Annotated in this window: 57 protein-coding genes (1 of these 57 running past the window's edge); 30 read left to right on the top strand and 27 right to left on the bottom strand. The window is 66.6% G+C overall.

The genetic code is table 11. The features are described 5' to 3' along the window. The 14 genes from ribBA to L6Q67_RS14205 form a co-directional block, all read left to right on the top strand. Positions 1-429: the 3' end of a bifunctional 3,4-dihydroxy-2-butanone-4-phosphate synthase/GTP cyclohydrolase II gene (gene ribBA / locus L6Q67_RS14270; protein WP_296570548.1), read on the top strand. Its footprint begins 672 nt before the window's first position; only the last 429 of its 1,101 coding nucleotides appear in the window; its start codon lies off the left edge, out of view; the stop codon is at positions 427-429. 36 nt (positions 430-465) lie between these two features. After that, positions 466-936, top strand: coding sequence for a 6,7-dimethyl-8-ribityllumazine synthase (ribH, locus tag L6Q67_RS14265; protein ID WP_296570545.1), 471 nt, complete (start codon positions 466-468; stop codon positions 934-936). Next, positions 933-1,409 carry a transcription antitermination factor NusB gene (gene nusB, locus L6Q67_RS14260; RefSeq protein ID WP_296570542.1) on the top strand — a complete coding sequence of 159 codons (477 nt, stop codon included), beginning with the start codon at positions 933-935 and terminating at the stop codon, positions 1,407-1,409. The genes ribH and nusB overlap by 4 nt, the downstream gene beginning before the upstream one ends. 31 nt (positions 1,410-1,440) lie before the next feature. Continuing rightward, positions 1,441-2,409 (top strand): thiamine-phosphate kinase, encoded by a 969-nt coding sequence (gene thiL / locus L6Q67_RS14255; RefSeq protein WP_296570537.1) that lies wholly within the window; start codon positions 1,441-1,443, stop codon positions 2,407-2,409. Further along, positions 2,406-2,885: a phosphatidylglycerophosphatase A gene (locus tag L6Q67_RS14250; protein ID WP_296570527.1), complete on the top strand. Its 480-nt coding sequence runs from the start codon at positions 2,406-2,408 to the stop codon at positions 2,883-2,885. The genes thiL and L6Q67_RS14250 overlap by 4 nt, the downstream gene beginning before the upstream one ends. Continuing rightward, on the top strand, positions 2,885-3,370 hold the full coding sequence (locus L6Q67_RS14245; RefSeq protein ID WP_296570525.1) for a CinA family protein: 486 nt from the start codon (positions 2,885-2,887) through the stop codon (positions 3,368-3,370). Before L6Q67_RS14250 ends, L6Q67_RS14245 begins: the two co-directional genes overlap by 1 nt. A 161-nt stretch (positions 3,371-3,531) precedes the next feature. Next, positions 3,532-4,560: a recombinase RecA gene (gene recA, locus L6Q67_RS14240; protein ID WP_296570520.1), complete on the top strand. Its 1,029-nt coding sequence runs from the start codon at positions 3,532-3,534 to the stop codon at positions 4,558-4,560. A gap of 19 nt (positions 4,561-4,579) precedes the next feature. Continuing rightward, positions 4,580-5,029: a regulatory protein RecX gene (locus L6Q67_RS14235; RefSeq protein WP_296570517.1), complete on the top strand. Its 450-nt coding sequence runs from the start codon at positions 4,580-4,582 to the stop codon at positions 5,027-5,029. Beyond that, entirely contained in the window at positions 5,016-5,738 is a 723-nt protein-coding gene (gene lptB / locus L6Q67_RS14230) for an LPS export ABC transporter ATP-binding protein (RefSeq protein WP_296570515.1), read from the top strand. The genes L6Q67_RS14235 and lptB overlap by 14 nt, the downstream gene beginning before the upstream one ends. 15 nt (positions 5,739-5,753) lie before the next feature. Further along, positions 5,754-7,217 (top strand): RNA polymerase factor sigma-54, encoded by a 1,464-nt coding sequence (locus tag L6Q67_RS14225; protein ID WP_296570513.1) that lies wholly within the window; start codon positions 5,754-5,756, stop codon positions 7,215-7,217. A 16-nt stretch (positions 7,218-7,233) separates the two neighbouring features. Beyond that, positions 7,234-7,557 carry a ribosome-associated translation inhibitor RaiA gene (raiA, locus tag L6Q67_RS14220; RefSeq protein ID WP_296570510.1) on the top strand — a complete coding sequence of 108 codons (324 nt, stop codon included), beginning with the start codon at positions 7,234-7,236 and terminating at the stop codon, positions 7,555-7,557. A gap of 158 nt (positions 7,558-7,715) precedes the next feature. Beyond that, positions 7,716-8,201, top strand: a complete 486-nt coding sequence (gene ptsN, locus L6Q67_RS14215) for a PTS IIA-like nitrogen regulatory protein PtsN (RefSeq protein WP_296570507.1) — start codon at positions 7,716-7,718, stop codon at positions 8,199-8,201. Then, the gene (hprK, locus tag L6Q67_RS14210; RefSeq protein ID WP_296570501.1) at positions 8,170-9,105 is read left to right on the top strand and encodes an HPr(Ser) kinase/phosphatase; all 936 of its coding nucleotides are present in this window, start codon (positions 8,170-8,172) and stop codon (positions 9,103-9,105) included. The genes ptsN and hprK overlap by 32 nt, the downstream gene beginning before the upstream one ends. A gap of 138 nt (positions 9,106-9,243) precedes the next feature. Further along, positions 9,244-9,537, top strand: a complete 294-nt coding sequence (locus L6Q67_RS14205; RefSeq protein ID WP_296570499.1) for a PsiF family protein — start codon at positions 9,244-9,246, stop codon at positions 9,535-9,537. Positions 9,538-9,610: 73 nt separating this feature from the next. Here the strand turns inward: L6Q67_RS14205 and L6Q67_RS14200 are convergent, their stop codons facing one another. From L6Q67_RS14200 to L6Q67_RS14190, 3 genes are all read right to left on the bottom strand, one after another. Beyond that, the gene (locus tag L6Q67_RS14200; RefSeq protein WP_296570498.1) at positions 9,611-10,471 is read right to left on the bottom strand and encodes an FHA domain-containing protein; all 861 of its coding nucleotides are present in this window, start codon (positions 10,469-10,471) and stop codon (positions 9,611-9,613) included. 99 nt (positions 10,472-10,570) lie between these two features. Further along, the gene (gene ttcA / locus L6Q67_RS14195; RefSeq protein ID WP_296570495.1) at positions 10,571-11,518 is read right to left on the bottom strand and encodes a tRNA 2-thiocytidine(32) synthetase TtcA; all 948 of its coding nucleotides are present in this window, start codon (positions 11,516-11,518) and stop codon (positions 10,571-10,573) included. 68 nt (positions 11,519-11,586) lie between these two features. Then, the gene (locus L6Q67_RS14190; protein WP_296570493.1) at positions 11,587-12,336 is read right to left on the bottom strand and encodes a pteridine reductase; all 750 of its coding nucleotides are present in this window, start codon (positions 12,334-12,336) and stop codon (positions 11,587-11,589) included. Between the two features lie 111 nt (positions 12,337-12,447). Here L6Q67_RS14190 and L6Q67_RS14185 point away from each other — a divergent pair, with 111 nt between their 5' ends. Continuing rightward, positions 12,448-13,608 (top strand): SAM-dependent methyltransferase, encoded by a 1,161-nt coding sequence (locus tag L6Q67_RS14185; protein ID WP_296570490.1) that lies wholly within the window; start codon positions 12,448-12,450, stop codon positions 13,606-13,608. 75 nt (positions 13,609-13,683) lie between these two features. On the opposite strand, the gene L6Q67_RS14180 is transcribed toward L6Q67_RS14185, so the two are convergent. Both L6Q67_RS14180 and L6Q67_RS14175 read right to left on the bottom strand, forming a co-directional pair. After that, entirely contained in the window at positions 13,684-13,890 is a 207-nt protein-coding gene (locus L6Q67_RS14180; RefSeq protein WP_296570487.1) for a hypothetical protein, read from the bottom strand. Between the two features lie 222 nt (positions 13,891-14,112). Further along, positions 14,113-14,916 carry an alpha/beta fold hydrolase gene (locus L6Q67_RS14175; protein ID WP_296570485.1) on the bottom strand — a complete coding sequence of 268 codons (804 nt, stop codon included), beginning with the start codon at positions 14,914-14,916 and terminating at the stop codon, positions 14,113-14,115. A gap of 188 nt (positions 14,917-15,104) precedes the next feature. On the opposite strand from L6Q67_RS14175, the gene L6Q67_RS14170 reads away from it, so the two are divergent. Beyond that, positions 15,105-15,302 (top strand): DUF2905 family protein, encoded by a 198-nt coding sequence (locus tag L6Q67_RS14170; RefSeq protein WP_296570482.1) that lies wholly within the window; start codon positions 15,105-15,107, stop codon positions 15,300-15,302. 7 nt (positions 15,303-15,309) lie between these two features. Here the strand turns inward: L6Q67_RS14170 and L6Q67_RS14165 are convergent, their stop codons facing one another. From L6Q67_RS14165 to L6Q67_RS14150, 4 genes are all read right to left on the bottom strand, one after another. Then, the gene (locus L6Q67_RS14165) at positions 15,310-17,277 is read right to left on the bottom strand and encodes a transglycosylase domain-containing protein (RefSeq protein ID WP_296570479.1); all 1,968 of its coding nucleotides are present in this window, start codon (positions 17,275-17,277) and stop codon (positions 15,310-15,312) included. 82 nt (positions 17,278-17,359) lie between these two features. Then, positions 17,360-18,628 carry a multifunctional CCA addition/repair protein gene (locus tag L6Q67_RS14160; protein WP_296570476.1) on the bottom strand — a complete coding sequence of 423 codons (1,269 nt, stop codon included), beginning with the start codon at positions 18,626-18,628 and terminating at the stop codon, positions 17,360-17,362. After that, positions 18,625-19,581, bottom strand: coding sequence for a complex I NDUFA9 subunit family protein (locus tag L6Q67_RS14155; protein WP_296570474.1), 957 nt, complete (start codon positions 19,579-19,581; stop codon positions 18,625-18,627). Before L6Q67_RS14155 ends, L6Q67_RS14160 begins: the two co-directional genes overlap by 4 nt. A gap of 69 nt (positions 19,582-19,650) precedes the next feature. After that, positions 19,651-21,624, bottom strand: a complete 1,974-nt coding sequence (locus tag L6Q67_RS14150) for a lytic transglycosylase domain-containing protein (RefSeq protein ID WP_296570471.1) — start codon at positions 21,622-21,624, stop codon at positions 19,651-19,653. Positions 21,625-21,664: 40 nt separating this feature from the next. On the opposite strand from L6Q67_RS14150, the gene L6Q67_RS14145 reads away from it, so the two are divergent. Further along, positions 21,665-22,279, top strand: a complete 615-nt coding sequence (locus L6Q67_RS14145) for a 5-formyltetrahydrofolate cyclo-ligase (RefSeq protein WP_296570468.1) — start codon at positions 21,665-21,667, stop codon at positions 22,277-22,279. Here the strand turns inward: L6Q67_RS14145 and L6Q67_RS14140 are convergent. Continuing rightward, positions 22,269-23,186, bottom strand: coding sequence for a hydrogen peroxide-inducible genes activator (locus L6Q67_RS14140; protein ID WP_296570465.1), 918 nt, complete (start codon positions 23,184-23,186; stop codon positions 22,269-22,271). The genes L6Q67_RS14145 and L6Q67_RS14140 overlap by 11 nt on opposite strands. 188 nt (positions 23,187-23,374) lie before the next feature. Between L6Q67_RS14140 and L6Q67_RS14135 the strand changes: the two genes are divergently transcribed. Together L6Q67_RS14135 and L6Q67_RS14130 are read left to right on the top strand one after the other, a co-directional pair. Then, positions 23,375-24,895: a DegQ family serine endoprotease gene (locus L6Q67_RS14135; RefSeq protein WP_296570463.1), complete on the top strand. Its 1,521-nt coding sequence runs from the start codon at positions 23,375-23,377 to the stop codon at positions 24,893-24,895. A 205-nt stretch (positions 24,896-25,100) separates the two neighbouring features. Continuing rightward, complete coding sequence (locus L6Q67_RS14130; RefSeq protein WP_296570461.1) at positions 25,101-27,119, top strand: TonB-dependent siderophore receptor; 2,019 nt, start codon at positions 25,101-25,103, stop codon at positions 27,117-27,119. 31 nt (positions 27,120-27,150) lie between these two features. On the opposite strand, the gene L6Q67_RS14125 is transcribed toward L6Q67_RS14130, so the two are convergent. The 5 genes from L6Q67_RS14125 to L6Q67_RS14105 form a co-directional block, all read right to left on the bottom strand. Further along, a complete protein-coding gene (locus tag L6Q67_RS14125) occupies positions 27,151-27,486 on the bottom strand; it encodes a P-II family nitrogen regulator (protein ID WP_296570458.1) in 336 nt (111 codons plus the stop codon). A 56-nt stretch (positions 27,487-27,542) separates the two neighbouring features. Next, the gene (locus L6Q67_RS14120; RefSeq protein ID WP_296570456.1) at positions 27,543-30,641 is read right to left on the bottom strand and encodes a CusA/CzcA family heavy metal efflux RND transporter; all 3,099 of its coding nucleotides are present in this window, start codon (positions 30,639-30,641) and stop codon (positions 27,543-27,545) included. Positions 30,642-30,650: 9 nt separating this feature from the next. After that, complete coding sequence (locus tag L6Q67_RS14115) at positions 30,651-31,850, bottom strand: efflux RND transporter periplasmic adaptor subunit (RefSeq protein ID WP_296570452.1); 1,200 nt, start codon at positions 31,848-31,850, stop codon at positions 30,651-30,653. Between the two features lie 14 nt (positions 31,851-31,864). Continuing rightward, positions 31,865-33,097 carry a TolC family protein gene (locus L6Q67_RS14110; protein ID WP_296570450.1) on the bottom strand — a complete coding sequence of 411 codons (1,233 nt, stop codon included), beginning with the start codon at positions 33,095-33,097 and terminating at the stop codon, positions 31,865-31,867. Positions 33,098-33,204: 107 nt separating this feature from the next. After that, on the bottom strand, positions 33,205-33,555 hold the full coding sequence (locus L6Q67_RS14105) for a hypothetical protein (protein ID WP_296570447.1): 351 nt from the start codon (positions 33,553-33,555) through the stop codon (positions 33,205-33,207). Between the two features lie 72 nt (positions 33,556-33,627). On the opposite strand from L6Q67_RS14105, the gene L6Q67_RS14100 reads away from it, so the two are divergent. From L6Q67_RS14100 to lipA, 4 genes are read left to right on the top strand one after another with little or no spacing between them, the layout of a single operon-like run. After that, positions 33,628-34,752 (top strand): D-alanyl-D-alanine carboxypeptidase family protein, encoded by a 1,125-nt coding sequence (locus L6Q67_RS14100; protein ID WP_296570444.1) that lies wholly within the window; start codon positions 33,628-33,630, stop codon positions 34,750-34,752. Between the two features lie 13 nt (positions 34,753-34,765). Next, on the top strand, positions 34,766-35,035 hold the full coding sequence (locus L6Q67_RS14095) for a DUF493 domain-containing protein (protein WP_296570441.1): 270 nt from the start codon (positions 34,766-34,768) through the stop codon (positions 35,033-35,035). After that, complete coding sequence (gene lipB / locus L6Q67_RS14090) at positions 35,032-35,649, top strand: lipoyl(octanoyl) transferase LipB (RefSeq protein ID WP_296570439.1); 618 nt, start codon at positions 35,032-35,034, stop codon at positions 35,647-35,649. The genes L6Q67_RS14095 and lipB overlap by 4 nt, the downstream gene beginning before the upstream one ends. A 19-nt stretch (positions 35,650-35,668) precedes the next feature. Continuing rightward, positions 35,669-36,616 carry a lipoyl synthase gene (gene lipA, locus L6Q67_RS14085; RefSeq protein ID WP_296570435.1) on the top strand — a complete coding sequence of 316 codons (948 nt, stop codon included), beginning with the start codon at positions 35,669-35,671 and terminating at the stop codon, positions 36,614-36,616. A 47-nt stretch (positions 36,617-36,663) separates the two neighbouring features. Here lipA and L6Q67_RS14080 read toward each other — a convergent pair whose 3' ends face one another. From L6Q67_RS14080 to ppk2, 3 genes are all read right to left on the bottom strand, one after another. Continuing rightward, a complete protein-coding gene (locus L6Q67_RS14080) occupies positions 36,664-37,098 on the bottom strand; it encodes an NUDIX hydrolase (RefSeq protein ID WP_296570405.1) in 435 nt (144 codons plus the stop codon). A 206-nt stretch (positions 37,099-37,304) separates the two neighbouring features. Then, positions 37,305-38,969: a methyl-accepting chemotaxis protein gene (locus L6Q67_RS14075; protein WP_296570403.1), complete on the bottom strand. Its 1,665-nt coding sequence runs from the start codon at positions 38,967-38,969 to the stop codon at positions 37,305-37,307. Positions 38,970-39,111: 142 nt separating this feature from the next. Then, positions 39,112-40,035: a polyphosphate kinase 2 gene (gene ppk2 / locus L6Q67_RS14070; protein WP_296570401.1), complete on the bottom strand. Its 924-nt coding sequence runs from the start codon at positions 40,033-40,035 to the stop codon at positions 39,112-39,114. A 136-nt stretch (positions 40,036-40,171) separates the two neighbouring features. On the opposite strand from ppk2, the gene L6Q67_RS14065 reads away from it, so the two are divergent. Beyond that, positions 40,172-41,956, top strand: a complete 1,785-nt coding sequence (locus L6Q67_RS14065) for an alkaline phosphatase D family protein (protein WP_296570398.1) — start codon at positions 40,172-40,174, stop codon at positions 41,954-41,956. Positions 41,957-42,113: 157 nt separating this feature from the next. Then, positions 42,114-43,106 (top strand): LysR substrate-binding domain-containing protein, encoded by a 993-nt coding sequence (locus L6Q67_RS14060; RefSeq protein WP_296570396.1) that lies wholly within the window; start codon positions 42,114-42,116, stop codon positions 43,104-43,106. Positions 43,107-43,130: 24 nt separating this feature from the next. Here L6Q67_RS14060 and L6Q67_RS14055 read toward each other — a convergent pair whose 3' ends face one another. Further along, the gene (locus tag L6Q67_RS14055) at positions 43,131-45,104 is read right to left on the bottom strand and encodes a sigma-54-dependent Fis family transcriptional regulator (RefSeq protein WP_296570393.1); all 1,974 of its coding nucleotides are present in this window, start codon (positions 45,102-45,104) and stop codon (positions 43,131-43,133) included. Between the two features lie 431 nt (positions 45,105-45,535). Between L6Q67_RS14055 and L6Q67_RS14050 the strand changes: the two genes are divergently transcribed. From L6Q67_RS14050 to aldA, 5 genes are all read left to right on the top strand, one after another. After that, on the top strand, positions 45,536-46,153 hold the full coding sequence (locus tag L6Q67_RS14050) for a ubiquinol-cytochrome c reductase iron-sulfur subunit (RefSeq protein WP_296570391.1): 618 nt from the start codon (positions 45,536-45,538) through the stop codon (positions 46,151-46,153). A gap of 71 nt (positions 46,154-46,224) precedes the next feature. Continuing rightward, entirely contained in the window at positions 46,225-47,943 is a 1,719-nt protein-coding gene (locus tag L6Q67_RS14045; protein ID WP_296570388.1) for a methanol/ethanol family PQQ-dependent dehydrogenase, read from the top strand. Between the two features lie 101 nt (positions 47,944-48,044). Beyond that, positions 48,045-48,923: a transporter gene (locus L6Q67_RS14040; protein ID WP_296570386.1), complete on the top strand. Its 879-nt coding sequence runs from the start codon at positions 48,045-48,047 to the stop codon at positions 48,921-48,923. 59 nt (positions 48,924-48,982) lie between these two features. Continuing rightward, positions 48,983-49,450 (top strand): DUF1097 domain-containing protein, encoded by a 468-nt coding sequence (locus L6Q67_RS14035; RefSeq protein WP_296570384.1) that lies wholly within the window; start codon positions 48,983-48,985, stop codon positions 49,448-49,450. A 30-nt stretch (positions 49,451-49,480) separates the two neighbouring features. Next, the gene (gene aldA / locus L6Q67_RS14030; protein WP_296570381.1) at positions 49,481-50,920 is read left to right on the top strand and encodes an aldehyde dehydrogenase; all 1,440 of its coding nucleotides are present in this window, start codon (positions 49,481-49,483) and stop codon (positions 50,918-50,920) included. 161 nt (positions 50,921-51,081) lie between these two features. Here the strand turns inward: aldA and L6Q67_RS14025 are convergent, their stop codons facing one another. The 8 genes from L6Q67_RS14025 to L6Q67_RS13990 all read right to left on the bottom strand — a co-directional run bounded on the left by L6Q67_RS14025 (position 51,082) and on the right by L6Q67_RS13990 (position 55,467). Next, positions 51,082-51,345, bottom strand: a complete 264-nt coding sequence (locus L6Q67_RS14025; RefSeq protein ID WP_296570378.1) for a hypothetical protein — start codon at positions 51,343-51,345, stop codon at positions 51,082-51,084. Between the two features lie 128 nt (positions 51,346-51,473). Further along, positions 51,474-51,986 (bottom strand): metal-dependent hydrolase, encoded by a 513-nt coding sequence (locus tag L6Q67_RS14020; protein ID WP_296570375.1) that lies wholly within the window; start codon positions 51,984-51,986, stop codon positions 51,474-51,476. A 50-nt stretch (positions 51,987-52,036) separates the two neighbouring features. Continuing rightward, entirely contained in the window at positions 52,037-52,423 is a 387-nt protein-coding gene (locus L6Q67_RS14015) for a VOC family protein (RefSeq protein ID WP_296570372.1), read from the bottom strand. Between the two features lie 9 nt (positions 52,424-52,432). After that, positions 52,433-52,966, bottom strand: coding sequence for a DinB family protein (locus tag L6Q67_RS14010; RefSeq protein ID WP_296570369.1), 534 nt, complete (start codon positions 52,964-52,966; stop codon positions 52,433-52,435). 58 nt (positions 52,967-53,024) lie between these two features. Further along, positions 53,025-53,408 carry a hypothetical protein gene (locus tag L6Q67_RS14005; RefSeq protein WP_296570366.1) on the bottom strand — a complete coding sequence of 128 codons (384 nt, stop codon included), beginning with the start codon at positions 53,406-53,408 and terminating at the stop codon, positions 53,025-53,027. A gap of 67 nt (positions 53,409-53,475) precedes the next feature. Continuing rightward, positions 53,476-53,829, bottom strand: coding sequence for a hypothetical protein (locus L6Q67_RS14000; protein WP_296570364.1), 354 nt, complete (start codon positions 53,827-53,829; stop codon positions 53,476-53,478). 53 nt (positions 53,830-53,882) lie between these two features. After that, entirely contained in the window at positions 53,883-54,344 is a 462-nt protein-coding gene (locus tag L6Q67_RS13995; protein ID WP_296570362.1) for a hypothetical protein, read from the bottom strand. A 619-nt stretch (positions 54,345-54,963) separates the two neighbouring features. Next, positions 54,964-55,467, bottom strand: coding sequence for a hypothetical protein (locus L6Q67_RS13990; RefSeq protein WP_296570359.1), 504 nt, complete (start codon positions 55,465-55,467; stop codon positions 54,964-54,966). Positions 55,468-55,685: the final 218 nt, after the last annotated feature.

The following is a 55,685-nucleotide window of genomic DNA, read 5'->3' as shown; positions in this document are numbered from 1 at the left end:
TCGGCGTTCGAAGACAAAACCTCCGGCGAAGTGCACCTGGCCATGGCCTTTGGCGACATCCGCCCCGAGGTGGACACCCTGGTCCGCGTCCACGAGCCGGTCTCGGTGCTCGATTTCCTCGACCCCAGCAGCGGCCGTCACAGCTTCCCGGTGGATGCCTCCCTCAAGCACATCGCCGAGCATGGTCACGGCGTCATCGTGCTCCTTTATCGCCCCCAGACCGGTCAGGACCTCCTGGCCCAGCTGTCCGGCGACACCGGCGCCAGCCGCCCGGCCCAGAAGTGGGATCCGCGCCTGTTCGGCATCGGCGCCCAGATCCTGTCCGGCCTCAATGTGGGCCGGATGAAGATCCTCGCCAGCCCGCGCAAGATCCCCAGCATGGCCGGCTTCGGCCTGACCGTCGTCGGCCACGTGGCCCCCGGCGCCTGAGCTCCGCGCTCCGCTCCTCCCCATACAGGACATCCCATGCCCCGCTACGAAAACATCCACGAAATCGAACCGAACCTGGACGGCCACGGCCTCCGCGTCGGTGTCGTCATGTGCCGCTTCAACCTCGACGTCTGCGAAGGCCTGCTGTCCTCATGCACGACCGAACTGCAGCGCCTCGGTGTTGCCAGTGACGCGATCACCATTGCCACCGTCCCCGGCGCCCTCGAAGCACCGCTGACCCTGCAGGTGATGGCCCGGAGCGGCCGTTTCGACGCGCTGGTCGCCCTCGGCGCGGTGATCCGCGGCGAGACCTACCACTTCGAGCTGGTCTCCAACGAACAAGGCGCCGGCCTCACCCGCGTCACCCTGGATACCGGCGTCCCCATCGCCAACGGCATCCTCACCACCGAAGATGACGACCAGGCCCTGGCCCGCATGCAGGTCAAGGGTGCCGATTGCGCCCAGGCTGCCGTCGAAATGGCCCGTCTCCTGAAGGCACTGGCATGAGCACACCCAACAAGTCCCCCCGCCGCCGCGCCCGCGAATTCGCCCTTCAGGGCGTCTATCAGTGGCTGCTGAGCCAGGCCCAGCTCACCGCCATCGAAAGCCAGCTCGGCGAAGTCGGCGGTTTCGACAAGTGCGACCGGGATCTCTTCCTCGGCCTGCTGCGCGGCACCATCAGCAACGCCCCCGAGCTGCAGGTCGGCTTCGCGCCCTACATCGACCGCCAGCTCAACGAACTGTCGCCCATCGAGCGCGGCATCCTGCTGATCTCCACCTTCGAGCTGATCCATCGCCCGGAGACCCCTTACCGGGTCATCATCAACGAGGCCATCGAACTGGCCAAGGGCTACGGCGGCACCGACGGGCACAAGTTCGTCAATGGCGTGCTCGACAAGCTGGCGGCCCGCGTGCGTGCCGACGAAGTGGAAGCCAACGCCCAGCAGCGCCGCGCCGCCCGCAACGGCAATCCGGGCTGAGCCCGGCTCTGACGGCGCCCACGCCACCGCGATGCCCTCCGAATTCGCCCTGATCCGCCGTCATTTCACCCGCCCCGCCCGCCATACCGACCTGGCGGTGGGCGACGACGCCGCCCTGATCCGCGCCCGCCCGGGCATGCAACTGGCCATCTCCACCGACATGCTGGTGGCCGGCACCCACTTCTTTGCCGACACCGACCCCGAAGACCTGGGCTGGAAGACCTTGGCGGTGAACGTCTCCGACCTGGCCGCCATGGGTGCCGAACCCCGCTGGGTGGTGCTCGCCGCCAGCCTGCCGGGGGCCGACGAAAGCTGGATCGCCCCCTTTGCCCGGGGCTTCTTTGCGTGCTGCGAGGCCTTCGGCATCGACGCCATCGGTGGCGACACCACCCGCGGCCCCCTCAACCTGTGCCCGACCATCTTCGGCGAGCTGCCCATCGGCCAGGCCATCACCCGCAGCGGCGGCCGGCCCGGCGATGAGCTGTGGGTGTCCGGCGCACCAGGGCGCGCCGCCCTCGGCCTGGCCCACCTGAAGGCCGAGATCCAGCTCGCCCCCGGCTGGCGTGACGACTGTGTGGCGGCACTGCAGCGGCCCCAGCCCCGCGTGGCCCTGGGCTTGGCCCTGCGCGGCCTGGCCACGGCCATGCTCGACGTCTCCGACGGCCTGCTGGGCGACCTGGACCACATCCTCGAGCTGTCCGGCGTCGGCGCCGAGGTGGATGAAGCCGCCCTGCCCCTGGCGCCGCTGATCGCCGCCTGTGGCGACCCGGAGCGGGCCTTCCAGGCCTGCACCGCCGGCGGTGACGACTACGAGCTGCTGTTTGCCACCCCCGCCGCACGCCGCGACGATCTGGCCGCCCTGTCGGCCCGCCTCGAGCTGCCCCTGCACTGCATCGGGCGCCTCACCGACACGCCGGGCCAGCTGCAGCTGCGCCGCGCCGACGGCCGTCTGGAACAACTCGCCGTACGCGGCTACGACCATTTCGGCCGCGACGCATGAAACCAAACCTGCGCTTCCTGGTCTCCGACCCGGCCCACTTCATCGCCCTCGGCTTCGGCTCCGGCCTGATGCCGAAGGGCCCGGGCACCGCCGGCACCCTGGTCGGCTGGCTGCTCTTCCCCTTCGTCCGTGCTCCCCTGTCCGACGCCCTGTTCGGCGGGCTGTTGCTGGCCAGCTTCCTGTTCGGCATCCTGGCTTGCGAGCGCACCGGACGCGCCCTGGGCGTGGCCGACCACGGCGGGATCGTGTGGGACGAGATCGTCGCCATCTGGCTGGTGCTGTGGCTGACGCCCCCCACCCTGGCCTGGCAGACCACCGCCGTCGTGCTTTTCCGCTTCTTCGACATCGTCAAGCCGCCGCCCATCCGCTGGGTGGACGAGCGCACCCGCGGCGGTCTCGGGGTGATGTTCGATGACCTGCTGGCCGCCGGCTACACCCTGCTGGTGCTGGCCCTGCTCGTGAGGTTTGCAAGCTGATGGATACCCGCCTCGAAGCCCTCTCCCGCGCCGTCGGCGACCACCTCCAGTCCCGCGGCTGGAGACTGGCTACGGCCGAATCCTGCACCGGCGGCTGGGTCGCCGAGGTGGTGACCGCCACAGCCGGCAGCTCGGCCTGGTTCGACTGCGGCTTCATCACCTACTCCAACGATGCCAAGTGTGCCCTGCTCGGCGTCTCCCCCATGACCCTGGCCCGCCACGGCGCGGTCAGCGAACAGACCACCGCGGCCATGGTGCGAGGCACCCTGGAGCGCGCCGAGGCCGACCTGGCACTGTCCATCTCGGGGGTCGCCGGCCCCACCGGCGGCTCGCCGGAAAAGCCCGTCGGCACCGTATGCTTCGGCTGGGGGCGTGCTGGCGAGACACCGGGTACCGCCACCTGCCATTTCGACGGCGACCGGGAGTCCGTGCGCTACCAGGCCGTCGTCTTCGCCCTCGAAGAGCTCCTGCGCCGCTACGCCTGAGGGGCCGCAGGGCGGCCGCCTGCGATCGAGGTAGACGTTCGCCGGGAACTGTATAAAATATCAGTTACGCGCAAGCACACTCCGTACCTGCTGCAGCGCGTCCACCCGCACGCAAACTCTGTGCCATAATCTCCAAAACCCTTTAAGCAAGGATCAGACAAATGGATGACAACAAGGCCAAGGCCCTCGCCGCCGCGCTTTCCCAGATCGAAAAGCAGTTCGGCAAAGGCTCGATCATGCGTCTCGGCGACGGCGAGGTCGAAAGCGACATCCAGACCGTCTCCACCGGTTCGCTGGGCCTCGACATCGCCCTCGGCATCGGCGGCCTGCCCCGCGGCCGGGTCGTCGAGATCTACGGCCCCGAATCCTCGGGCAAGACCACCCTCACCCTCCAGGTCGTCGCCGAAATGCAGAAGCTCGGCGGCACCGCCGCCTTCATCGACGCCGAACACGCCCTCGATGTCACCTACGCCCAGAAGCTCGGCGTCAATATCGGCGACCTGCTGATCTCCCAGCCCGACACCGGCGAACAGGCCCTCGAGATCGCCGACATGCTGGTGCGCTCCGGCGGCGTGGACGTGGTGGTCATCGACTCCGTGGCCGCCCTCACCCCCAAGGCCGAAATCGAAGGCGAAATGGGTGACCAGCTGCCCGGCCTGCAAGCCCGCCTCATGTCCCAGGCCCTGCGCAAGCTCACCGCCAACATCAAGCGCACCAACACCCTGGTGATCTTCATCAACCAGATCCGCATGAAGATCGGCGTGATGTTCGGCAGCCCCGAGACCACCACTGGCGGCAACGCCCTCAAGTTCTACGCCTCGGTGCGCATGGACATCCGGCGTATCGGCACCATCAAGAAGAATGACGAGGTGATCGGCTCCGAGACCAAGGTCAAGGTCGTCAAGAACAAGGTGGCCCCCCCGTTCCGCGAGACCCTCTTCGACATTCTCTACGGCGAGGGCAGCTCCCGCGAGGGCGAGATCATCGATCTGGGCGTGCAGCACAAGTTCGTGGACAAGTCCGGCGCCTGGTACGCCTACAACGGCGAGAAGATCGGTCAGGGCAAGGACAACGCCCGCGAGTTCCTCAAGGCCAATCCGCACATCGCCCGGGAGATCGAGAACAAGATCCGCGTCGCCTGCAGCCTCCCCGAGATGGCGGTCATCCCGCCCGCCGCAGCGGCTGCCTGACGCCCCCGCCCACGCTGCCATGGCCCAGAGCCTCCACGAACGCGCCCTGCGCTGCCTCGCCCTGCGGGAACACTCCCGGGTCGAGTTGGCGCGCAAGCTGGGCGGGCTGGGCAGCGAGGACGAAGTCAGGGCCGAACTCGACCGGCTGGTGGAGCTCGGGCTGCTCTCGGACGCCCGCTTCGCCGACGCTTACATACGCGCCAAGGCCAGCCGTTTTGGCCGCACCCGGCTGCAGGTCGAGCTGAGCCGGCGGGGGGTCGCCCCGGAACTCATCGCCACCACCCTCGACGAGGCGGACACCGACAGCGAACTGGACCGCGCCAGGGAAATTCACCAGCGAAAGTTCGCCACGCCCCCCCCGGACGCGCGAGAATGGGCACGGCAGGCGAGATTCCTTCAAGGTCGCGGCTTTTCAACCGAAATCATTCGTAGAGTCCTGAGAGAACATCCCGGCGATGAGCCTGCTTAAAGTCAGCAACCTGCGCAAGAAGTACAAGGCACGCACCGTTGTCCACGACGTCTCCTTCAACGTCGGCAGCGGCGAAGTCGTGGGCCTGCTCGGCCCCAATGGCGCAGGCAAGACCACCTGCTTCTACATGATCGTCGGCCTGGTGGCCGCCGACGGGGGCGAGATCACCCTCGATGACCAGGTTCTGACCCACCGCCCGATCCACCAGCGCGCACGCCTCGGCCTGTCCTACCTGCCCCAGGAGATGAGCGTCTTCCGCAAGCTCACCGTGGCCGAAAACATCCAGGCCGTGCTGGAGCTACAGCACCACGGCAAGGCCCAGATTGCCGCGCGGCTCGACGAGCTGCTCAACGAACTGGGCATCGAACACCTCCGCGACAGCACGGCCATCTCCCTTTCGGGCGGCGAGCGCCGCCGCTGCGAGATCGCCCGTGCCCTGGCTACCGACCCGCGCCTGATCCTTCTCGACGAGCCCTTTGCCGGCGTCGACCCGATCGCCGTGATCGACATCCAGAAGATCATCCGCTTCCTCAAGGACAAGGGGATCGGCGTCCTCATCACCGACCACAACGTCCGCGAAACCCTCGGCATCTGCGACCGCGCCTTCATCATCAATGCCGGCGAAGTGCTGGCCAGCGGCCGCCCCGACGAGATCGTCCACAATGAGCAGGTGCGTCAGGTCTACCTTGGCGAACACTTCAGGCTCTGAGCACCGAGACGACTCATGAAGCCCAGCCTTCAGCTCAAACTCTCCCAGCACCTTGCGCTGACCCCGCAGCTGCAGCAGTCCATCAAGCTGCTCCAGCTGTCCACCCTCGAACTCAACCAGGAGATCGAGAAGATCCTGCTCGAGAACCCGATGCTCGAACGGGAAGAACCCGAGGGCGATCTGGGCTCCAGCCGGGTCGAGGCCCCCGGTCCGGTGGCCCCGGCCGGCAGCGAGGCAGCCCACGAGCGGGACCAGGAACAGTCCCGGGAGGCCGACCGCGAGCGCGAGCCGGATCAGGACTTCGACAATAGCGGTGAAGCTGGCGAATGGATGGCCGCAGGCAGCGGCAGTGGCCAGCGGGACGACGACGATGACGCCGACTTCCAGGAGTTCCAGGCCGCCGTTCCGTCCCTGCGTGACCACCTGGACGCCCAGATCGCCCTCACCCCCCTGTCCGACCGGGACCGGGCCCTGGTGCGCTTCCTGGTCGAAGCCCTCGACGATGACGGTTACCTGAGCCAGGAACTCGAAGACCTGCTGCCCCTGTTGCCTCCCGAGCTCGAGATCGAGATCGACGACCTCAACATCGCCCTGCGCCAGATCCAGAGCCTGGACCCGGCCGGTGTGGGCGCCCGGGACGTGGGCCAGTGCCTCGCCCTGCAGCTCCAGACCCTGCCCCGTACCGAGGCGCGCCAGCTGGCCCTGGCCATCGTGGCAGAGCATCTCGAACTGCTGGCCGCCCGCGACTTCCTCAAGCTCAAGCGCGCCCTGCGTTGCAACGACGACGCCCTGCGGGAAGCCCACAACCTCATCCTCGGCCTCAATCCCAGGCCGGGTGCGCAGTTCTCCCAGGCCGACACCCGTTACGTGGTGCCGGACGTGGTGGTGCGCAAGGTGCGCAGCACCTGGGTCGTGAGTCTCAACCCCGACGCCATGCCGCGGCTGCGCGTCAATCAGCTGTACGCCCAGATCCTGCGGGACAACCGGGGCGCCAGCGGCTCCCTGTCCAGCCACCTGCAGGAAGCCCGCTGGCTGATCAAGAACGTGCAGCAGCGTTTCGAGACCATCCAGCGTGTATCGCAAGCGATCGTTGACCGCCAGCGCCAGTTCTTCGATTATGGCGATGTGGCAATGCGCCCGCTTACCCTGCGGGAAATCGCCGAGCAGCTGGATCTACACGAATCCACCGTCTCCCGGGTGACCACCCAAAAGTACATGGCCACGCCGCGGGGCATTTTCGAGTTCAAGTATTTCTTCGGCAGTCACGTCGCCACCGACAGCGGTGGTGCTGCCTCCTCGACGGCGATTCGGGCGCTGATTCGCCAGCTCGTGGGGGCGGAAGACAAGAGGAAACCCTTGTCCGACGCCAAGATTGCCGAGTTGTTGGGCCAGCAGGGTATCGTGGTGGCGCGACGGACGATTGCAAAGTACCGCGAGTCCCTCGACATCCCGCCGGTCAGTCTGCGCAAAACCATCTGACAGAAAGGTAGCAACCATGAACCTCAACATCACGGGGCATCACGTCGAAGTTACGCCGGCGATCCGCGAGTACGTCACCTCCAAGCTCGACCGCGTGATCCGTCACTTCGACAACGTCACCAGCGTCGGCGTGATCCTCTCGGTGGAAAAGCTGCGTCAGAAGGCCGAAGTCACCGTTCACGTGCGCGGCAAGGACATCCATGTGGAAGCCGAGGATTCCGACATGTACGCCGCCATTGACGCCCTCACCGACAAGCTGGACCGCCAGGTTCTGAAGTACAAGGACAAGGTCTCCGACCATGGCCACGACTCCCTGAAGCACCACGTGGCCGAATCCTGATTCGTCCACGCAAGTAATCCCGTTTTCCCCGGGACCGTTGTGGCTATAATGCGCCCCAGTTGACACAACGGCCCCGGCGGCTGAAGCCCCCGGATCCCCTGAATCGCCCTTCATCGGAAACCTGTGTCGGTCCTTGCCGCATGCAGGAGAGTCCACGCATGAATCTCATCGCCAAATTACTGCCGCCGGCCAACGTAGTCGTCGGACTCGAGGCGAGCAGCAAGAAGCGCGCTTTCGAGCAAGCGGGTCTGCTGTTCGAGAACAACCACGGAATCGGCCGAAGCACCGTCTTCGACAGCCTGTTTGCCCGGGAAAAGCTCGGCTCCACCGGGCTGGGTCAAGGCATCGCCATCCCCCACGGCCGCATCAAGGGCCTCAAGGACGCCCTTGGTGCCTTCATCCGCCTCGCCGAACCGGTTCCCTTCGATGCCCCCGACGGCCGTCCGGTCTCCCTGCTGTTCGTGCTGCTGGTGCCCGAACAGGCCAACGAGCACCATCTGCAACTGCTGTCCGAGCTGGCCCAGATGTTCAGCGATCGCGGCTTCCGCGAACAGCTCCTGAGCGCCCCGGATGCACTGGCCGCCCATGCCCTCTTCGCCCAGTGGGGAAGTGATGCGCCAGACGACAGTAGCGCGGCTGTTTGACGACAATCTCGAACGCCTGAGGCTGCGGCACATCTGCGGCAGCCTCGCTACCCGCATTTCGGTCTCCGAAGACCGCATCTGGCCTGCCGACATGGTTGGCCACCTGAACCTGATCCACCCCGACCGCCTGCAGATCCTCGGCGCCTCCGAGATTGCATGGGCCCGGCGCCAGACCCGCGAGAAGGTCATCCACCACGTGCGGGAGATCCTCTCCTATGCGCCCCCCGCACTGATCGTCGCCGACGACGAGGACATCCCGAGCATCATCCGCACCCTGTGTGCCAATGAAGACGTGTCCCTGTTTGCCAGCCCCCTGCCGGCAGCCAACGTCATCGACCACCTGCGCAGCTACCTGTCGCGCAAGCTGGCCGAGCGGGTCGCCCTGCATGGGGTGTTGATGGACGTGCTGGGCCTGGGGGTGTTCATCACCGGCGACTCCGGCGCCGGCAAGTCCGAACTCGCCCTCGAACTGATCTCCCGCGGCCATGGTCTGGTGGCCGACGACATCGTCGAGTTCTCGCGCATCGCGCCGAATGTCCTGGAAGGCCGCTGCCCCGAGCTGCTCCAGGACGTGATCGAGGTCCGCGGCCTGGGCATCCTCAACATCCGCACGATCTTCGGCGAGACCGCCTGTCGCCGGAAAATGAAACTCAAGCTGGTGGTCCACCTTCAGCGTCGTCAGCCCGGCCAGGAAGACCCCTTGCGCCTCAGCCAGGATGCCGAGGAACAGCTGATTCTGGGCATTCCGGTACGGCGGGTGATCCTGCCGGTGGCGGCGGGCCGCAACCTCGCCGTGCTCCTCGAGGCCGCCGTGCGCTCCACCATCCTGCTGCTGCGGGGCATCGACTCGACCCAGGAGTTTGTTGACCGCCAGCGTCGGGCGATGGAAGAAAACGGCATCTGAGCCAAGCAAGGCTGCAAAAAACTGTGGCACGAGCGGCATATTGGCGCCCCGGCACGATCCGCCGTCAACGCCATCGCACATGTGCCGTTTATGATGGTGTCGCAGTTCCCGATAATCCTTCCTACGAGGAGTGGCCTGATGAAGAAAATGATCCTGAGCGTCGCCGTTTCCCTGTTCGCCGCCAGCCTGGCCCCCGCCGCTCTCGCGGCCGGCGCCCAGCAGAACAAGATGAAGGAGTGCAACGCCTCCGCCGGTGAAAAGGAGTTGAAGGGCGATGAGCGCAAGGCATTCATGAAGGAATGCCTGTCCGCCAAGCCGGCCAAGACCACCCAGCAGGACAAGATGAAGACCTGCAACAAGGATGCCGGCGAAAAGGCACTCAAGGGCGACGAGCGCAAGAAGTTCATGAGCGACTGTCTCAAGGCGAACTGATCCGCCCACCCCGACAGCACGAAGGGCCGCAAATTGCGGCCCTTCTGTATTTCAGCCCGGACGCCGCCGCGGCTCAGTCGACAGCGAACGCCACTGCGTCGGACATGTTCTCGGCCGGCGAGAAGCCGCAGCCGATGTGCCCCTTCTCACCCAGGATGAACTCATCACGCTTGATGCAATGCTCGGCGTTGCCCTCTTCGAGCAGATAGGTGCCATTGGTGCTGGAGTCGGCAAGATAGAACAGGCCGCTGCGCAGCTCGATGCGGGCATGCTGCCGGGACACCCGTGGATCGGCCACCACGATGTCGTTGCCGGTTTCGCGCCCGAAGAGCAGGGTGGGATGGGCCGCATCGATGACCCAGCTCTGCCCGCGGAAACTCACCCGCAGCTGCTTGAGCGCCTGCGCCGCCTCCTGGCGCAGCTCGGCCGGGGTCGGTGGCGGCAGATCACCCAGTTCAAGGGTCGGAAACGGTGTCCCCTTGCTCTCCTCCAGGCGGCTGAGCATGCGACGCATGGAAGGCGACAGGACTTCGCTGAAACTCTCGGATACCGAGATGGTATCGGGGTTGTGGCTGGCGACCAGCCTGACGGCCATCGCCTCGGCCCTTTCGTCGGCCTTCTCGGCCTCGGCCTCGAGCACCACCCCGGCCCGCAGGACGAGCTTGATGCCGCTCATCGGCGGCAGAGCCCGCACCCGCTCCCGCATCTCCCGGGCGGCCAGCAAGGCTGAATCCGCCTCCGCAAAGCGTGCCACCAGCCCGTCCGGATGCAGTTCGAGGCCACTGGCCGAATAGGCCTCCGCGCATCGGGACATCCGGTTCAGGCAGCGCTCGACCGCATAGCCGGCCTCGGCTTCGCCGAGCTTGACGGCAAGACGTGCGCCGCCGGCCACATCGGCATACAGAAGGCACGCGGCGGAGGGACGCTCACTCATTCTCACAGACTCCGACGACGGAATTTGACGACTCACCCGGTACGCTGCCCGCCTCCCCGGGGAAAGCCCGGCCAAGACCTGGCGCTAGGTACTCCGGCACTAGCTTCTCCACACACCGATGGGAATCGCATCGGATTCGGGCTGTATCCCGGACATGTCTGGCATGTCGGGGCTATCGAAAACCACATCCCCCTGCTCGACCTGGGTCTCGCAGGACACACCCTGGAAATCAAACAATGCATTGTCGGCCAGATGGGACGGCACCACGTTCTTGAGGGCCGTGGCGATGGAGACGATGCGGCCCGGAAAACGCGTGTCCCAGTCACGAAGCATAGCCTTGATCTGCTTGCGCTGCGCATTCTCCTGACTGCCGCACAAGTTGCACGGGATGATCGGATATTCCATGCCCCGGGCAAAACGCTCGATGTCTTTCTCGGAACAGTAGGCCAGCGGGCGGATCACCACGTTCTGACGATCGTCACTGACCAGCTTGGGGGGCATGGACTTCATCTTGCCACCGAAGAACATGTTGAGAAACAGGGTCTCGATCATGTCGTCCCGGTGATGGCCGAGGGCGATCTTGGTGGCGCCGATATCCTTGGCCGTGCGGTAGATGATGCCCCGGCGCAGGCGCGAACACAGGGAGCAGGTGGTCTTACCCTCGGGGATCTTGTCCTTGACGATCTTGTAGGTGTTCTCGGTGACGATGCGGTATTCGACCCCGATGGACTCGAAATAGGCCGGCAGGACGTGGTCGGGAAAACCGGGCTGCTTCTGGTCCAGGTTCATGGCCACGATGCGGAAATCGATCGGCGCCCGTTCGCGCAGGGCCAGCAGGATGGACAGCAGGGTGAAGGAATCCTTGCCCCCCGACACGCACACCATGACCACGTCACCGTCGGCAATCATGCCGTAATCACCTATCGCCTCGCCAACCTTGCGCTCGAGGTGTTTCTTGAGGCGCAGGAAGGTGTTCGAGAAACGGGACTCCTTCTCCGGGGCGGGGTCGGCGGGTGAAAAAGCGGGGGCTGCCACTACGTGTTCCATGTCAATCCAGTTCAGATGATTATAGTCCGACCGAATATCCGCACGGCCGGCCAGAAGTGTAAAACAAACTACAGGTGGGCACTGCGCCCCCCATCAACGGCGATGACCTGGCCGGTGATGTAGGGCGCGTCGAAGAGCAGGAAAGCCACCGTCCGGGCGATGTCCGACGGCGCGCCGGTCCGGCCCAGCAGGGTGTGACGGACGATGGCCTCCCGCTCGGACGGGGAAAACTGCCCGTCATCCGGCCACTCGATGGCCCCCGGTGCGACGCCATTGACGCGCACCCGGGGCGCCAGCTCGAGGGCCAGGGCGCGGGTCAGGCCGAGCAGGCCGGCCTTGGCTGTCGAATAAAGGGGATAACCCTTGAGCGGACGCTCGGCATGGATATCCACAATGTTGATGATGGCGCCGCCACTGGCCTTCAGATGGGGCGCGGCCGCCTGGGCCAGGAACAGGGGCGCCTTCAGGTTGGAGCCGATGAGGTCGGCCCAGGCCGTTTCGTCGATGTCACCGAGCGCCGTGGGGAAGAAGCTCGATGCGTTGTTCACCAGCCCGTCCAGCCGCCCGAAACGCTCCAGCACGGCCGAGACCAATCCGGGCAGGCAGGCCGTGTCGAGCAGATCGGCCTGCAGCACCAGGGCCGAATCGGGCCGCTCGGCGTTGAAACCTGCGGCCAGCGCCTCCGCGTTGGCCGCAGAACTGCGGTAATGCAGGGCCACCCGGGCGCCGGCAGCATGCAGGCGGCGGGCGATCTCCGCACCGACGCGGCGGGCACCGCCGGTCACCAGCACCACGGGGGCAATGGAGTGAGAGTTCATGTGTTGCAAGAGGAAATCGACTGCGGGGATCGCCATGATACGGTGCCTCAGCCCTGCCGGGGCGGCGGCCGGCGCGGGTAGAATGCCGGCTTTGTCTACGGCGTCCTTCCCATGAGCCTTCCCCAGCCTTCCCCCGACGCCCTTGAGCAGAGCGGGCGCCTCCTGACCCGTCTGCACGCGCTGATCGAAGCCGAGGGCGGCTGGATCTCCTTCGCCACCTACATGGCCGAGGCCCTTTACGCCCCCGGGTTGGGCTATTACAGCGGCGGCGCCCGCAAGTTCGGTGCAGGGGGTGATTTCATCACCGCCCCCGAGCTCACTCCGCTGTTCGGGCAGGCCCTGGCCACCCAGGTCCAGCAGATCATGGACCTGTCGGCTCCCCACGTGATCGAGGCCGGAGCCGGCACCGGCCTGCTGGCCGCCGACCTGCTGCTGGAGCTGGAGCATCGTGGCGCCCTGCCGGAAAGCTACGGCATCCTCGAGGTGTCCGCCGAGCTGCGCGAGCGCCAGTTCGACACCCTGGCCAGCAAGGCCCCCCACCTGGCCAGCCGGGTCAGCTGGCTGGACGGGCTGCCCGAGCACTTCTCCGGCGCCATGGTGGCCAATGAAGTCCTGGATGTGATGCCGGTGCACCTGATCGCCTGGCGCCCGGAGGGGATCTTCGAGCGCGGCGTGGCCGTGGATGGCGAAGGCCGCTTCGTGTGGGCCGACCAACCGGCAACCGGCAGGGTTGCCGAGGCCGCGGAGGCCCTGGGGCTGCCCCTGCCCGACGAAGGCGAGTACGTCAGTGAGCTGAACCTGGCCGGGCGGGCGTGGATTGGCGAATGGGCGGCCCGGCTGGAACAGGGTGCCCTGCTGCTGGTGGATTACGGCTACCCGCGGGCGGAGTACTACCTGCCCAGCCGCAGCACCGGCACGCTGCTGTGCTACTTCCGGCATCACGCCCACGGCGACCCTTTCCTGTGGCCGGGGCTCAACGACATCACCGCCTTCGTGGACTTCACCGCGGCCGCCGAGGCCGGCTTTGAGGCCGGGCTGGACGTGCTGGGCTATGCCGACCAGGCCAACCTGCTCTTCAACTGCGGGATCCTGGAATGCCTGGCGCGGCGGGCACCGAAGGAGAGTACGGACTACATCCGTGCCGCCAAGGCCGTGCAACGCCTGACGGGGCCCCATGAGATGGGCGAGTTGTTCAAGGTGATTGCCCTTGGCAAGGGTATCGTGCAGCCCCTGATCGGCTTCCGGCGCGGCGACCGGCTGCACACGCTGTAGTCTCATCCGCCCCGCCTGACAAGGAAACGCCGGCTCAAGGGCCGGCGTTTTCACATCCTGCGGGTGACGGGCGGTTTATTCCTGGAAGCGGTACACCGCGCTCAGGAAGGCATCCACGTCCGTGGGAACGAAGTGTCGCTCCGGCGACGACACCGGGATTTCCTGCAGGCCAAGGGCGAGCTCGGGGGGCAACAGATTGGCGTTCAGCACTTCTTCGCTGTAGGCCAGGCCGGACTCACCATCCAGGTCCAGGGGGGTGCAGGCACCGCTTTCCATATCCATGCAGATCACCATTTCGGCCTCCGTTGCGGGGTGAAGGGAGCAATCCCCGCTGATTTTATTAACGGCTGCAGCGTCCAAAGGTTGAAGGGACTCCGGCACGAGGCAGGGGGACAAGGGACTTTCCCCAACGATACATCGGCCGTGTGCATGGCTCTAGAATGGGCTGCCGGAACGCCCGTCGCAATGACGGAGTTCACAAGCCGGCGCTTTTTTGCCGCCGGCTTACAAATCCTGACTTTTCAACCAGGCGATGATCGGGTCCGCCGCCACCCGCCAGTCGCTCTCCATCATCATGCCGTGCCCCAGCCCCGGCAGGATCTTCGCCTCCACGCCATAGCGGCGGGCGGTCATGCGCACCTGATCCGGCGGAATCAGCACATCATGCTCGGCCCCGAGGACCAGCATGGGCGGCAACTGCATGCGTGAGACGAAGGGCAGGTCGAACAGGGACATGTCCCAGATGGCCCGGTGGGACTCGGGCTGGCACAAGTGGTAGTAGCGCTGCAGGCGCTCCAGTTCGACCGCCTCATGGAACATGGCCTGGCGCAGGGTTTCCATCTGCGGCTGGCCGCCCCCCATGATGCGGTTCAGGTCACCCATCAGGTTGGGCTTGGAGAAGGCCAGCCCGAAGGCCGAACCGAGCAGCCCCTGGGGCGGCACCGACGACATCAGCACCACCGCGGGTGCCGAATGCTTCTCGAGATACTTCTGCAGCACCATGCCGCCCATGGAGTGGCCGATCAGCACCGGCGGCACGGCCAGTTTGTCCACCACCTCGGCCACATCGTCCACGTAGTCGGCGATGGAGAAGCTGTCGAGATAGGCCCGCCCGCGGCTGCCGCCATGGCCGGACAGGGACAAGGCGTAGGCGCTGTAGCCTTGCGCCGCAAAATGGCGCAGAAAGAACTCGTCCCAGCACCAGGCGCCCGTATAGGCACCATGAACGAAGAGCAGCGGAGTCTCCCGGGACTCACCTTCAGGGCTGCGACACAGGACCTCAAGATCACCGAAACGGGAGCGGTTCATGCAGAAAGGCCCCGCAGACAGGCGTGCAGGGGCACAGGGAAGAAAGTCAGGGTCATGAGCTGTTCTGGATTGCTATTGTTGTGGGGACACAACTTACAGCACGTCATCCAAGTGGGAAAGCAGAAAACCTGCCGGCCCGCCCCAATCCGCGGTTAAATCGCGCTTTCGATGCAGACGGGTCAAGGGCAATGCTCAAGTGGTTGCTGGCAATCGTGATACTGGCGGTGGTGTCGGGCCTGGGTTCCGGCCTGGCGCTGCGACGCTGGCGCATCGGCCACCTCCCGGGTGACCTCCACTTCGATCTGTTCGGTCGCCACATCCACATTCCGCTCACCAGCACGCTGCTGATGTCGCTGCTGGTCTTCCTGCTGATCCGCTGGTTGTAGGGCGCCCTCAGTCCAGCGGGGCACGCACCGCAAAGATCACGCTGTCGAGGATCTGCCCCTCGGCCGACATCAGCTCCAGCACATGCCGGCCGGCCACCGGGCGCCAGGCCAGGCGCAGGCCGTTGCTGCCGACCAGCCTCTCGCCATTGAGCCGCCACCACGCCCCCGGCGGTGCATGGGTGGCATCGAGGCTCACCCGGAAGGCGGGGTCGTCGACCAGGGCCATCGCGTCCACCAGCAGGCCGTTGGCCGGGTAGGTGATCCGCGGGAGGCTGCGTGGCAGCCCCACCCGCTCCAGCTCGGTACCGCGGATGAACCACTCCCGGCGCGGGCTTTCGATGGGTGGCTCAAAGACCACCAGGGCCGACACCACCCCCGGCGGCGGCACCAGGCGATGGGCGGCCTGCTGACGATGCAGGCCGCGCAGGATGTCCTGCCAGGCCTGGCCGGCCAGCGCCGGGGTACCCCGCCCGCCCGATGCCCACAGGACCACCGTGAAACGGTCGGAATAGCCTGCCTCGAGGGCTTCCCGCCCGTCCACCGCGTACTGGCGATGGACCAGCGGCAGGGTGCCCCCCTCAAGCTCGGTATCCACCAGGATCTCACTGACGATGAAGGCCGCCTCGGCCCGCAGGACCCGGCGCGGCTGGCGCTCGGGTGTTGCCAGCAGGCGCGGCGCCAGCCACTGCCCGCCGGCGGGCAGGGTCCGGTACAGACCGGCAAGCTGGAGAAGGCCGAGCTCCGGCAGCATGCCCCGGGGCCAGTCCACCTCGACCTGACGCAGACGTTCGGCGAGCCCGTCGCCCACCATGCGGGCCACCGCCTGGGCCGGATCCGCCATTCCGCTGGCCAGGGCCTGGCGCACACTGACCCAGGTGTGATCCTCGGGCACGGTGGGGGCGTGATTGGAAAGGGGCTCCTCGATCAGGCTTGCCGCGGTGAGCAGACGACGCTCGAGGGCAAAGCCGTAAACAAGGGGCTGCAGCAGGGTTCCCATGCTCCGCGACACCGGGACCTGGTCCGGCTGGGCCGCGTCCCCGCCCCCCACATAGGCCAGGATGTCGCCCGTGGCATTGTCCAGCACGACCCCGGCCCCCTCCACCAGGCCGGGGCGCCGCAACACGCCGAGAAGGACCCGCTGGGCTTCCGGGTCAAGGGTGCTGATCAGCCGTTCGCCGGGGTGCTGCAGCAGCTGACGGGCCACGTGGGGCGCCAGATCCCAGCGCGGGGCGGTGTTCTGGCGGTCGAGGCTGGCATTGATCAGGCGCTGGGCCGGGGTGCAGGCCGCCGGTGCATTGATCCGCTCCGCCAGCACACAGGCCCGGTGGGCCACCACCTCGGCACGGGCGTTGGGGCCGCGCAACAGCACCGCCAGCACCAGGGCCTCCGGCCGGCCCAGGGCCTCCGGCCCCTTGCCGAAGAAGGCCCGGGACGCGGCATGGACACCCTGCAGATCCCCCCGGAAGGGCGCCAGGTTGAGATAGGCCTCGAGGATCTGCTCCTTGGTCCAGCGGGCCTCCAGCGCCTGGGCGGCCAGGGCCTGGTCCCATTTCTGGCCGAAGGAACGGCGCGGCGCGCCATTGCGCCCCAGGGCCAGATCCGGATCAAGCAGGCCGGCGAGCTGCATGGACAGGGTGGAGGCCCCGCGCTTGCGGTCGTACCACAGGTTGTGCCACAGGGAACCGGCGAAGGCCCGCCAGTCCACCCCCGAGTGCTCGAAGAAACGCTTGTCCTCGGCCGCCAGCAGAGCCTCCTTGAGGGCCGGCGAGAGGCTGTTGAGGCTGACCCATTCGAGCCGCCGCACCCCCATGTCGAGGCGCCGTTCGGCCAGGGGCGTGCCATCCCGGGCGAGCAGCACCGCCACCGACGGCCGCGCGTTGGCGCGGACTTCGGCGAAGCCGGGGATCGGCTGAACCGCCTGGGCCGGCACCGCGGCAACGAGCAGCAGCACCGGCAGCACAAGGCGCCAGATCAACAGATCAAGAGCAGGAAAAACGCGGGGCGGGTGCATGGGTGGCGGGCATTGTATGCCCCATCCCCCCTGGCCGAACGCGGGATTACTGACGCTCCCCGAGGGGAAAAGTGTCAATCTTCGTATCCTCTTCCAGCACCGCAGCACCCAGCGCCTTGACTGCCGCCACACGGGCCTCGTGGACCGCAGCCGGGATGCGCGATTTGTCCTCGAGACGCCGGGCGATGGCCCCCGCATCCACGCCTCGCACGGCGTGCAAGGCGGCCAGCAGCCGCGCCTGCTGGGGATAGGGCCGCCCCCCGGCCGGTTCGCCACGCCCCCGGTGATCGCAGGCACAGGCGGCCAGCATGGCCTCGAAACGCTCCGGCCGGCGCAGGCCGTCACAGCGCTCGATGAGCTTCACGGTGGTCTCCGGGCGCAGCTGCAGGGCCTGGTGAACGATTCCGTGCTCGCGGGCCGTCATCACCGCCAGGTCGCGGCAGTCGGCCGGGCACTTGAGGCGCTCGCACACCTCGCGCGCCAGGGTCTCGCTGGCCGCCTCGTGACCATAATGGTGGGGCAGGATGTGCGCCGGAGTGAGGCCCTTGCCCAGGTCGTGGAGCAGGCAGGCCAGGCGCACCCCCAGCGGCTGAGCGGCAGCCGCCGCCGCGTCGATGACCAGCAGCTGATGCACCCCCGTATCGACCTCCGGGTGGTAGCGGGCCGGCTGGGGAACGCCGAACAGGCGATCCAGCTCCGGCAGGATGCGCGCCAGGGCGCCACAGTCACGCAACACCGCAATCATGCGCGACGGCCGGGCCTCCATCAGGCCGCGGGCCAGCTCCTGCCAGACGCGCTCCGGCACCAGGGCGTCGACCTCGCCGGCCACCACCATGGCCTGCATTAGCTGCAGGGTTTCCGGGGCCACGCGAAAGTCGGCAAAGCGGGCGGCGAAACGTGCCAGACGCAGGATGCGCACCGGGTCTTCGGCGAAAGCCGGGCTGACATGGCGGAAGACCCGCGCCTGCAGGTCGGCCTGGCCGCCATAGGGATCGACGAGCACGCCATCCTCCCCCCGGGCGATGGCGTTGATGGTGAGATCGCGCCGGGCCAGGTCTTCCTCGAGGGTCACCGTCGCATCGGTGTGGAAGACGAAGCCGGCATAGCCCGGCGCCGTCTTGCGCTCGGTGCGGGCCAGGGCATGCTCCTCGTGGGTGCGGGGGTGGAGGAAGACCGGAAAATCCTTGCCGACCGGGCGATAGCCCTCGGCCAGCAGGGCTTCGGGGGTGGCGCCGACGACGACCCAGTCCCGGTCCTTGACCGGAAGCCCGAGGAGTTCGTCGCGAATGGCGCCGCCGACGCAGTAGATCTTCATGGACGATGGAGCTGGAAGGTGGCAAATCGGCAACGCTTGTTGGCCTTGCCGAGATAGGTGGGGGCGATCGCCTCCAGGGGGGTGGGCACCCGCCCCCACGGCTGGGGCGGCCCCGCGGTGACGTTGGGCGCACGCATGGAGCGCACGTTGTCGCGGCTCATCAGCGTGCCAGGGAGCAGCTCGAGCAGGCCGGCCTGGAGCATGGCCAGCCCTTCAGGCAGGGGGATCACGGGCCGGGGGCAGCCGGTCAGATCGCCGACATACTCGACCAGCTCGCGCAGGGAATACTGGGTGGGGCCGGCCATGTCGAAGGTCTGGCCCGCGGCGTCGCTGCGCTGCAGGGCTTCAGCCACCACGTCGGCCACGTCCTCCACGTACACCGGCTGGAAGCGGGCATCGGCGCCCCCCAGGGGCATCAGCGGAAAGCGCCTTACCAGGCTGGCGAACAGGTTGAGAAAGCTGTCACCGGGCCCGAAGATCACCGAGGGGCGCAGGATGGTCCAGGCCACCTCCGGCGCAGCAGCACGGATTGCGGCCTCGCCGTCGGCCTTCGAGCGCTGATACTCGGACGGCCCGTCGGCACTGGCGCCCAGGGCGCTCACCTGCACGATGCGCTGCACGCCCGCCTGCCGGGCCGCGGCGACCAGGCGTTTGGGGAGCTCCACATGGGCACGGGCAAAATCCGGCCCGTAGGGCGTACCGCTGCGCGAATGCAGCACGCCGACCAGGTTCACCACCGCGTCCAAGCCGGTCATCAGCCCCGCCAGGGTCGGTGGATCGAAGACATCGGCCTCGACCACCTCGGCGGTGGGCAGGAGCAGCAGATGGCGGGCACGCTCGCGACGCCGCGTGGGGATGAGCAGGCTAAGGCCGGCTGCCGTCAGGCGCTCGGCCACGGCGGTGCCGACGAAGCCACTGCCTCCAACGACGAGCACCTTGCGAATGGGGGTCATGACTTTCTCCAGGGATGTTCCACCATCACAGATCAAAACCCGCGCAAAGAATTCCCCAGCCGCGGAGGCTTATTCGAGCCCAGCCCCCGGTGCCGGGCTGCCCATGCCGCCGACGTCCCTGACGTCGCCGTTGCTGGCGGCAATGGTGCCCAGCCGGCTCTTCAGGGAGGGCGAGCGCCCGTCCAGCAGGAGGGCATAAACCACGGAATTGGCCATCACCTTCTTTACGTAGTCGCGGGTCTCGCCGAAGGGAATGGTCTCGGCGTAGATGGCCCCCTCCAGGGGCTTCGCGTCCTTCCAGCGCTTGGCCCGGCCGGGGCCGGCGTTGTAGGCGGCCGAGGCCAGCACCGGGTGGTTGTCGAGGCCCTCGAGGACCATCCGCATGTAGGTGGTGCCGAACATCACGTTGGTGTCCGGGTCACGCAGCCACCCCACGTTGTACCCCTTCATGCCGAGCTTGCCGGCGATCCATTGCCCGGTGGTCGGCATGATCTGCATCAGCCCCTGGGCGCCGACGCCCGAACGGGCCGAGGTGACGAAGCGGCTCTCCTGGCGCATCAGGCCATACACCCAGCCGGTGTCCAGGTCGCGGCTGCGGGCATTGGGCTCGATGCGCTCCCGGTAGGGTGCGAGGTAGCGCAGGCTGTAGTCGTGCTCGTTGCGGGTGCGGTCGGCGGCGTTGATGGCCCGGTCGTAGATGCCGAGCTGCTGGGCCAGCTGGGCAGCGGCGAGGAGGAAGCGGTCATCCCGGTTACGCAGGGTCCAGTTCCATTCCCGCGTGCCCTCGGTGCGCATGTCGAGCCGGAACAGCGCCAGGGCGCGCTGCACGCCCGGGGTCTGGCGGACCCGCTCGGCTTCCTCATCGCTGGTGGCCCGGGCCTTGTCGGGCAGCTTGAAGCTGCGGCCGAGCTCCTCGTCGGCAAGAATGCTGTAGAAGGTGGGGTGCCCGGCCAGGCGCTCGAAGGCCTGGCGGGCGGCCTCCTTGTTGCCCAGGGCCTGCTGGGCCCGACCGAGCCAGTAGGTCCAGTCGGGCAGATCCCGCTGGGCGGCGGGCATGGCTTCGACCGCCGCCTTCACGGCCCGCCAGTCGCCGGCACGCAGCGCGGCACGCACGCGCCAGGCGGCCTGCTCTTCGGACATGGGCGTGTCGCCAACCGCCTTGAACCAGGCGTGGGCTTCGGGGAGCAGCTTGGTGGCAGCCTGCCAGGCGATCTGGCCGAGGGCATAGCCCCGCTCGGCCGCGCTGAAGCGCTCGTCGAGCCGGGAATAGCGCAGATAGGCGCCCATCGGATCGTCGCGGGACAGGCGGGCCAGGGCGATCAGGGCCAGCTCGCGCCCCTGGCGGCTGGCCGCGAAGTTGACGGGCTGACGATCCAGCCAGGTGGACGGGTTGGTGCTGGCCTTGTCGAGGTCGGACGCGCCCAGCGCCTGATCGGCGGGCAGCCAGCTGGCCACGGCCCGGGCGCCGGTGATGCGCTTGGCCTCCATCAGACGGCGGATGCGTAGCCACAGGTCATCCGGCGCCACCTGCGCCTCGCGGACCAGGGTCTGCAGAACCGGGATGCAGCTCTCCGGGGTGTCCACCAGGCTGAACCACAGGGGGCGCACCTCGCCCAGCACGGCACCGTCGCCGTTCTGCAGGCGGGCCTGATAGTGATAGCAGCGCAGCTCCTGGTCCGGCTGCTCCTGGTACGGAAACTCGGCCACGAAGCTGCCCCACTCGCCCCGCTTGCCCAGGCTGCGCAGCCATTCGCCGCGCAACTTCTCGGCCAGCCAGCTGCCGCTGTTGCGTTCGAGGAAGTCCTGGATGCGGGCCGGATCGAAATCGGCGGAGGGGCGGGCGACCTGGTTGGACAGGGCCCAGTATTCGGGATAGGGGTCGAGCACGTGGCCGGTGGCCGGCGCATTGAGGGCCAGACGGTTGCGATCACCGCTGCGCGCCGCGTCCCGGGCCAGCAGGATGCGCTCGTCCCCCGGGTCGCCGCCGGCCGGCATGGCCATCCACAAAACTGCCGCCAGTACGGCCCACGCGCTATTCTTCATTGATTTTCGCCCCGCCAAAATGCCGCCGGAGAATAGCACAGTGAACACCCCGAACTCCCCCGCCGGGAGCGATATTGCTGCACTGCGGAGAGGCTTGCGCCAGGCCGCCATCGCCGCGCGGGAAGCCCTCCCTGCGGAGGCGCGGGCGACCCTCTCGGCCCGCATCGAAGGCCACCTGGATGCCCTGCTGGAAACGCTGGCCCCGCGAACCCTGGCTTTCTGCTGGCCCTGGCGCGGCGAAGTGGACCTGGTGGCCTGGGCAGGGCGCTGGCTGGCCGCCGATCCGCAGCGCCAGGCGGCCCTGCCCGAAGTGACGGAACCGGCGCAGCCGATGCGTTTCCGGCGCTGGCAACCGGGCGACCTCATGGACACGGATCATCACGGCATCCCCGTACCGGCGCACGGCTTGCGGGTGGAGCCGGACGTGATCCTGATCCCCCTCAACGCCTTCGACGCGGCGGGCTACCGGCTGGGCTACGGCGGCGGCTACTTCGACCGCACCCTGGCGGCCCTCGATCCGCCCCCCCTGTGCATCGGCGTGGCCTTCGAACTGGCCCGGACCGACTCCACCCATCCTCAGCCCCACGACCAGCCCATGGACTGGATCGTCACCGAGGCGGGCAGCTTCCGCGCCACGCCAAGCGTCAACGGCTGACCGGGCGCACCCCTTGCAGGGGGCTGCCGAGGATGGCCGCCCGGATCACATCGATGGCCCCGCTGCGGGGATAGGTCACCCGCCAGGCCAGGGCAATGCGCCGGAAGGGCTCCGGCGCGTCGAAGGGACGCACGGTGAGGAGCGAATTGCCGCCGGGAAGGGGGTCGGCGGCGGAGCTGGGCAGCACGGTGATGCCGGCACCGGTGGCCACCATGTGGCGGATGGTCTCCAGGGAGCTGCCTTCCAGGGTGCGCTGCAGGCCCTCGCCGCCACGGCACAGGGGGCACACCTCAAGCACCTGGTCGCGGAAACAGTTGCCGGCGCCAAGCAGCAGCAGCGGCGCGTCGGCCAGGCGGGCGGCCGGAATCGTGTCGTCATCCTCCCAGGCGTGGCCGGCGGGCATCAGCACCCGGAAGGGCTCGTCGTACACCGCCTGGGTGACGATCCCGGGCTCTTCGAAGGGCAGGGCCACCACGATCACGTCCAGGTCGCCGCGCTTGAGGGATTCGGCCAGGCGGGCGGTGTAGTTCTCCTGGATCAGCAGGGGCATGGACGGCGCCGCGGCATGGACCCGGGGAATCAGGTGCGGCAGCAGGTAGGGGCCGATGGTGTAGATCACGCCGAGCTTGAGCGGACCGGACAGGGGGTCGCGCCCCGCGGTGGCCAGCTCCTTGATCTGCCCGGCTTCGAGCAGCACCTTTTCGGCCTGGGCGACGATGCGCGCACCGATATCGGTGATCTTCACATCGGCCGCGCTGCGCTCGAACAGGGTGACCGCCAGTTCGTCCTCGAGCTTCTTGATGGCCACCGACAACGTCGGCTGGCTGACATTGCAGCGCTCTGCCGCGTGGCCGAAGTGACGTTCACGGGCCAGCGCAACGAGATAGCGAAGATCGGTAAGCGTCATCAGGTCGCCCCAGTTAGCAATAGTGATTAACTATACATCCTCATCGCCTAAAGGGCGCATCCGGGCAGGCCGCGATCACGGGGGCTTGCATCCCGCCAAAGCGCCCCCATTTTGTAAGCACTTGTTTAAACACGGAACATGATGCTCCCCGGGAGCGTCAATTTTCAGGCCATCCACTGGAGCAACAGATGAAACCTGTCCTGGTCCGATCGACCTTTGCCTTTTCCGCCCTTGTTCTGGCTCTTGCCGGCTGCCTGCAGGAAGGCGGCGCCATCTCCCCGTCCCATGCCGCCAATGGCGCGCCCGCCAGCGTCGCCCCCCCTCCCCAGACCGCCCCGGCGCCCGCTGCGCCGGCCAGCCGCTACGGGCTGCCCGATTTCTCCGCGCTGGTCGAACAGGTCGGCCCGGCGGTGGTCAATATCAGCGTCACCCAGAAGGTTTCCCGTGGCAGCGGCGCCACGAGCGGGGAAGACCCCTTCGCCGGCGACCCCTTCTATGACTTCCTGCGCCGCTTCGGCGTCCCCGTTCCGGGCATGCCGGGCGGCGGTGGCGGTGGAAATCGCAGCCCGGAACAGCTCCAGCAGGGCGTCGGTTCGGGCTTCATCGTCAGCGCCGACGGCTATGTGCTGACCAACGCCCATGTGGTCGACGGAGCCAGCGAAGTCACCGTGCGCCTCACCGACAAGCGCGAATTCAAGGCCAAGGTGGTGGGCGCCGACAAGCGCACCGACGTGGCCCTGCTGAAGATCGACGCCAACGGCCTGCCCTTCGTGCGGACCGGCGATGCCGAGCGTACCAAGGTCGGCGAATGGGTGGTGGCCATGGGCTCGCCCTTCGGCTTCGAGAACACCGTCACCGCCGGCATCATCAGCGCCAAGGCCCGCCGCCTGCCCGACGAAAACTACGTCCCCTTCATCCAGACCGACGTGGCCATCAACCCGGGCAATTCCGGCGGCCCGCTGTTCAACCTGGCCGGCGAAGTGGTCGGCATCAACTCCCAGATCTACTCCCGCTCGGGGGGCTTCATGGGCATCTCCTTCGCCATCCCCATCGACGTGGCGATGAAGGTGAAGGACCAACTGCAGAAGTACGGCAAGGTCTCGCGCGGCCGCCTGGGCGTGACCATCCAGGGGCTGGATGCCGACCTGGCCCAGAACTTCGGCCTCGACAAGCCGGCCGGCGCGCTGGTTGCCAATGTCGAAGCCGGCTCCCCGGCCGAAAAGGGCGGCCTGCAAGCGGGTGACGTGGTCCTCGGGGTCAACGGCCAGAAGGTGGACAACTCCGCCGATCTGCCACGCATCATCGGCGAACAGAAGCCCGGCACCAGCGTACGCCTGTCGGTCTGGCGCAACCACAAGACCCGCGAGATCACGGTGACCCTGGGCGAGCAGGCCGGTGAGAAGGTTCTCGCCGCCAGCCCCGAGCGCAAGAACGACAGCGCCAGCAACAAGCTGGGCCTGAACGGCCGCGCCCTCACCGGACAGGAAGCCGGCCGCCTCGGCGTTCCCGGCGGGATCGTCGTCGAAGGCAGCAGCGGCCCGGCCGCCAAGGCCGGCCTGCAGAACGGTGACGTCATCCTCGGCATCAACAACCAGGCCATCACCAGCGTCGAACAGTTCCGCAAGCTGCTCGACGACGCCGGCAGCCGCTTTGCGCTGTTAATCCAGCGGGGCAGCAGCCGGATCTTCCTGCCCATCCGGATCAACTGAAAACATCAACCGGAGCCCGTGGTGCCCGCTCCGTGCGGGTACCACGCACGTGCATCAATTCACAATACGGGAGTTAAAGAATACACAGGCAGATCAACATGCAAGCTTTATAATCGCAAGGCCGGGGCGTGGTCGATAACAGGGAAAGCCCCGACTCACCACAACAAAAACTCGTCCGATGCCCTCGCTGTTCTCCCGGCGGTCCTTGCTTACCGCACTTGCGGGCCTTGCATGCACTCATACCGTTTTCGCTGTCGACAGCCAGGCGGGATACAGTGCCGAATCCCCTTTTTTCGAGGATCTCCCGACAGTCCTGTCGGCGTCGCGACTTCCCCAGGTACTCAATGAAGCCCCCGGTGCGGTCACCATCCTCGACCGGCACTTCATCCAGGCAACCGGCTATCGCGATGTGGCGCGCCTGCTGCGTCTGGTGCCGGGCATGCAGATCGGCCAGGAGCGCGGGCACTCCCAGTGGGTCACCTATCACGGCCTGGGCAGCGACTTTCCCACCGAAATCCAGGTACTCGTAGACGGCCGCTCGGTGTATGCCCCCAGCTCCTTCGGTGGCGTCGATTGGTCGTCCCTGCCCCTGACCATCGACGAGATCGAGCGCATCGAGGTCGTGCGCGGCACCAACTCCAATGCCTACGGCGCCAACGCGTTCCTCGGCGTGATCAACATCATCACCCGCCACAGCCACCAGGAACGCGGCGCCTCCGGCCAGATCAACGCCGGCAATCACGGTATCGCCGACATCCGCGCCAGCTGGACCGGCGGCAGTGACGACCTGGGTGTGCGCCTCTCGGCAGGGCAGATCCGCGACAACGGCTTCAGCCGCGTAAACGACTCACGTGTCAGCCAGACCCTCAGCCTGCGCAGTGACTACCGCCTCAACACCCGTGACGAGCTCACCCTGCGCGCCGGCTACAACCGCCTCGAACGCGGCATGGGCTACCCCGATTCGATCTACAACAACAACGGGGAGCGCACCGCCGGCGCGGAATCCAGCACCATCCATCTCACCTGGCGGCGTACCCTGAGCCACGAGGAAGAGTGGCTGGTCAGCCTCTACCGCAACCACGAATCCAACATTGACCGGTGGACGGCCAGCTCGCCCGCCTTCCCCAATGTGCCCCTCAACCGCAACCGTGCCAGTGACCGCACCAACATCGAACTGCAGCACCGCTTTGCCCTCAATACCCAGGCGCGGCTGGTGTGGGGCCTGGAGGGGCGGCGCGACGAGTCGGACGCCCCCTTCCTGTTTGCCGGCACCAGGCCGCCGAGCATGAGCATGTACCGGGCCTTCTCCAACCTGGACTGGCACCTGACCCCGGCCTGGCAGCTCAACCTCGGCGGGCTCCTCGAGAAGAACGGCGACATCGCCGCCCAATTCATCCCGCGGGCCTTCGTCAATTGGCAAGCCAGCCCCACGGACACCTTCCGGGCCGGCTACGCCCGGGCCTGGCAGCAGCGCAACATGTTCGACATCCACGGGGACGTGCGTGCCTACGCGCCCAACACCGACCCCCGGAGCAGCGCCCCCATCGCCTGGCCGTATGTCCCGAATCCCGACCTGCGCACCCCCTCGGTAGACACCGTGGAAGTGGGCTATCTGGGGCGTTTCCCGGGCATCGACGCGACCCTCGATGTGCGGATCTTCAACGAGCACATCCGCAACTTCGTGGTCCGCCGCAACATCCCTTCGCCCATAGGCCCCCTGGCCCTGAGCGCCCTGCCCTCATCCCAGTTCGTCAACCTGGATTCGCCGGTGGTCCTGCGCGGCCTCGAGTACCAGTTCCGCACCAAGCCCCGGGCCGGCACCGAGATCCTCTTCAGCCACAGCCTGATCGACCGCCACACCGACGAGCCCGAGGTGGCCAAGCGCACGGCCCCCTACTCGGCCAGCCTGACCTGGCTGCAGGACTACGGCAGCGGCTGGAAGAGCACCGCCAGCATCCTGCGCATGGGCTCCCTGGCCGGCGGCTATGGTTACGTACCGGGCTGCGATTACACCTCGCCGGCCTATACCAGCCTTGATCTACGCATCGCCAAGGCTTTTCAGGTGGACGGCCGGCGGGTGGAAATGGCGATCAACGGCATCAACCTGGGCGAACGTCACCAGGAAATCGCCGATCGCTCCGAACAGTGCCTGCCGGTGCACCTCAACAGGCCGGTCAACCCGGCCTCCAGCATGGTCTGGCTGTCCCTGGGCATAGAGCTCTAGGCCCGTCGCCCAGGGCGCCAGCCTCGGCGCCTCAGACGCTGTCCGAGCCGACCGTCTTGCGGATGAACACCGCTCTCTGGATTTCCGTCACCCACACCAGGCCGTCGCCGGTCTGCCCGGTGCTGGCCACCTGGACGATCTGATCGACCAGCGTATCGGTCATGTCGTCGGGCGCGATGATCTCTATCCGCACCTTGTCGGTAAAGTCGGTGAGCACCTCACGGATGGTATTGGGCGTATGCCGGGAGGTGGCACCACAACCTGCCACCTTGCTGATCGTCATGCCCGGGAAGCCCGGAATGGCCCGCAGCACCTCGCGCAGGCGGGGCAGCTTCTGGGGGCGGATGACAGCGCGAATTTCCTTCATGTGCATTCCTTCATTCAGGGACGGGCCGCCGTCTGCGGCGGCCCGTCCGGCGGTGATCAGGCTTCGTAGGGGGTGTCGTCGAACCACTTGTAGAGGGTCGGCAACACCACGAGGGTCAGCAACGTGGAGGTGATCAGGCCGCCGATCACCACGATGGCGAGGGGGCGCTGCACCTCGGAGCCCGGCCCGGTGGCAAACAGGAAGGGGATAAGTGCCAGCAGGGCCACTGTCGCAGTCATCATCACCGGGCGGAAGCGCACAGTCGCCCCCTGCACCACGGCCTGGACCACGGGCATGCCCTCGGTGCGCAGGCTTCGGATGTAGCTCACCAGCACCACCCCGTTGAGCACCGCGATGCCCCACAGGGCGATGAAGCCCACCGACGCCGGCACCGACAGGTATTCGCCCGAGAACAACAAGCCGAGCACACCGCCCACGCTGGCAAAGGGCAGCACCAGGATGATCAGGCTGGCCAGCTTGAGCGACCCGAACAGCAGGAAGAGCAGGAAGAAGATCGCCGCCACCGTCACCGGGATGATGATGGTCAGGTGGCCCATGGCCCGCTCCAGGTTCTGGAACTGGCCGCCCCACTCCAGATAGTAGCCGTCCTTCAGCTCCACCTTGGACTCGACCGTCTTCTGCAGCTCGGCCACGAAGCCGCCCAGGTCACGGTCCTTCACGTTGATGGCCACCACCACCCGGCGTTTGGCCAGCTCGCGGGAGATCTGCGCCGGACCATCCACGATCTGGATGTGGGCCAGGTTCTCCAGGGCCACCTGCACGCCACCGGGCGCATTCACCAGGATGTTGCCGATCTTCTCCACGTTGTCGCGGAAGCTCTCGGGCAGGCGCACCACCGACGCAAAGCGCCGTTCGCCCTCGTACACCTCGGTGGCCTGCTTGCCGCCGATGGCGGCCTCGATCACGTCATTCACATCCGACACATTCAGGCCGTGGCGGGCGATGGCGCTGCGATCGATCTCGATGGACAGATACTGCTGACCGGTCACCCGCTCGACGCGAATGTCGGTGGCGCCGGTGATGCCCGATGCCACCCGGGCAATCTCCTCGGCCTTCTTCTTGAGCAGTTCCAGGTCGTCACCGAAAACCTTCACCGCCACGTCGGAACGCACCCCGGTGACCATCTCGTCCACCCGGTCGGAGATGGGCTGGGCCATCACCACCTGGGCCCCCGGCAGCACCTTGAGCTTCTCGCGCATGGCGTCGGCGATGGTGTCCTGGGTCCAGCCAGCGGGCCATTCCTCTCGCGGCTTGAGGCTGACGATGGGGGTGGACTCGTTCTGGCCCTGGGGGTCGGCCGGCGACTCGCCACGACCCACGCCGGAGATCGCCGATTTGACGCCCGGCACTTCCATCACCAGCTTCATCGCCTGCATTTCCATCTTGATGGACTCATCCAGGGAGATGTTGGGCACCCGGTTGATGCCCGGCACCACCGAGCCTTCCTTCATCTCGGGGATGAAGGCCGTGCCCAGGAAGGGGAACATGCCCAGGGTCGCCACCAGCAGCACCACACCACCCACCACCGTCTTGCGGCTGTTGGCCACCGACCAGTGGAGCATCTTGAGATAGGGCGCCTTGATCTTGGCGATCAGCCAGGTGTCGTGCTCCGCACCGCCCTTGAGCAGGTAGGAGGAGAGCACCGGCGTCAGCGTGAGGGACAGGAACAGGGACGCCGCCAGCGCAATGGCAATGGTGTAGGCCAGGGGCGCGAACATCTTGCCCTCCATGCCCTGCAGGGTCATCAGGGGCAGAAACACCAGGATGATGATGCCGACCCCGAAGATCACCGGCGTGGCCACCTCCTGCACCGCGTCGAAGATGACGCGCACCTTGCTCTCCCCCTCGCCCACATGGCCCAGGCGCGCAAAGGCGTTCTCCACCACCACCACCGAACCGTCCACCATCAGGCCGATGGCGATGGCCAGGCCCCCCAGGGACATCAGGTTGGCCGAGATACCGTAGTGGTTCATGGCCATGAAGGTGAGCAGCGGCGTCAGCACCAGCGTAGCCACCACGATCAGGCTCGAACGCACATCCCCCAGGAACAGGAAGAGCACCACCACCACCAGCGCGATGCCCTCCAGCAGCACCTTGATCACCGTCCACAGAGCCGCATCCACCAGCTCGGAGCGATCGTAGTAGGGCACGATCTTCAGGCCATCGGGCAGCATGCCCTTGTCGTTGATCTCGGCCACCCGGGTCTTGATGCGGCTGACCACCTCCTTGGCGTTGCCGCCCCGGAGCATCATGACGATGCCGCCCACCGATTCGGTGACACCGTTCTTCACCACCGCGCCCTGACGCACCTCGTGCCCGAAGGTCACCTCGGCCACGTCGCGGATGTACACCGGCGTACCGCCCACCTCCTTGAGCACGATGGAGCCGATGTCACCCAGGCTCTTCACCAGGCCGATACCACGGATCAGGTATTGCTCGGAGTACTGGGGTAGCACGCCGCCACCGGAGTTGGCGTTGTTGCGGGCCACCGCCTCATAGACATCGCGCACCGTCAGGTGATGGTGACGCAGGCGGTCCGGGTTCACCAGCACCTGGTACTGGCGAGCATAGCCCCCCTGGGAGTTGATCTCCGCCACCCCGGGAATGGAGCGCAGCAGCGGTCGCACCACCCAGTCCTGGACGATGCGCCTCTCGGTCAGCTCCTTCTCGGTGAGCTTGCGGTCACCGTCATCAGGGTGGTCGAGGGTGTATTGATAAACCTCACCCAGGCCCGTGGACACGGGCCCCAGCACCGGCACCACGCCCTCGGGCATGCGGCTGCCCACCTCCAGCAGGCGCTCCATGACCAGCTGGCGGGCAAAGTACACATCGGTAGCGTCGGTGAACACCAGGGTGATCAGGGACAGGCCGGGCTTGTTGAGGGAGCGCATCTCCTCCAGCCCGGGCAGGCCGGTCATGGAGATCTCCAGGGGCACGGTGACAAAGCGCTCCACTTCCTCGGGGGAACGCCCCTTGGCCTCGGTGGCGATCTGCACCTGCACGTTGGTCACGTCGGGAAAGGCGTCCACCGACAGCTTGCGCGCGGCATTCATGCCGAACGCCAGCAGCACGACGGCCACCACCACCACCACCAGACGCTGCTGGAGGGCGGCTCGGACTAATGATTGGATCATGGCCGGTCCTTACTCCAGTTCCTTGCGCTTGCGCTCGTTGTTCAGGTGAAAGGCACCCTCAACGAGAATCGGCTGTTCAGGCTTGAGCCCCGACAGGACGGCCCGCTTGCCCTCCATGTCCGGCCCCAGACGCACCGGCGTCAGGCGGAACTGCCCCTTGGCCACCTCGACGAACACATTGTCGGCGTCGCCATCGCGCACCACGGCCTGGGCCGGCACCACCACCCGTTCCACCGGCGCAGCCTGGATCAGCATGGTGGCCAGCATGGCCGGCTTGAGCTGGCGGCTGGCGTTATCCACCACGCTGCGCACGGTGATCGTGCGGGTTTCGGGGTTAACCGTATCGGCCACGTAGATCAGCTTGCCGGTCAGGCGCGAACCCAGCGCCGGCACCTCGATATCCACCGTCTGCCCCGATTTCACCAGGGCGCCCTGCTGCTCCGGCACCTCGGCCGTGACCCACACCCGGGACAGATCGGCCACCACATACAAGGCATCGGCCGGCTGAACCACCTGGCCCGGCGCCACCTGGCGCTCGACCACGGTACCCGCCATGGTGGACGCCACCGAGGTCACCGAGTTGATGGCGCCCGTGGTGCCGAGCTTGTTGATGGCCCCGGACGACATGCCGAGCACCCGCAGCTGGTCGGCCGCACCACGCTGCTCCGCCGAGGCGATCGACAGCTCGCTCTCCCGGCGCTGCAACTCGGCCTTGCCGATCACGTCCGCGGCAAACAACTGGCGCGCGCGCTCGACGCTGCGCGCCTGCAGGTCGGCCTGGGCGCGGGCCTTGAGATAGGTGAGCTGGGCCTCACCCAGCTCGGTACTGTTGATCACCGCCAGGGAGTCCCCGACGCGGACCTGCTGGCCCAGATGGGCCTGGATCTCGATGACCCGACCGGTCACGGTGGCCCCGATGCGGGTCACCCTGGCCTGGTCGAAGTCCACCTTGCCGGCCACCCGCAGGGTGTCGGAAACCTGGGTGTTGCCGGCCGAAGTGACCTTGATCGGCGCACCAAAATTGGGCGGAACGGTGACCAGCAGCGGATCGGGCGGTGCCACGCTGACCGCGTCACCCGTCCCCTCGCTGAGGGTGGTGGCGGTCTGCTCGGCCGCGGCGGGCTTGCCCGCGGGTTTTTGGGCGTCCTTGCACCCGGCAAGGACAAGGGCGGCCATCAGCATGGCCAGGGTAGTCGGTCGTAGCTTCATGGGGAGATTCCGGATCATTGGGCAGCGCGCAGGCGCTCGATTTCGATGACGGCCAGCTGCAGCTCGTAGCGGGCGGCGATGAGTTCGTTGCGGGCGGCGCGGAAGACGCGCTGGGCATCCAGGTAATCCAGGATGCCGCGCTCGCCGAAGCGGTAGGCCGCCTCGGCCACCTTCAGGGCGGCCTCGGCTTCGCGCAGGATGCCGTTCTCCAGGGCGTTCACCTGGTTGCGGGCGATTTCGTAGTGGCGATAGGAGGCCTCCAAGGCCTGCAGCAAGGTCAGCTCCTGGCTGTCCCGGTCGCTGCGGCTCTTCTGCAGCAGGGCACCGGCTTCGGCCACCTGGCCGCGACGCTGGTCCCACAGGGGCACGGTGGCCAGCAAGCCGATGCGGGTGTTGCGCAGCTCCACGTCCCGGTCCTCGGCCACTTTCACGGCCAGCTCGGGATGGCGGCGCAGACGCTCCAGCTCCAGCTGACGCTCGGCACGCTGCACCTCGGCCCGGGCCCGGGCCAGCTCCGGGTTGCGGGCCACCACCTCGGTGCGCAACGCCTCAAGGGCCGGCACCGCCGGCGCACTGGCCAGGGTCCCGTCCACCTCGAACTCCGCCGGCAGGGACGGCCCCACCAGGCTGCGCAGGGCGGCGCGGGCCTGGGCAACCCGCAGGATGGCGCTCTCGGAGCTTTTCTGGGCATTGAGCAGCTCGGTATCGGCCTTGATCAGCTCGTAACGCGGCGCCTCGCCGGTCTGCACGCGCACGGCCACCCGGGCCCGGATCTGCTCGGCCAGGCTGAGATCTTCCGTGGTGGCACGCTGCTCCGCCTGGCGCCGCAGCAGATCAAAGAAGCGCTGGTCGAGGCGGGCCAGCAGGTCCACCTCGAAACTGCGCCCTTCTGCCTGACGCGCCTCCAGCCCGAAGGTGGCGGCGTCGATGCGCGCCTCCCGCTGCCACGGGTTGTCGATGCGCTGGCTGAGGGACAGGCTCTGGGCGCCGCCGGTGGCCACGCCGGGCACCCGGGCCTGGGTACGCCCGGCCAGGAATTCGACCTCGGGGTTGGGGTAGGCCCCGGCGCTGGTGATCTGCGCCCGGCCTGCTTCGACCATGGCGCGGGCTGCCTGCAGGGATGGATGGCTGGCGCGCGCGGCATCGCGCAGGGCCTGGAGCTTGTAGGGTTCGGTGCCCGGCGGCGCGGCCAGGGCAGGCAAAATCGTCGCAACAAGGGCGACAGCCAGGGAAAGCTTCCTGAACATGGAAATCCTTCAGCGATTCTTCAACGCTGTTATTCAAATCGTGGGACGGCAAGGCCGGAGGGCGGCCCGCCGCAACCAAAGCACAGCCCCGCGGAGGGGCGTTCTGCTCAGGCCAGCCTGGGGGGCGGTGAAGTCTGCTTGGGGATCACCGAACGCCACATCGGGTGGGCATGATTCGGAGGGTCAGAGGGCAGGAAGCGGATCCGGGGGGACGCCTTGCAGGCAAGGGCCGGGCAATCAAGGGGATCGAGACTGCTGAGGTCGAATTTCTCTTCCGCCGCTGGATCAAGGGTCTGGACCTGTTCGGCCAGATCAGCCGCAGCATGGTAATTGTCGACAGCCATGGAGCTGCCCGCCCACAGGAGGACGAGACAGGCCAGCGTGAAGGAGAGGCTTCGACGGATCAGGTGCATTGCAGCAATGAAGACCGCCCACGGCTTGTCGAGTTCCGCATTCACTTACGATTAAGAAGGCGGCCGACGGCGGGAGGCGTGACTATAATCGCACTTTTTTCGCTTGTGCATCCCACCATGCTGCATCGCATCATCCTGTTTCTGCTGCTCCTGCCCTCCCTCGCCTTTGCCCAGATGACCCCACCGACGGTCGCCGCGCGGGCCTGGGTGCTCCTCGACGTGGGCTCCGGCCAGGTGCTCACCGCCGAGAAGCCCGACCAGCGCATCGAGCCCGCCTCGCTGACCAAGCTGATGACGGCCTACCTGGCCTTCTCGGCAGTCAAGAACAAGACCCTGAGCCTCGAGCAGACCGTCCCGGTGTCCGAAAAGGCCTGGAAGGTGCCCGGCTCCAAGATGTTCATCGAGCCCCTCAAGCCCGTCACCGTGAACGAGCTGCTCCACGGCATGATCGTCCAGTCCGGCAACGACGCCTGCGTGGCCCTGGCCGAAGCCATCGCCGGCTCGGAAGAGAACTTCGCCCAGCTGATGAACAAGGAAGCCGCCCGGCTGGGCATGAAGAACACCCACTTCGAGAACGCCACCGGCCTGCCCCACCCCTCACACCTCACCTCGGTGCGCGACCTGTCCATCCTGGCCACGGCCATCATTCGCGACTTCCCCGAGTTCTACCCCATTTATTCCATCAAGGAATACACCTACAACAAGATCAAGCAGCCCAACCGCAACCGCCTGCTCTTCATCGACCCCACCGTCGACGGGGTCAAGACCGGCCACACCGACAGCGCCGGCTACTGCCTGATCGCCTCGGCCAAGCGCAATGACCGCCGCCTGGTGTCCGTGGTGGTGGGCACCACCAGCGACAGCGTGCGCGCCCAGGAATCCCAGAAGCTCCTCAACTGGGGCTACCTGGCCTTCGATACCGTCAAGGTCTACAGCGCCAATCAGGCGGTGAACGAGTTCCGCATCTGGAAGGGCAAGGAGAACACCGTCAAGGCCGGCTTCCTGAACGATTTCGTGCTGTCGCTGCCCAAGGGCGACGCGGAGAAACTCAAGGCCAACGTGGTCAGCCAGCAGCCCCTGATGGCCCCGGTGACCAAGGGCCAGACCGTCGGCACCCTGCAGTTGAGCCTCAACGACAAGCCGGTCGGTGACTACCCCATCGTGGCCCTCGACGACATCCCCGAAGCCGGCTGGTTCGGCCGCCTGTGGGACGCCATCCGCCTGTGGTTCAAGAACCTCTGAGGAGCGTATCCGGATGACTGACGAACGCACCACCCTGCTCGAATTTCCCTGCGAATTCCCCATCAAGATCATGGGCGCAAGGGTGGATGCCTTTGCCCAGACGGTGATCGAGGTGGTGCTGCGCCATGCTCCCGACTTCGATCCCGCCACGGTGCAGATGCGCCCCTCGGCCAAAGGCAACTACCTGGCCATCACCTGCACCCTCAACGCCACTTCCAAGGCCCAGCTCGATGCGCTCTACATGGAGCTGTCGTCCCACCCCATGGTGAAGGTCGTCCTGTGATCGTCCGTCACCTGGGCATCGCGCCCTACGAGCCCACCTGGCGCGCCATGCAGGAATTCACCGCCAGCCGCGACGCGTCCACCCCGGACGAGCTGTGGCTGGTGCAGCACCCCCCTGTGTACACCCTCGGCCAGGCCGGCAAACCCGAGCACCTGCTCCACGTCACCGAGATCCCCCTGGTCAAGATCGACCGGGGCGGCCAGATCACCTACCACGGCCCCGGCCAGGTGGTGGCCTATCTGCTCCTCGACCTGCACCGGCGTCACCTCAAGGTGCGCGAGATGGTGCAACTGCTGGAGCAGGCCCTGATCGACTGCATCGCCGACTACGGCCTCGACGCCCGCCGCAAGGACGGCGCCCCGGGGGTCTATATCGACGGAGACAAGGTCGCGGCCCTTGGCCTGCGGGTCCGCAACGGCTGCAGCTACCACGGACTGTCCCTCAATGTCGATATGGACTTGACACCATTTACGTGGATCAATCCCTGCGGCTATAGTGGGCTCAAGACCATACAACTCAAGGACTTCGGTGTGACTGAAGGCCCCGATGAAGTCACCGAACGACTCCTCGGCCACCTCCGGCGACATTTTCCCGACGTCCCTCCCACCGCCTGACCAAAGGACGACAGCCCCCATGGATACCGAGAGCCGCAAGCAGCGCGGCGCCGCCAAGACCGCCCGCATCCCCATCAAGATCGTTCCCGCCGAACGCCTCAAGAAACCCGACTGGATCCGCATCAAGCTGGGCGCCGGCGTCGAGGTCGAGCGCTTCAACGAGATCAAGGACACCCTGCGCGAGCACAAGCTCCACACCGTCTGCGAAGAAGCCTCCTGCCCCAACATCCACGAGTGCTTCGGCAAGGGCACGGCCACCTTCATGATCATGGGTGACATCTGCACCCGCCGCTGCCCCTTCTGCGACGTGGGCCACGGCCGCCCCGAGCCGCTGGACGTAAACGAGCCGGCCAACCTGGCCAAGACCATCGCCGCGATGCGCCTCAACTACGTGGTGATCACCAGCGTTGACCGGGACGACCTCCGCGACGGTGGCGCCGACCACTTCGTGCAATGCATCAGCGCCACCCGCGAGGCCAGCCCCAAGACCACCATCGAGGTGCTGGTGCCCGACTTCCGCGGCCGCATGGAGATCGCCCTGGACATCTTCGACCAGGCTCCGCCGGACGTGATGAACCACAACCTCGAAACCGTGCCGCGCCTCTACAAGCAGGCCCGCCCGGGGTCCGACTACGCCTACTCGCTGGAGCTGCTCAAGCAGTTCAAGGCCCGTCACCCGGAGGTCAACACCAAGTCCGGCCTGATGGTCGGCTTGGGCGAAACCGATGACGAGATCCTCGAAGTGATGCGCGACATGCGTGCCCACAATGTGGACATGCTCACCATCGGCCAGTATCTGCAGCCCTCCGGCGGCCACCTGCCGGTGCTGCGCTACGTGCATCCCGACACCTTCAAGATGTTCGAGACCGAAGCCCTGGCGATGGGCTTCAAAAACGCCGCCTGCGGCCCCATGGTGCGCTCCAGCTACTGGGCCGACCAGCAGGCCCACGGCGCCGGGGTGGTCTGACCGGGCACACCTGCCACGGCCCGGGCACACCGGGCCCGGCAGGCCGCTCAGTGCTGGCGCAGGCTGCCGAGCAGGCCTTTCTTGATGGCGATGGTGGTGGGCCGGTTGAAGCGCGCCGGCAAGCGCCCGGGCTTGAACCAGCCGAAATTTGAATGTTCCCGGTTGAGGCGCGGCGCCACCTCGCGCTCGAGCCGCAGCAGGTAGTAATGCAGCTCCCGGTCGCCACAGCGATGCCGGCCCTGGCCGAGCTTCACCAACTGCTTCTCCTTGACCCGCAGGCCGGCCTCCTCGACCAGTTCGCGCAGCAGCGCCGTGCGGGGCGACTCGCCCCGGTCGACCCGGCCACCGAAGAAATTCCACGCCCCCCCGTTGTTCACCACGCTGGAACGCTTGCCGAGCAGCACCTTTCCGGTGTCGGCGCACTGGATGATGGCCCACACGCCAGCCTTGCGTAAGGGAGAGTTGAAACGTTCCTTTGCCATGGGACGGGGATGATCCGGGGGGTCAGTCAAACCGGGCGGAGCCATGCTCGCGAGCCCGGGCGTATGCCTGCTTTATATCGGTATTACGTTTCAGGAAGCTTACGGCCACGCCAGACCGGCTTCCAGCAGGCGCTTTTATACTACCCCCGGATTTTTTTATGCAAGGCCGGAATGCACGCGGCACGTCTCGCAGGCCCTCTCCGGACTCACCAGATCTCGACGGTACCCCGCTCGAAACGCAGGGATGTCCCCACGGCGTCGATGCGGAAGCGCTCCACGATATCGGCCAGGCGCCGCGAAAAATCGCGGCTGGTGTCGGCGGCGTTCTTGGTGTGGGACGCCGCCGCGTGGGCCTGCTCCAGCAGGGTGTCGATCATCCCGATCTGATCGACGATCTCGCTGCTCGAGCCCTGCCCCACGTCCACGATGCGGATGATCTCGCCGACCACATCCACCACCTGGTTGGCCGAGCAGACGATGCGCTCGATGGCCTCGCCGGCGGTGCGCGCCAGGACCGTGCTCTGGTTCATCTCGCCGGTCACCAGCTTCATCAGCTCCGCCGACTCGCCCGACGCCACCTGGATGGCCTGCATGCGCAAGCTGATGTGTGCCGTCGCCCCGGCCGCGCGCTCCGCCAGCAGTCGCACCTCGTCAGCCACCACCGAAAAGCCCCGCCCGGCATCGCCGGCACGGGCCGCCTCGATGGCCGCATTGAGGGCCAGCAGATTGGTCTGATCGGCGATCTTCCGGATCTCCGCCACCACGCCCTCGATCTCGGTGATCTGCGCGGCAAGGGAGAACACCTGATCGGCCGCCGTATCGACGCGACCGGAGAGGACGCTGATCTGCTCCGCAGTGTCCTGAATGATCGCGCTGCGGCTGCTGGCGGTCTGCCCCGAGGCCTCGGTGATCCGCCCTGCCTCCCGGGAGCCCCGATCAATCTCCCGGATATGGGCCTGGATGGACGCGACGGCCTGCTGGATGCGCTTGGAAGAGGCACTGCCCTCCGAGGCGATTCGCGCCACCACCGCAGCCGACTGATGCATTTCCACCGAGGCGGTCTCGTTGCTGCGGATGATCCCGACCATCGCCCCCAGGCTCGCCTGCAGCGTGCCGATCAGGCCGTTGAAGGCCTGCACCGCCTGCCCGATCTCGTCCTGACGCTGGACGGACACCCGCTGGGTGAAGTCGAGGGAGTCGGCAATGCGGGCCATCGTGGCCTCCATCGCCCGCAGGGGCGTGATGATGTTGCGGTACAGCCGGATCATCAGCCCGCCCAGCACCAGCACGCTCACGAACACCGCACCACCGAGAAACCACAGGGTCTGGGTCAGGCCGTCCCGCATCTGTGCCGCAGACTGATCCTTGCTGCGCCGTTTCTCGATCAGCAGCGTCTCCAGGATCTGCTGCAGCTCCTGCTGGTAGGGCGCCACATTGGCATAGAGGCTGGCCTCGGCCAGGGCATGCTGGCCAGCCCCGCTGAGCGCCACCGTATCGGCCATGGCCGCCACGTAGTGGTCCAGGCTCTCGGCGGCCTGCTGCAACAGGCCCGCCTCCGCCCGGGACGGGGAGGCCACCGCCAGGGCGCTCAGGCCCGCCTGGAGACGGGCCTGCTGGGCCTTCAAACGCTCCCCGCCCTGGGGCGCCGCACCCACACGGGCCGCCGAAACCCGCTCAATCAGGTCGAGCTGCAGTTGCTTGAGATCGGCCCGCAGGTCTGCCGCGGCCAGCGCCGCGGGCACCGCGTCATTGGTCAGGCTGTGCATCGCGCCGAAGTTGGCACGGAACTGACTTCCCCCCACCCCGGCGATGACCAGCAGCAGCGCTAAGGAGAAGGAGGCAAGCAGGGCGAGGTCGCGTCGGATGCTCATGGGTGGGTCTTCCTGGTGATGATGGCCGGGGGCCGTTGATGCACCGCAACAACGACCTCCGCTTATCGACCCCGGCAGACAAAGCTCGAATGAAGTTTTTGTGAAGGCGCCCGGTCGGCCGCCCTCCCCCACCCGGCTCCCGTCAGCGGAAATAGGCCGGCACGAACATCTCCGGCGACACCTCGTGACGCACGTAGTCCGGGTGGCGCACCCGCTCGGGCAGGGCCACCAGGGGGCGCTGGACCTCCTCGTAGGGCATCTGCCCCAGCAGGTGATGGATGCAATTCAGGCGCGCCTCTTTCTTGTCGTCGGCCTGGACGATCCACCAGGGCGCCTCGGGGATGTGGGTCCGCTCCAGCATCACCTCCTTGGCTTCGGTGTAGCGCTCCCAGCGGGCCCGGGACTCCAGGTCCATGGGGCTCAGCTTCCACTGCTTGAGGGGGTCGTGGATGCGCGACAGGAAGCGGAAATGCTGCTCGTCGTCGGTGATGGAGAACCAGTACTTGATGAGCTGGATGCCCGAACGCACCAGCATGCGCTCGAACTCCGGCACCGAACGGAAGAACTCCTCGTACTCCTCGTCGGAGCAGAAGCCCATCACCCGCTCCACGCCGGCCCGGTTGTACCAGCTGCGGTCGAACAGCACCATCTCGCCTGCCGCGGGCAGATGCGACACATAGCGCTGGAAGTACCACTGGGTGCGCTCCCGGTCGTTGGGCGCGGGCAGGGCCACCACCCGGCACACCCGCGGGTTGAGGCGCTGGGTGATGCGCTTGATGACACCGCCCTTGCCCGCCGCATCCCGCCCTTCAAACAGGATCACCACCCGGCGCTTCTCGGTGGCCACCCAGTCCTGCAACTTGACCAGCTCGCCCTGCAGGCGCAGCAGCTCGGTGAAGTAACGACGGCGGAAGGCCCGCTCGTCGTCGGTGGGCGGGCAGGGCTCGCCGGCACCGATCTCCTCGAAGCGGCGGTCATCCAGCTCGAGCTCCAGCTCTTCGTCGTAACTGTCCTGCAGCTCGCGCTCCAGGCGGCGGTGCAGCTCGCCGACATCATGATTGTTCATGGGGCCTCCGGGGGAATTTGACAGGCGATCATCGTCCCAGCGGGGCGTTGCAGGCGCATGACTGCCCGCCACGGGGGCGTCACGGCGCTGTCATGCGCCCTTTGTCTAATCGGGGCTCACCACCGGACCTGCGACCATGCCCCTCGACAACACCCGCCGCGACTTCATCCGCCACTCCGCCACCCTCCTCACCACCGCCTCCGCCGCCGGGCTCCTCAGCGCCTGCGGCAGCAGCGACAACAGCACTGCCCAGCCGGCGGACTTTCTGTACGGCGTTGCCAGCGGCGACCCCCTCGCCGACCGGGTGATCCTGTGGACCCACGCCCGCGCCGGCAGCCTGAACGACACCATCACCCTGAGCTGGCAGGTGGCCATCGATGCGGAGTTCCGCGAAATCGTGTCCGCCGGCCAGGTTTCGGCCAGCGCAGACACCGGCTTCACCGCCAAGGTGGATGCCGGCGGCCTCAGCGCCGGCAAGCGCTACCACTACCGCTTCATCGACGCCACGGGCAGGGCCTCGCCGGTGGGCATCACCCGCACCCTGCCCACGGCCGACGTCAGCAGCGTGAAGTTCGCGGTGTTCTCCTGCGCCATCTATTCCGAGGGCTACTTCAACGCCTACGATGCCGCGGCGCGGTCGGACGCCGACTACGCCCTGCACCTGGGGGACTACATCTACGAATACGGTGCCGACCCCGCCAAGTACGGCAATACCGACGCTGTGGCGCTGAACCGCGTCACCGCCCCCGCCCACGACATCGTGACCCTCGACGACTACCGCAACCGCTACGCCCGCTACCGCTCGGACGCCAACCTCCAGGCCGTGCACGCGCGCATGCCCTTCATCGCCATCTGGGACGACCACGAGTTTGCCAACAATGCCTACGTGACCGGCGCCGAAAACCACGACAGCGCCACCCAGGGCGACTGGGCCACCCGCAAGGCCAACGCCGCCCGGGCCTATCACGAGTGGCTCCCCATCCGCGGCGACGCCGGCGGTGACCGGCTGAAGATCTACCGCCGCTTCGACTTTGGCCGCCTGCTCAGCCTGCACATGCTCGACACCCGCATCGAGGGGCGCGACCGTCAGTACGACAATTATGGTGATGCCGACGGGGGCCTGGCCCGCTACGCCACCGCCCTCGGCTCGGGCAGCGACGCCAACCACCGCATGATCAGCCCGGCCCAGCAGGCCTGGCTGGTGGACGGCATCACCCAGTCAGCGGCCACCTGGCAGATCCTCGGCAACCAGGACATCATGGCCCGCATGTGGATGCCGGCCTCGGTGCTGCAGGCCCAGAACACCGCCTTCGCCAACCCCAGCGCAGCCAACCAGGCTGCCGTGCAGACTGCCATCGGCGACTACCTGGGGGCCAAGATCACCCGCGCCGCCGGCCAGCCCCTGACTGCCGCCCAGACCACGCTGCTGTCCGCCACCAGCAACCCGCGCCTGCCCTACAACCTGGACGCCTGGGACGGCTACCCCCTGCAGCGGGAAGCCATTCTGCAATCCGTCCGGCCCCTCGGCAAACGGCTGGTGACCCTCTCCGGCGACTCCCACAACGCCTGGTTCGCCACCCTGACGACCCTCGCCGGGCAAACCGTCGGCCACGAATTTGCTGGCACCTCGGTGAGCTCACCGGGCTTCGAAGCCCTCGGCCTCGGCAGCCTGGGCCCCGCCCTGGACGGCAGCGCCGCCACTGCACAGCTCGGTGCCGCCGCCATCGGCGCCGGGCTGGGGCTGGTGGACGACCTGGCCTATGCCGACACCCGTCAGCGCGGCTACCTGCAATTCACCGTCACCGCCGACGCGGTGAAGGGCGAATACGTGTTTGTGAGCACGGTGAAGAGCAGCACCTACTCGGCCAGCGTCGGCAAGACCATCAGCGTGTCCGCCGCCGGCGCCGTCAGCTACGCCTGAGGCGCCGGGCGCACCAGCCCGGTGCCAGAACCGTGCCCGACACCGTCCGGGGCACCGGGATGGCTCCGGACTGCAGACCACGGGCCCCCTGGACAGGGCTTTTCGCCATGGAACGATTTTTGCACTGCAACACAAATATCGTTCAAGGAGCACCGACATGGCCGCGAACTGCACCTGGGATTCCATGGATGTCCACCTGCTGCGCGTACTCCACGCCCTGCTCACCGAATGCAGCGTGAGCAAGGCGGCGCGCCGCCTCAACCAGTCACAGCCCGCCGTCAGCACCGCCCTGCGGCGGCTGCGCGACATCACCGGTGACCAGCTGCTGGTGCGCAGCCGCAATGGCATGACCCCCACCGAGCGGGGCGCCGGGCTGCTCGAGCCGGTCAAGATCGCGCTGCAGCAGATCGAAGCCATCGCCGTCCGGCAGGTGAAGTTTGACGCGGCCAGCTCGCGCCGGGTCTTCAACATCGCCACCCCCGACTACCTGAACGCGGTGCTGCTGGGCAAGATCGTGGCCCAGCTGCGCAAGTTTGCGCCCCACTCCCAGGTGGCCTTTCATTCCCTGGGGCCGGACTTCGACTACGCCCGGGCCCTGGAGAGCGGCGAGCTCGACGTGGTCATCGGCAACTGGCCCCAGCCCCCCGAGAACCTGCGCATGGCACCGCTGTTCGAGGACGAAGTGGTGTGCCTGATGCGCAAGAGCCACCCCCTCGCCGGCCGCCCCCTGAGCGCCGCCGACTACCTGGCCGCCGAACATCTGGTGCCCACCCCCTACGCCGTCGGCCAGCGGGGGGTGATCGACCTGCATCTGGCCCGGGAACGCCTCAAGCGCAACGTGGTGGCCTACGTGCCCTACTTTGGCCTGGTGCCCTATCTGCTGCTGGAGACCGACATGCTCTTCTCCAGCCCGCGGATCTTTGCCGAGCACTGCGCCCGGATGATGCCCCTGGCGATTGCCGAAGCCCCCATCGACTTCCCGAAGATGAGCTTTTACCTGCTGTGGCACGACCGCAGCCATTACGAGGAAGAATGCCGCTGGTTCCGCGAGCAGATCACCTCGGTGGCGCGCAGCTCCCCGGCCATCCCCCGGGCCCAGGCCGCCAGCCTGGCGGGCAGCGGCATGGCCCCGGCCCTGGCTCCGGCCTGAACACCGGGGCGCTTGATGCTGCGCCTAGTGGGTGGTGCGCTGGACAGCCATCACATCCGCCGCGTTGGGCGCCACGATGCCCTGACGCTGCATGCGCCGGTAAAGGGTCGAACGGGACACCCCGATACTCTCCGCTGCCGCCGAGATGTTCCAGTGGCAGCGGCGCAGCACCTGCAGCATGCGCTCCCGCTCGCTGTCCCCGTCGGCCAGGCTGGCCGGCAGCGCGGCCTCGACAGCCTGGGCACTCCGTGCCACCGGCAACGCACAGGGGGCAAGCTCCGGCGGCAGGGTCACCGACTCCGGAAAATGTGCCTCGTCCAGCACCTCGCCATCACACACCGCAACGGCAAAACGCAGGGCGTTGCGCAGCTCGCGGATGTTGCCCGGCCAGGGATAGGCCGCCAGCCGTTCCAGGGCAGGCTCGGGCAACCGTAGCTGGCGCCCGGCGGTGGCCATCTCCTCGTCCAGCACCTGGCGGATCACGTCACGCCGGTCGCTGCGTTCGCGCAGGGGCGGCAGCCGGAACACCGCCGCGTTGAGGCGGTAGTACAAGTCTTCGCGAAACAGGCCGTTGCGCACCATGGCCGCCAGATCCCGGTGGGTGGCGCAGATCACGTTGAGATCGACCTTCTCGGGCTCGGAGGCGCCCAGGGCCACCACCTCGCCCTCGGCCAGCACACGCAGCAGGCGGGTCTGCAGGGCCAGTGGCATGTCGCCGATCTCGTCGAGAAACAGGGTGCCGCCGCTGGACTGCTGCACCTTGCCCTTCGCCCCCTTGGTCTTGGCGCCGGTGAAGGCCCCTTCCTTGTAGCCGAACAGCTCGCTCTCGATCAGGGTTTCGGGAATGGCGGCGCAGTTGAGGGCCACGAAGGGCTTGTCGCGCCGCTGGCTGAAGGCGTGGGTGGCCTTGGCGAAGGCCTCCTTGCCCGAGCCGGTCTCCCCGAGCAGCAGCACCGTCAGCTTGCGGTCCACCACCCGCTTGACCCGCTCGATGCACTCCAGCACCTGCGGGTCGCGGGCCGCCAGGGCATCGAAATCGCGCTTCACCGACACCGTCGGCGGCGACACGCTCTCCCGCACCGGCGCGCGCAGCTGGGCCTCGAAGAGCAGGCCATTGGCCAGGCAGCGCAGGGGGATGGGCGCCCCCGGACGTTCATGGGCGCGCTTCATCAGCATGCTGGCCGACTGGTCGAAGACGTCTTCCAGGCGCCGTGAGGGCAGGCTCGCACCGGCAAACAGGCCAGCCCGCAGGCGCCGGCTGGCCGCCACGATGCGCCCGCTGTCGTCGAAGGCGAGAAAGTGCACCTCCCCCAGGTTCCAGCAATCGCCGGGGGCACTGATGGAGAGGATCCACGCCGACTTGCAGGCCTCGACAAAGAGCGCGTTCTCGATGGCCAGCGCATTCTGCTGGACCAAGCGATACACCACCGACTGGCTGTTGCGGTTCTCGGGCGCGGAGAACGCCGAAGCGTTGAGCACCCCCACCAGCTCGTCTCCGGGCCCGAACACCGGCGCCGCGCTGCAGGTGATGCCGCTGTTGTGGCTGCGGAAGTGCTCCTCCCGGTGAACCAGGATGGGGGCGCGATCCACGATGGCGGTGCCGACCCCGCAGGTGCCCTCCTCCACCTCCGACCAGCAGGCCCCCACCAGAAAGCCCCGGCGGTGGAAATCCGCATCGAGGCTGGGCGTACCCCGGAAATCGACGGTCGCCCCCTGGCCATTGGTCAGCAGCACGCAATAGCCGGAATCGCGCACCTGCTCGTGCAGGCGTGACACGCCGAGCTGGGCAATGCGCAGGAAGGACGACAGGCGATCGCGCAACTCCCGGTATTCGGATGCGGTCAGCACCCGCGCGCTGGCCCGGGTGGACGGGTCGATGCGATAGGTTTCCTCCGAGCGCCGCCACGATTGGCGCAAGCGCTCCTCGCAGGAGAGCATGCTCACCCCGCCACCGGGGAAAGCCCCCCCGGTCAAGGCATCTCCGTGCCTGCCCTGCATGACCACCTCCTCCGTATTGCCAGCCTCATGGTGCGGGCCTCCTGCGGTGTGTGCACACCTGCGAAAGCACCTGTTTGTGGCTGGATCATAGCGCACGATAAATAGAACGGTGAATAAACTTTCCCCATTGCGGAATACCCCCACAAATATCGCAACGCAACATAAGAAATTGAACGGCAAATTGCACACTCGTGACGCTACACCTGGCGTGCACCCCGCTACACCTGTAGCGGGCGCCGTTTTGAATCCGGCAGAAAATAAAAACCCAATTCAAATACAAATACATAAGCAAGGCACCAAAAAAAATACCAAGCCACTGAATTAAATGTGTTTTTATAAACACAAAGCACTCTTTCAATTTCCTCCTGCGGCGCTTTGGCACAGCCCTTGCCTAATAAGCCAGGCCTAAACCCAGAACGCAGGACAGGAAAATGAATAAGACCCCGTGCTCTCAACAAAACGCCGACACACCCGACACCCTGTCATCACCCGATAGAAGGGAAGCCCTGCGGGCCAGCTCGGCGCTGCTGCTCTGCGCCGGATTCGGAATAGGAAAATCGGCCCTCGCCGACACCGGCCCCCATTCCCGCCCGAAAGTCGGTGATCAGCTAGTACGCAGCGACGCCAACGGGCAACCGGTGCCCCTGCGTGGCGCCGAAATCCTGCCCGATGCCAAGCCGCTGCAGGCCTTTCCCCTGGAGCCCGCCAGCGGCGAGGTGCGCAATGGCAGCCGCCTCAACAAGGTGATCCTGGTGCGGGTCGCCCCCGCCGACCTGACCGACGAAACCCGCCCCTACGCCGCGGCCGGCGTGCTCGCCTACTCCGCGGTGTGCACCCACCAGGGCTGTGAAGTCTCCGAATGGGTGGCCAAGGACAAGACCCTGATGTGCTACTGCCACTTCTCCAAGTTCTCCCCCGGCCGCGCCGGCGAGGTGGTGGCCGGCCCGGCGCCGCGCACCCTGCCCCTGCTTCCCCTGAAGGAGGAGGACGGCGTGCTGGTGGTGGCCGGCCCCTTCACCTCGAACCCCGGCGTATCCAAGTCCGCCTGATTTCCCGCACCACCCGTCGCGCCTGAAGCTGCAGCCCCCGCTCACTACACCAATAAATGGAGACACCAGACATGACCATCCGACTCAAGGCTCTGTGCGCCAGCCTGGCCGCCCTGCCGATGCTCGCCAGCGCCGCCCTGCCCGCCTATTCGCCCGTCACCGACGCGCGCCTCACCAAGCCCGAGGCCGCCAACTGGCTGATGTACCGGGGCAACTACGAAGGCTGGGGCTACAGCGCCCTCAAGCAGATCAACAGCCAGAACGTGGGCAAGCTGGTGCCGGCCTGGTCCTACGCCACGGGCATGACCGAGGGCCACCAGGCCCCGCCCATGGTCAACAACGGCTACATGTACGTGACCACCCCCAACAACCAGGTCATCGCCCTGGAGGCGGCCACCGGCAAGGAGCTGTGGCGCTACAAGAAGACCATCCCCGACGAGCTGATGCAGCTCCACCCCACCAACCGGGGCGTGGCCCTGTATGGCGACAAGCTCTACCTGGCCACCACCGACGCCTACCTGGTGGCCCTGGACGCCGCCACCGGCAAGGAACTGTGGAAGGTGGCCGTGGCCGACTGGAAGAAGGGTTACTACATGACCCTCGCCCCCCTGGCCGCCCGGGGCAAGATCATGGTCGGCTCGTCCGGTGGCGAGCTGGGCGTGCGCGGCTTTGTCGCCGCCTTCGACGCCGAGACCGGCAAGGAAGCCTGGCGCACCTACACCATCGCCGGCCCGGGCGAGGCCGGCGCCGAGACCTGGCCCGGCGACACCTGGAAGACCGGCGGCGGCTCGGTGTGGATCACCGGCACCTATGATGCGCAGACCAACCTGGCCTTCTGGGGCGTGGGCAACGCTGGCCCGTGGATGCCCGACACCCGCCCCGGCGACAACCTCTACGCCAACTCCACCATCGCCCTCGACGTGGACACCGGCAAGATCAAGGGCCACCACCAGTACCACTGGAACGACGCCTGGGACTGGGACGAAGTCTCCGCGCCGCTGCTGATCGACCTGGACTACAAGGGCAAGAAGGTGAAATCCCTGGTCCATGCCGGGCGCAACGGCTACCTGTGGCTGCTCGAGCGCACCAAGGACAAGGTCAACTATGTGGACGCCTGGCCCTACGTGACCCAGAACGTCTTCACCAAGCTCGACCCCAAGACCGGCCGCCCCAGCTACAACCCCGAGCGCATCCCCGGCACCGGCAAGACGGTGAACTTCTGTCCGTCCCTGTGGGGCGGCAAGGACTGGCCGCCCGAAGCCTACAACCCCGGCACCGGCCTGCTCTACATCCCGGCCAACAACAACCTGTGCTCCGAGCTCACCGGTGAGCCCGTCAAGTACAACGCCGGCAGCCTGTACATCGGCGTCGCCCTCGACAACATCCTCACCAACGTGCGCATGACCGAGGCCTCGCGCAAGCACGTGGGCGAGATCCAGGCCTGGGACCTGAAGACCGGCAAGCAGGTATGGACCCACACCTACCCCGAGATGAACTGGGGCCCGCTGATGACCACCGCCGGCAACCTGGTGTTCGGTGGCGGCACCAATGACCGCATGTTCCGCGCCTTCGACGCGAAGAACGGCAAGGTGCTGTGGGAAACGCCCATGCCTTCCGGCGTCACTGGCGTGCCCTCGACCTTCGAGGTGAATGGCCAGCAGTACGTCGCCGTGCAGTCGGGCTGGGGGGTGGATGCCCAGCGCATGCAGGGCGCCTTCGACGCCGTTCTCCCCCACAAGACCGTGGTGCCCCAGGGCGGCACGATCCACGTCTTCAAGCTCCAGAAGTAAGCCCCACCCGGTTCAGCCCACCCGCGTAGCGGGCCCTGCACCGTCATCCCGACGGCGCAGCGGGGCCCGCCACGCCTGAAAAACGAAAAAGGAGACACTTCATGCACACCCATCCCCTCCGCGCCCCCCGCGGCACGCCGCGGCTTCTGGCCACCCTGCTGGTGGCCGGCCTGGCCGGCGGCCTCGCCCCCGCCGCCTTCGCCCAGACCACCTTCGACGTCATCGGCCCCCACGAGTACGAGCTGCCGGTGGACTTCAAGCCCTTCAACGTCTTTGTGCAGTACGCCTATGTGCAGAACAACAAGGACACCTTCAACGCCGCCGGCGACAAGGTGAAGGGCAACGGCAGCCAGACCATCGTCGGCATGTCCAAGTACGTGCGCTTCTGGACGCCCGAATCCAACCCCCGGATCGGTCTGGCCTATGAAGTCATCGTGCCGGAGATCGGCGTGCGCAACCACAGCGCCACCAACGCCGCCGACCGCCACAGCAGCGGCATCGGTGATCCGCTCACCGGCTTTGCCATCTGGATGAAGCCCACCCCCAGCTCCACCTTCGGCTTCCAGTCCTTCCTGCAGGTGCCGGTGGGCGACAGCCGGGTCAGCGACACCAACTGGAAGAACCTCTCCAGCTTCCTGTGGGACGTGCGCCTCACCGACAAGCTGGGCTGGACCGCCGACGCCGGCATGGTCTTCCAGAGCGAAAAGACCGACGGCACCCGCCCGGGCAACACCTTCCACACCAACCACCGCCTGGGCTACCGGGTCACCGGCCTGCTCGAGCCCTTCGTCGCCCTCGACTACGAGAGCACCAGCGGGCGCAACGGCAACCCCAGCGCCCGGGCCCTGGACGGCGGGGTGGGGATGATGTTCCACACCTTCGACAACCAGTCCATCACCCTGCGCTACTCAAGCAGCATCGAAGGCAAGAACCACGTGGCCAACAACAGCCTGAACCTCAAGTACGCCTACGTGTGGTGAGCCCCCGGCCGGCCGCCAGCGGTGGCCGGCCACCCCGAACCAGCCCAAGGAGTGTCCTCATGAAGATCCTGCACGCCCTCGCCTTCAGCATCGCCGTCCTCGTCGCGGCCTGGGTCTATCTCAGCGTCGGCAACCCCGACCTGGGCTTCAACCCGTGGATCGGCTTTGTTGCCTGGGCCGCCTTCTTCGCCGCCGGTGGTGGCAACGAAGGCATCGGCAAGGCCCTGCCCGCCGGCATCGCCGGCATCCTGCTCACCGCCCTCACCCTGGCCGCTGTGCAGGCCCTGGGGGGCAGCCTCGTCACCCTCATCGCCCTCGTCGCCGTGCTGGCCTTCGTGCTGGTGGCCATGGCCGACATCGGTGCCCTGTCCTACACCCCGGCGGCCTTCCTGGGCGCGGCGTCCTTCTTCGGCTCCGGCGGCAAGATCGACCTCAGCATCGCCCTCGTCGCCCTCACCTGGGTAGCCGGCCTGGCCTTCGGCTACGTATCCGAGACCGTCGGCAAGAAGCTCGCACGCCCCGCCTGACCCCCTGCCCCACCCAAACGGAGAAAGACCATGACCACCCTGTACCAGAACTTCATCGACGGCCGCTTCACCGTGGCCGACCCGGGCACGGCCATCGACGTCCATAACCCGGCCACCCACACCCTGCTGGCCCGCATCCCCACCGCCAGCCCGGCCGAAGTGGAAGAGGCCATCGCCGCCGCCCGCCGTGCCCAGCCCGCCTGGGAGCGCACCCCGGCGATCCAGCGCGCCGGCCACCTGCGGGCCATTGCGGCCAAGCTGCGCCAGCACAAGGAGCGCCTGGCCGAGATCATCACCCGCGAGCAGGGCAAGATCCTCGGCCTGGCCCGGGTCGAGGTGGACTTCACCGCCGACTACATGGACTACATGGCCGAATGGGCCCGCCGCATCGAAGGCGAGGTGCTGCAGAGCGACCGCCCGGGCGAGACCATCTTCCTGCAGCGCAAGCCCATCGGCGTCACCGTCGGCATCCTGCCGTGGAACTTCCCCTTCTTCCTGATCGCCCGCAAGATGGCCCCGGCCCTCATCACCGGCAACACCATCGTGGTCAAGCCGAGCGAGGAGACGCCCATCAACGCCTTCGAGTTTGCCCGCCTGGTGGCCGAGACCGACCTGCCGGCCGGCGTCTTCAACCTGGTGGGTGGGCGCGGTGCCGACGTGGGCGCCAGCCTGTGCAGCCACCCGGACGTGGGCCTCATCAGCTTCACCGGCAGCGTGCAGACCGGCTCCACCATCATGCAGGCCGCCGGGCGCAACCTCACCCGGGTTAATCTGGAGCTGGGCGGCAAGGCCCCGGCCATCGTGCTGGCCAGCGCCGACCTGGACCTGGCCGCCAGGGCGGTGGTGGACTCCCGCGTCATCAACACCGGGCAGGTGTGCAACTGCGCCGAACGGGTGTACGTGGAACGGGCCGTGGCCGATGAATTCACCGAGAAGGTGCGCGCCCTGATGGCCGCCACCCGCTACGGCGACCCGATGGCCGAAGCCGACCTGCACATGGGCCCGCTGGTGAATCAGATCGGCCTCGACAAGGTGGCCGCCATGGTGAGCCGCGCCCGCGAGCAGGGTGGCGAGGTGATCCTCGGCGGCCGCAAGGCCGACCGCCCGAGCGGCTTCCACTATGAGCCGACGCTCATCACCGGCTGCACGGCCAACATGGAGATCATGCGCAAGGAGATCTTCGGCCCGGTGCTGCCCATCCAGGTGGTGGACAGCCTCGACGAAGCCATCACCCTGTCGAACGACTCGGAGTACGGGCTCACCTCATCCATCTTCACCCGGGACATCAACGCCGCCATGCGCGCCTGCCGCGAGCTGCGCTTTGGCGAGACCTATGTGAACCGGGAGCACTTCGAGGCCATGCAGGGCTTCCACGCCGGCCGCCGCAAGTCGGGCATCGGCGGCGCCGACGGCAAGCACGGCCTCTACGAATACACCGAAACCCACGTGGTGTATATGCAGCACGGCTGAGTGTCCGGGCGCGGGGCTCACCCCCTGCGCCAACGCTCGATCATCGATTGTTCTCCGTGTCGTCTTGCGGCTGCCGTCCTCCCGGCATCGCCGCCGGGTGGCCGGGCATTCCTCCCTCGTGCCCGGCCACCCCCCTTTTTTCCTGCACAACTCCGCCCCGTTCAGGCCGGCGCGGACGGCTTTCTGCTGCGGAACAGATACACCAAGACACCCCCCAGCGCACAGCCCGCCACAAAACCCTCCCAGTCCGCCATGGGCAGCAGGGTCAGCCCGAGCAGGTAAAGCATGAGCAGCGGAAGCACGACCGCAAAGATCGCGTTGCCCACATCCCCCGTCCGGATCAGCATGCCACCAAGCATCCAGAGAAAGCGGAACAAGCCCACCAGGGCCAGCGCCAGAAAGAAATTGCCGAAAAACTCGAACACGGGAGCCACGCTGCGTTTGTCAGATGGGGCAGATGATGCCAGCCGGCCCACCAGAGGGGGCCGGAAATGCGGCAGATCAAAGGCCGGGGCAAACGCCTGGAACCCCCACACAGTCAAGTCACCAACGATCAGGGTGACGCCTCGCCGTCAGCGTCCCGCGGAGCCAGCCGGCTGGCCACGATGAAATACAGCACCGCCCCCACCACCCCGCTCCCCAGGCAAAACCAGTGCATGGCCCGCACCGACACCAGCCCGAGCAGACCGTTGTCCCGGGTCAGGGGCCAGAAGGGCTCCACGTCCGCATGCATGATCCCGTCAAGCAGCACATGGCTGAAAGTGCCGACGAAGGCCGACAGCACGGCCACCGGCCAGCTGATGGGCACAAACCGCCGACACCCAATCAGGCGCAAGCCGAACTCCGAAAGGTACTTCCCGCTGAGAGCCGACGCGACGCCCAGCAGGGACGCCCCGATCCAGGTATGGGTGAAACCATGCAGGTGCCCCTCACCAGTCAGGATCACCACCAGCGGCTGGATATCCATCACGATCTGCGCCCAGCCAAAGACCATCAGGGAAAACGCCCCCTGCAGCACCGCCTTGATCAGCAGCCCGGGCCCCATGTGCAAAGGTGTGAATGGCATGCGTGCCCCTCAGAAATGCGCTTCGAGCGGCCCCACCCGGGCGCCGCGTCTCACGCAGAAAACTCCCGCACCTGAAACACGTTCCCCTCCGGGTCCATCCCGTTGCACACGGTAAAGCCCGGCCCCTGCCAGTTCTCGGCAAACACCTCGCCCCCCAGCGCCCGGGCCGCCAAGCGTGCCGCATCCAGGCTGGGCACGCTGAAGAAGAACTTGAGCGCCGTATCCTCGCGCCGCTGGGGCGGCGAGGTGATGACGATGCCCACGGCGAAGGGCGGCGGAATCCGGTGCACCAGCAGCTGGATATCGGCGGATTCGAGCACGATCAGCTCCGGCGTGGCATGCAGGCGGGCCATGCCAGCCACGGCGCAATAAAAATCGGCAACGCGCTCGGGATCGAGGGCGTAGATGAAAAGTCCGGCACGGGCGGGGCCTGGCATGGGTACTCCTTATGCAGTGGTCGGAATGACCGCCAATAGATCGGTGACGCCGACATCCACGCCGGCCTGACACAACAGCGTCGTGACCTGGCCGCGATGGTGCGTCTGGTGGTTGAAGAAGTGCAGCAGCAAGGCCCCGAAACACCGGCTTGAATGGACGCCCGCCATGTTGCTGTAGGCCAGATCAGCCGACAGATGCTCGGGCGTCAGCCCGGCAACCCAGCGCTCGATCAGGGCATCCAGCCCACGCCGGTACTGGCCCAGCCCCGCCAGATCCGGCGCGAGGGCTTGGGTCAAGGATGCAGGCCGGGGAAACCCCGACAGCGCATCGAGGGCCGGAAACGCCGCCTCATGCTGCGCAAAGCGGTGCAGCCAGATCGTGTCAGCCACCGCGATGTGGTTCAGCGTGCCCAGGATGGAACCAAAGAACGCCCCCCTGTCCGCCGTCAGCACCGCCGGGTCGAGGGTCGCCGCCGCGGCATATAGGCGGTCGTTCATCCAGCGGTTGTATTCGGCCATGAGGGAAGCGGTTTGTGGGGTCATCGAGGGCCTCGGGTGGGTGGGTGCCGGACGGGCGGCGGGTACTGACAAGGTGGTTAGACTACAGCGACGGGTCGTCAATGCGGCGCAGATACCAGCACCTCGCCTTCAGGCCAAAAGAGTAGCTCACCTGCCAGTCGGTATCGGGCCTGACGATTACGACTTCAACCACGGTCGCCGACTCGCGGACCTTCTGAGCCTTGAGGCCATTGCTCCGCATCTGACTTTCAAGCGTTCCCGCGTGCCGCAACTCGGCCCTTGATGTCCTCGTCTGCACGGTGACCGGCTCATCCTTGCCATCGACCACCCGGCTCGATGGAACCACAGGCGGCATACGAGACAAGGCAAAGCTCATGGACGTCGAGAACCTGGCGAAGAAGGCATCGAAATTTTCGTCCTGTGAGCCCGTGCAGGCGGCGGAAGAAGCGGTGGTCAGGATCAGCAACAAGGGGGCGAGAAAAAGGCGCCGGAACGCCTGTCCCCTTGCCCTATGCCACTGCCTAGACCGATCCCTACACAAAGCCAAGCGCATGTTCAATAACCACCACCACGAAAGGGACGAGGACTTTCTTTGCCAGCGCCAGATACCCGAACAGTGCGCCTGCAACAACGATGCGGCCAAGATCGCCCCAGGCGGAGAGTCTTGCTGAGATCGGAGACGGAAACATCACAGCCAGCAGGACAGGCAGCCCGACAATCGAAGACGCAGAAAAAACAAGGGCGAAGGGCGGGCTGAATAACGCAGCAACGCCGGTGACTCCGGCACATACCAGCACGAGCAGGAGCCCCCAGCGCTCCTTGCGCGCAAGCGGGACGTTCAGGCTCGGAGGCTCAATTTCCATGGAGTAATAGTGCTCAAGGGTCAAGATAAACGGCGCCGAAGCGCAAGACTATTTGGGTGATCAGCAAGACAACATCGCTAGTCACAAGCGTGTTCCCCCCCTTTTCCGCGTAATCGTCGAATCGGAGGCGCGACAGCAAAAGCCAGCGCCGCAAGGACCGCGGAGATTGCATAGCCAATCATGCTCCATGCGCCAGACTCCGTACTCGAGTAATTGCGTGGGTTCTTACGGAGCGCAGGCAGTTCGGACTCCTGGATGACAATCGGGCCTGTTTCTGCCGTGATGCTGAGTTGCCTATCGGCACAGGCGAGCTTGTGCAATTCAGGGCCGCTGTAGACATGCAGGATCTGCCTTTCGAGGGAAAACAAGCCGGCTTCAGTCGTCACGGAGTACCAGAACGCCGTCAAGAAGCCGCTGCCAACGTACAGACGTACCTTTGTTCCGTCCGACGTCGTACAGGAATCGACCAGCTCCTCCATCCACGGGTTGCCATAGGTATTGCGGCCTGGCAGCGCGATCCAAACGGCGATGACCAGCAACCATATGGCAAGTACGACTCGAAAGTGAGTTCTGACGGGCATGGACAAGGCTAGCGAAAAATAAGGAGCAACAGACTGCGTCCGGCCAAGGCCAACCGGACCTCAACCTTCATTTGCATACCAACGCTCCGCCTGACTCGTTCATCGCGCTCTTCCTGCCCCTTGCGTTAGCCGCCTGCTTCTCAATGCAGCACATTATGCCGTACAGATTGAGCGTCTGTTTTTTCCTTCCGCACAACCAAGTAGGACGAGCGGCCCGATGTGACACCCCCGCGAGAATGGCCTTCCGCATCAACAGGGCATTCTTTGAAGGCATTTGCGGACAAGATCAGCTTTGCCGCTGCGAACAAGCTCAAAAGGAATTTGATGTTCTAGCGCGGGGATCGCTTGATGCAACCACGAAATGCTCTGCCCGCGAAGATGAAAAAAGACAGCCCAAGCAATGTCTTCATTTCCGGCACACTCGGAAAGCAATTGCTCCTTAAATGAGCACGCCTCAAATGCTTCGTGGCATAAGTCGGCGAAAATGGGCCAAAAGGCGTTCATTTTCAAAGTGGAAGTGCGCTGCCGACGTGGCTTCCTGCACGGGAAGCCGGAGCACTTCCCCTGATACCCTCTTTCACTCTCTCTCCTTATCCCGTCCGCGCAATGTGAAGTTGGTGAGCAGCGTGTTGTCGCTCACCCTCACACCGCGAATCCTGAAGCCCAAATAGCACAGAAATAAGCCCGTGCCTGACGACAGGCCGAAAGCAAGCACCCTTGCGGCTGTTTCACCAAGCGACTGCGATGTCAGGAGTATGAGCCCACATGCGGCACGGCATGTGCCACTGCCATCGGGCAGTACTTGGCTACCAACGAGATAGCTCGCCCCGTGAAAAACGCCGAATGCACCCAATAAGAGCAAGACGGTCCCCATCGGTTTGAAGCTGAGTCCATGCCCAGGCACCGAGCGACTTTCGGTGTACTCCTTGAGCGCCAGGGTCAATCCCAGAAGAACCGCCAAGAAACCAAGAAGTGCGAGAGTACTTTTGATCTCTGCGACCGGATGAGAGATGAGCACTCCAAGCGCAATCCCGCCCATGCCAAGAATCACGAGTTGTAGAAGAATGCGCAAAGCCTTCATCGAGGCGACCTGACGTGGAGGTGAGGGAAGCAAGGCGCATCACAGTAAAGCGGCAGCTTGCCCAGACGGTTAATCAGTCGGTCCTGAAATATTCAACTAGCCGCCTCCAGCCGCCGCCCCACCGGCCAAGAACGGTCGTCGCTGAGCACCCGTCCGAGCATCCCGACCAGAAGCCAGAGCACAAAAAGGGCTTTCAGCCCCAGGCGTGCCACCGCCCG

Source organism: Zoogloea sp., assembly GCF_023150065.1.
GTDB lineage: Bacteria > Pseudomonadota > Gammaproteobacteria > Burkholderiales > Rhodocyclaceae > Zoogloea.
The sequence above is the reverse complement of the archived record's forward strand: the minus strand, read 5'-3'. Positions and strand labels throughout refer to the sequence as shown.

Excerpts from the sequence above, each read along its gene's own strand:
- lptB (WP_296570515.1), top strand. The coding sequence starts at position 5,016 with ATGAGCCTGCTTAAAGTCAGCAACCTGCGCAAGAAGTACAAGGCACGC.
- L6Q67_RS14045 (WP_296570388.1), top strand. The coding sequence starts at position 46,225 with ATGACCATCCGACTCAAGGCTCTGTGCGCCAGCCTGGCCGCCCTGCCG.
- L6Q67_RS14120 (WP_296570456.1), bottom strand. The coding sequence starts at position 30,641 with ATGATCCAATCATTAGTCCGAGCCGCCCTCCAGCAGCGTCTGGTGGTG.
- L6Q67_RS14140 (WP_296570465.1), bottom strand. The coding sequence starts at position 23,186 with ATGACGCTTACCGATCTTCGCTATCTCGTTGCGCTGGCCCGTGAACGT.
- L6Q67_RS14010 (WP_296570369.1), bottom strand. The coding sequence starts at position 52,966 with ATGACCCCACAAACCGCTTCCCTCATGGCCGAATACAACCGCTGGATG.
- aldA (WP_296570381.1), top strand. The coding sequence starts at position 49,481 with ATGACCACCCTGTACCAGAACTTCATCGACGGCCGCTTCACCGTGGCC.
- raiA (WP_296570510.1), top strand. The coding sequence starts at position 7,234 with ATGAACCTCAACATCACGGGGCATCACGTCGAAGTTACGCCGGCGATC.
- thiL (WP_296570537.1), top strand. The coding sequence starts at position 1,441 with ATGCCCTCCGAATTCGCCCTGATCCGCCGTCATTTCACCCGCCCCGCC.
- L6Q67_RS14080 (WP_296570405.1), bottom strand. The coding sequence starts at position 37,098 with ATGGCAAAGGAACGTTTCAACTCTCCCTTACGCAAGGCTGGCGTGTGG.
- hprK (WP_296570501.1), top strand. The coding sequence starts at position 8,170 with ATGCGCCAGACGACAGTAGCGCGGCTGTTTGACGACAATCTCGAACGC.
- L6Q67_RS14020 (WP_296570375.1), bottom strand. The coding sequence starts at position 51,986 with ATGCCATTCACACCTTTGCACATGGGGCCCGGGCTGCTGATCAAGGCG.
- L6Q67_RS14115 (WP_296570452.1), bottom strand. The coding sequence starts at position 31,850 with ATGAAGCTACGACCGACTACCCTGGCCATGCTGATGGCCGCCCTTGTC.
- L6Q67_RS14100 (WP_296570444.1), top strand. The coding sequence starts at position 33,628 with ATGCTGCATCGCATCATCCTGTTTCTGCTGCTCCTGCCCTCCCTCGCC.
- L6Q67_RS14050 (WP_296570391.1), top strand. The coding sequence starts at position 45,536 with ATGAATAAGACCCCGTGCTCTCAACAAAACGCCGACACACCCGACACC.
- ppk2 (WP_296570401.1), bottom strand. The coding sequence starts at position 40,035 with ATGAACAATCATGATGTCGGCGAGCTGCACCGCCGCCTGGAGCGCGAG.
- L6Q67_RS14035 (WP_296570384.1), top strand. The coding sequence starts at position 48,983 with ATGAAGATCCTGCACGCCCTCGCCTTCAGCATCGCCGTCCTCGTCGCG.
- lipA (WP_296570435.1), top strand. The coding sequence starts at position 35,669 with ATGGATACCGAGAGCCGCAAGCAGCGCGGCGCCGCCAAGACCGCCCGC.
- L6Q67_RS14235 (WP_296570517.1), top strand. The coding sequence starts at position 4,580 with ATGGCCCAGAGCCTCCACGAACGCGCCCTGCGCTGCCTCGCCCTGCGG.
- recA (WP_296570520.1), top strand. The coding sequence starts at position 3,532 with ATGGATGACAACAAGGCCAAGGCCCTCGCCGCCGCGCTTTCCCAGATC.
- L6Q67_RS14095 (WP_296570441.1), top strand. The coding sequence starts at position 34,766 with ATGACTGACGAACGCACCACCCTGCTCGAATTTCCCTGCGAATTCCCC.
- L6Q67_RS14125 (WP_296570458.1), bottom strand. The coding sequence starts at position 27,486 with ATGAAGGAAATTCGCGCTGTCATCCGCCCCCAGAAGCTGCCCCGCCTG.
- L6Q67_RS14205 (WP_296570499.1), top strand. The coding sequence starts at position 9,244 with ATGAAGAAAATGATCCTGAGCGTCGCCGTTTCCCTGTTCGCCGCCAGC.
- L6Q67_RS14150 (WP_296570471.1), bottom strand. The coding sequence starts at position 21,624 with ATGAAGAATAGCGCGTGGGCCGTACTGGCGGCAGTTTTGTGGATGGCC.
- ribH (WP_296570545.1), top strand. The coding sequence starts at position 466 with ATGCCCCGCTACGAAAACATCCACGAAATCGAACCGAACCTGGACGGC.
- L6Q67_RS14065 (WP_296570398.1), top strand. The coding sequence starts at position 40,172 with ATGCCCCTCGACAACACCCGCCGCGACTTCATCCGCCACTCCGCCACC.
- L6Q67_RS14185 (WP_296570490.1), top strand. The coding sequence starts at position 12,448 with ATGAGCCTTCCCCAGCCTTCCCCCGACGCCCTTGAGCAGAGCGGGCGC.
- ttcA (WP_296570495.1), bottom strand. The coding sequence starts at position 11,518 with ATGGAACACGTAGTGGCAGCCCCCGCTTTTTCACCCGCCGACCCCGCC.
- L6Q67_RS14245 (WP_296570525.1), top strand. The coding sequence starts at position 2,885 with ATGGATACCCGCCTCGAAGCCCTCTCCCGCGCCGTCGGCGACCACCTC.
- L6Q67_RS14040 (WP_296570386.1), top strand. The coding sequence starts at position 48,045 with ATGCACACCCATCCCCTCCGCGCCCCCCGCGGCACGCCGCGGCTTCTG.
- L6Q67_RS14155 (WP_296570474.1), bottom strand. The coding sequence starts at position 19,581 with ATGACCCCCATTCGCAAGGTGCTCGTCGTTGGAGGCAGTGGCTTCGTC.
- nusB (WP_296570542.1), top strand. The coding sequence starts at position 933 with ATGAGCACACCCAACAAGTCCCCCCGCCGCCGCGCCCGCGAATTCGCC.
- L6Q67_RS14135 (WP_296570463.1), top strand. The coding sequence starts at position 23,375 with ATGAAACCTGTCCTGGTCCGATCGACCTTTGCCTTTTCCGCCCTTGTT.
- L6Q67_RS14175 (WP_296570485.1), bottom strand. The coding sequence starts at position 14,916 with ATGAACCGCTCCCGTTTCGGTGATCTTGAGGTCCTGTGTCGCAGCCCT.
- L6Q67_RS14060 (WP_296570396.1), top strand. The coding sequence starts at position 42,114 with ATGGCCGCGAACTGCACCTGGGATTCCATGGATGTCCACCTGCTGCGC.
- L6Q67_RS14170 (WP_296570482.1), top strand. The coding sequence starts at position 15,105 with ATGCTCAAGTGGTTGCTGGCAATCGTGATACTGGCGGTGGTGTCGGGC.
- ptsN (WP_296570507.1), top strand. The coding sequence starts at position 7,716 with ATGAATCTCATCGCCAAATTACTGCCGCCGGCCAACGTAGTCGTCGGA.
- L6Q67_RS14250 (WP_296570527.1), top strand. The coding sequence starts at position 2,406 with ATGAAACCAAACCTGCGCTTCCTGGTCTCCGACCCGGCCCACTTCATC.
- L6Q67_RS14200 (WP_296570498.1), bottom strand. The coding sequence starts at position 10,471 with ATGAGTGAGCGTCCCTCCGCCGCGTGCCTTCTGTATGCCGATGTGGCC.
- L6Q67_RS14055 (WP_296570393.1), bottom strand. The coding sequence starts at position 45,104 with ATGCAGGGCAGGCACGGAGATGCCTTGACCGGGGGGGCTTTCCCCGGT.
- L6Q67_RS14225 (WP_296570513.1), top strand. The coding sequence starts at position 5,754 with ATGAAGCCCAGCCTTCAGCTCAAACTCTCCCAGCACCTTGCGCTGACC.
- L6Q67_RS14110 (WP_296570450.1), bottom strand. The coding sequence starts at position 33,097 with ATGTTCAGGAAGCTTTCCCTGGCTGTCGCCCTTGTTGCGACGATTTTG.
- L6Q67_RS14190 (WP_296570493.1), bottom strand. The coding sequence starts at position 12,336 with ATGAACTCTCACTCCATTGCCCCCGTGGTGCTGGTGACCGGCGGTGCC.
- L6Q67_RS14180 (WP_296570487.1), bottom strand. The coding sequence starts at position 13,890 with ATGGATATGGAAAGCGGTGCCTGCACCCCCCTGGACCTGGATGGTGAG.
- L6Q67_RS14075 (WP_296570403.1), bottom strand. The coding sequence starts at position 38,969 with ATGAGCATCCGACGCGACCTCGCCCTGCTTGCCTCCTTCTCCTTAGCG.
- L6Q67_RS14160 (WP_296570476.1), bottom strand. The coding sequence starts at position 18,628 with ATGAAGATCTACTGCGTCGGCGGCGCCATTCGCGACGAACTCCTCGGG.
- L6Q67_RS14015 (WP_296570372.1), bottom strand. The coding sequence starts at position 52,423 with ATGCCAGGCCCCGCCCGTGCCGGACTTTTCATCTACGCCCTCGATCCC.
- L6Q67_RS13990 (WP_296570359.1), bottom strand. The coding sequence starts at position 55,467 with ATGAAGGCTTTGCGCATTCTTCTACAACTCGTGATTCTTGGCATGGGC.